Source organism: Fibrobacter sp. UWB15 (assembly GCF_900177705.1).
Lineage (GTDB): Bacteria > Fibrobacterota > Fibrobacteria > Fibrobacterales > Fibrobacteraceae > Fibrobacter.
Map to the genome: position 1 here is coordinate 1 of NZ_FXBA01000012.1, position 57,671 is coordinate 57,671.

At 49.6% G+C, this 57,671-nt stretch carries 55 protein-coding genes and 1 tRNA gene (1 of these 56 running past the window's edge); 27 read left to right on the forward strand and 29 right to left on the reverse strand.

Annotated elements, in window-relative coordinates:
• Window positions 1–221 precede the first annotated feature (221 nt).
• The 9 genes from B9Y58_RS12945 (at window position 222) to fliB (ending at window position 6,606) form a co-directional block, all read left to right on the forward strand.
• Complete coding sequence (locus B9Y58_RS12945; protein WP_073057947.1) at window positions 222–668, forward strand: GNAT family N-acetyltransferase; 447 nt, start codon at window positions 222–224, stop codon at window positions 666–668.
• Between the two features lie 74 nt (window positions 669–742).
• Complete coding sequence (locus B9Y58_RS12950) at window positions 743–1,183, forward strand: DoxX family protein (RefSeq protein ID WP_073057944.1); 441 nt, start codon at window positions 743–745, stop codon at window positions 1,181–1,183.
• A gap of 110 nt (window positions 1,184–1,293) precedes the next feature.
• Complete coding sequence (locus B9Y58_RS12955) at window positions 1,294–2,220, forward strand: DUF4421 family protein (RefSeq protein ID WP_073057942.1); 927 nt, start codon at window positions 1,294–1,296, stop codon at window positions 2,218–2,220.
• A gap of 30 nt (window positions 2,221–2,250) precedes the next feature.
• Window positions 2,251–2,394 (forward strand): hypothetical protein, encoded by a 144-nt coding sequence (locus B9Y58_RS14635; RefSeq protein ID WP_158278369.1) that lies wholly within the window; start codon window positions 2,251–2,253, stop codon window positions 2,392–2,394.
• 146 nt (window positions 2,395–2,540) lie between these two features.
• Entirely contained in the window at window positions 2,541–3,962 is a 1,422-nt protein-coding gene (locus B9Y58_RS12960; RefSeq protein ID WP_073057897.1) for a vWA domain-containing protein, read from the forward strand.
• A 149-nt stretch (window positions 3,963–4,111) separates the two neighbouring features.
• A complete protein-coding gene (locus B9Y58_RS12965; protein WP_073057895.1) occupies window positions 4,112–4,762 on the forward strand; it encodes a hypothetical protein in 651 nt (216 codons plus the stop codon).
• 70 nt (window positions 4,763–4,832) lie between these two features.
• The gene (locus B9Y58_RS14965; RefSeq protein WP_233247979.1) at window positions 4,833–5,048 is read left to right on the forward strand and encodes a hypothetical protein; all 216 of its coding nucleotides are present in this window, start codon (window positions 4,833–4,835) and stop codon (window positions 5,046–5,048) included.
• Window positions 4,970–5,587, forward strand: coding sequence for a fibrobacter succinogenes major paralogous domain-containing protein (locus B9Y58_RS12970; protein WP_233247980.1), 618 nt, complete (start codon window positions 4,970–4,972; stop codon window positions 5,585–5,587). The genes B9Y58_RS14965 and B9Y58_RS12970 overlap by 79 nt, the downstream gene beginning before the upstream one ends.
• Before the next feature lie 50 nt (window positions 5,588–5,637).
• Window positions 5,638–6,606 (forward strand): flagellin lysine-N-methylase, encoded by a 969-nt coding sequence (gene fliB / locus B9Y58_RS12975; protein WP_073057893.1) that lies wholly within the window; start codon window positions 5,638–5,640, stop codon window positions 6,604–6,606.
• Between the two features lie 3 nt (window positions 6,607–6,609).
• Here the strand turns inward: fliB and B9Y58_RS12980 are convergent, their stop codons facing one another.
• The 4 genes from B9Y58_RS12980 to B9Y58_RS12995 are packed head-to-tail and all read right to left on the reverse strand — an operon-like array spanning window position 6,610 to window position 10,998.
• Window positions 6,610–8,037 (reverse strand): MATE family efflux transporter, encoded by a 1,428-nt coding sequence (locus B9Y58_RS12980; protein ID WP_073057891.1) that lies wholly within the window; start codon window positions 8,035–8,037, stop codon window positions 6,610–6,612.
• A gap of 43 nt (window positions 8,038–8,080) precedes the next feature.
• Window positions 8,081–8,434, reverse strand: a complete 354-nt coding sequence (locus B9Y58_RS12985) for a MetQ/NlpA family ABC transporter substrate-binding protein (RefSeq protein ID WP_073057889.1) — start codon at window positions 8,432–8,434, stop codon at window positions 8,081–8,083.
• Between the two features lie 8 nt (window positions 8,435–8,442).
• Window positions 8,443–9,624, reverse strand: coding sequence for a hypothetical protein (locus B9Y58_RS12990; RefSeq protein ID WP_073057886.1), 1,182 nt, complete (start codon window positions 9,622–9,624; stop codon window positions 8,443–8,445).
• A gap of 33 nt (window positions 9,625–9,657) precedes the next feature.
• Complete coding sequence (locus tag B9Y58_RS12995) at window positions 9,658–10,998, reverse strand: alpha/beta fold hydrolase (protein WP_073057884.1); 1,341 nt, start codon at window positions 10,996–10,998, stop codon at window positions 9,658–9,660.
• Window positions 10,999–11,181: 183 nt separating this feature from the next.
• Between B9Y58_RS12995 and ffh the strand changes: the two genes are divergently transcribed.
• Window positions 11,182–12,546 carry a signal recognition particle protein gene (gene ffh / locus B9Y58_RS13000; protein ID WP_073057882.1) on the forward strand — a complete coding sequence of 455 codons (1,365 nt, stop codon included), beginning with the start codon at window positions 11,182–11,184 and terminating at the stop codon, window positions 12,544–12,546.
• 66 nt (window positions 12,547–12,612) lie between these two features.
• On the opposite strand, the gene B9Y58_RS13005 is transcribed toward ffh, so the two are convergent.
• From B9Y58_RS13005 to B9Y58_RS13040, 8 genes are all read right to left on the reverse strand, one after another.
• Entirely contained in the window at window positions 12,613–13,452 is an 840-nt protein-coding gene (locus tag B9Y58_RS13005; RefSeq protein ID WP_073057880.1) for a hypothetical protein, read from the reverse strand.
• A gap of 109 nt (window positions 13,453–13,561) precedes the next feature.
• A complete protein-coding gene (locus tag B9Y58_RS13010; protein ID WP_073057878.1) occupies window positions 13,562–14,458 on the reverse strand; it encodes an NAD(+)/NADH kinase in 897 nt (298 codons plus the stop codon).
• Window positions 14,458–15,834: a 3-phosphoshikimate 1-carboxyvinyltransferase gene (locus B9Y58_RS13015; RefSeq protein ID WP_073057875.1), complete on the reverse strand. Its 1,377-nt coding sequence runs from the start codon at window positions 15,832–15,834 to the stop codon at window positions 14,458–14,460. The genes B9Y58_RS13010 and B9Y58_RS13015 overlap by 1 nt, the downstream gene beginning before the upstream one ends.
• Window positions 15,834–16,976 carry a prephenate dehydrogenase/arogenate dehydrogenase family protein gene (locus B9Y58_RS13020; protein ID WP_073057873.1) on the reverse strand — a complete coding sequence of 381 codons (1,143 nt, stop codon included), beginning with the start codon at window positions 16,974–16,976 and terminating at the stop codon, window positions 15,834–15,836. Before B9Y58_RS13020 ends, B9Y58_RS13015 begins: the two co-directional genes overlap by 1 nt.
• Entirely contained in the window at window positions 16,976–17,239 is a 264-nt protein-coding gene (locus B9Y58_RS13025) for a chorismate mutase (RefSeq protein ID WP_073057871.1), read from the reverse strand. Before B9Y58_RS13025 ends, B9Y58_RS13020 begins: the two co-directional genes overlap by 1 nt.
• A gap of 35 nt (window positions 17,240–17,274) precedes the next feature.
• Window positions 17,275–18,807 (reverse strand): glycosyl hydrolase 53 family protein, encoded by a 1,533-nt coding sequence (locus tag B9Y58_RS13030; RefSeq protein WP_233247981.1) that lies wholly within the window; start codon window positions 18,805–18,807, stop codon window positions 17,275–17,277.
• 158 nt (window positions 18,808–18,965) lie between these two features.
• Entirely contained in the window at window positions 18,966–19,832 is an 867-nt protein-coding gene (locus tag B9Y58_RS13035) for a hypothetical protein (RefSeq protein ID WP_073057864.1), read from the reverse strand.
• A gap of 59 nt (window positions 19,833–19,891) precedes the next feature.
• A complete protein-coding gene (locus B9Y58_RS13040; RefSeq protein WP_072977299.1) occupies window positions 19,892–20,194 on the reverse strand; it encodes a type B 50S ribosomal protein L31 in 303 nt (100 codons plus the stop codon).
• A gap of 91 nt (window positions 20,195–20,285) precedes the next feature.
• Between B9Y58_RS13040 and B9Y58_RS13045 the strand changes: the two genes are divergently transcribed.
• Together B9Y58_RS13045 and B9Y58_RS13050 are read left to right on the forward strand one after the other, a co-directional pair.
• Window positions 20,286–20,879, forward strand: a complete 594-nt coding sequence (locus B9Y58_RS13045) for a hypothetical protein (RefSeq protein WP_073057862.1) — start codon at window positions 20,286–20,288, stop codon at window positions 20,877–20,879.
• A gap of 28 nt (window positions 20,880–20,907) precedes the next feature.
• Window positions 20,908–22,512: an FISUMP domain-containing protein gene (locus tag B9Y58_RS13050; RefSeq protein ID WP_073057860.1), complete on the forward strand. Its 1,605-nt coding sequence runs from the start codon at window positions 20,908–20,910 to the stop codon at window positions 22,510–22,512.
• Between the two features lie 94 nt (window positions 22,513–22,606).
• Here B9Y58_RS13050 and hisB read toward each other — a convergent pair whose 3' ends face one another.
• The 10 genes from hisB to B9Y58_RS13100 all read right to left on the reverse strand — a co-directional run bounded on the left by hisB (window position 22,607) and on the right by B9Y58_RS13100 (window position 34,625).
• Window positions 22,607–23,191 (reverse strand): imidazoleglycerol-phosphate dehydratase HisB, encoded by a 585-nt coding sequence (gene hisB / locus B9Y58_RS13055; RefSeq protein WP_073057858.1) that lies wholly within the window; start codon window positions 23,189–23,191, stop codon window positions 22,607–22,609.
• A 9-nt stretch (window positions 23,192–23,200) separates the two neighbouring features.
• Entirely contained in the window at window positions 23,201–24,211 is a 1,011-nt protein-coding gene (locus B9Y58_RS13060) for a helix-turn-helix domain-containing protein (RefSeq protein ID WP_073057856.1), read from the reverse strand.
• Window positions 24,211–24,783 (reverse strand): Maf family protein, encoded by a 573-nt coding sequence (locus tag B9Y58_RS13065; protein WP_233247982.1) that lies wholly within the window; start codon window positions 24,781–24,783, stop codon window positions 24,211–24,213. The genes B9Y58_RS13060 and B9Y58_RS13065 overlap by 1 nt, the downstream gene beginning before the upstream one ends.
• 51 nt (window positions 24,784–24,834) lie before the next feature.
• Entirely contained in the window at window positions 24,835–27,261 is a 2,427-nt protein-coding gene (locus B9Y58_RS13070) for a putative LPS assembly protein LptD (RefSeq protein ID WP_233247983.1), read from the reverse strand.
• Between the two features lie 113 nt (window positions 27,262–27,374).
• Entirely contained in the window at window positions 27,375–28,187 is an 813-nt protein-coding gene (locus tag B9Y58_RS13075) for a PDZ domain-containing protein (protein WP_073057854.1), read from the reverse strand.
• Window positions 28,188–28,317: 130 nt separating this feature from the next.
• Window positions 28,318–29,433 carry a hypothetical protein gene (locus tag B9Y58_RS13080; protein ID WP_073057852.1) on the reverse strand — a complete coding sequence of 372 codons (1,116 nt, stop codon included), beginning with the start codon at window positions 29,431–29,433 and terminating at the stop codon, window positions 28,318–28,320.
• A gap of 21 nt (window positions 29,434–29,454) precedes the next feature.
• Window positions 29,455–30,111 (reverse strand): HAD family hydrolase, encoded by a 657-nt coding sequence (locus B9Y58_RS13085; RefSeq protein WP_073057850.1) that lies wholly within the window; start codon window positions 30,109–30,111, stop codon window positions 29,455–29,457.
• Window positions 30,112–30,117: 6 nt separating this feature from the next.
• Complete coding sequence (locus B9Y58_RS13090) at window positions 30,118–31,425, reverse strand: deoxyguanosinetriphosphate triphosphohydrolase (RefSeq protein WP_073057848.1); 1,308 nt, start codon at window positions 31,423–31,425, stop codon at window positions 30,118–30,120.
• Window positions 31,426–31,499: 74 nt separating this feature from the next.
• Window positions 31,500–33,608, reverse strand: a complete 2,109-nt coding sequence (locus B9Y58_RS13095; protein ID WP_144066157.1) for a cytochrome c biogenesis protein — start codon at window positions 33,606–33,608, stop codon at window positions 31,500–31,502.
• Window positions 33,609–33,629: 21 nt separating this feature from the next.
• Entirely contained in the window at window positions 33,630–34,625 is a 996-nt protein-coding gene (locus B9Y58_RS13100) for a metallophosphoesterase (protein ID WP_073057844.1), read from the reverse strand.
• A gap of 63 nt (window positions 34,626–34,688) precedes the next feature.
• Here B9Y58_RS13100 and B9Y58_RS13105 point away from each other — a divergent pair, with 63 nt between their 5' ends.
• From B9Y58_RS13105 to B9Y58_RS13125, 5 genes are read left to right on the forward strand one after another with little or no spacing between them, the layout of a single operon-like run.
• Window positions 34,689–36,005: a THUMP-like domain-containing protein gene (locus B9Y58_RS13105; protein WP_073057842.1), complete on the forward strand. Its 1,317-nt coding sequence runs from the start codon at window positions 34,689–34,691 to the stop codon at window positions 36,003–36,005.
• Window positions 35,995–36,672, forward strand: coding sequence for a uracil-DNA glycosylase (gene ung, locus B9Y58_RS13110; protein ID WP_073057840.1), 678 nt, complete (start codon window positions 35,995–35,997; stop codon window positions 36,670–36,672). Before B9Y58_RS13105 ends, ung begins: the two co-directional genes overlap by 11 nt.
• A gap of 34 nt (window positions 36,673–36,706) precedes the next feature.
• The gene (locus tag B9Y58_RS13115; RefSeq protein ID WP_072800930.1) at window positions 36,707–37,030 is read left to right on the forward strand and encodes a DUF4321 domain-containing protein; all 324 of its coding nucleotides are present in this window, start codon (window positions 36,707–36,709) and stop codon (window positions 37,028–37,030) included.
• Window positions 37,030–38,448 carry an Asp-tRNA(Asn)/Glu-tRNA(Gln) amidotransferase subunit GatA gene (gatA, locus tag B9Y58_RS13120; RefSeq protein ID WP_233247984.1) on the forward strand — a complete coding sequence of 473 codons (1,419 nt, stop codon included), beginning with the start codon at window positions 37,030–37,032 and terminating at the stop codon, window positions 38,446–38,448. Before B9Y58_RS13115 ends, gatA begins: the two co-directional genes overlap by 1 nt.
• On the forward strand, window positions 38,448–39,233 hold the full coding sequence (locus tag B9Y58_RS13125) for a hypothetical protein (RefSeq protein ID WP_073057837.1): 786 nt from the start codon (window positions 38,448–38,450) through the stop codon (window positions 39,231–39,233). The genes gatA and B9Y58_RS13125 overlap by 1 nt, the downstream gene beginning before the upstream one ends.
• Window positions 39,234–39,243: 10 nt before the next feature.
• Here the strand turns inward: B9Y58_RS13125 and B9Y58_RS13130 are convergent, their stop codons facing one another.
• From B9Y58_RS13130 to ispE, 7 genes are all read right to left on the reverse strand, one after another.
• On the reverse strand, window positions 39,244–40,053 hold the full coding sequence (locus B9Y58_RS13130) for a hypothetical protein (RefSeq protein WP_073057834.1): 810 nt from the start codon (window positions 40,051–40,053) through the stop codon (window positions 39,244–39,246).
• Window positions 40,053–40,703: a hypothetical protein gene (locus B9Y58_RS13135; protein WP_073057832.1), complete on the reverse strand. Its 651-nt coding sequence runs from the start codon at window positions 40,701–40,703 to the stop codon at window positions 40,053–40,055. The genes B9Y58_RS13130 and B9Y58_RS13135 overlap by 1 nt, the downstream gene beginning before the upstream one ends.
• A 145-nt stretch (window positions 40,704–40,848) precedes the next feature.
• Window positions 40,849–42,306, reverse strand: a complete 1,458-nt coding sequence (gene guaB / locus B9Y58_RS13140; protein WP_073057830.1) for an IMP dehydrogenase — start codon at window positions 42,304–42,306, stop codon at window positions 40,849–40,851.
• 114 nt (window positions 42,307–42,420) lie between these two features.
• Complete coding sequence (gene pth, locus B9Y58_RS13145; protein ID WP_073057828.1) at window positions 42,421–42,975, reverse strand: aminoacyl-tRNA hydrolase; 555 nt, start codon at window positions 42,973–42,975, stop codon at window positions 42,421–42,423.
• A 105-nt stretch (window positions 42,976–43,080) separates the two neighbouring features.
• Complete coding sequence (locus tag B9Y58_RS13150; protein WP_073057826.1) at window positions 43,081–43,692, reverse strand: 50S ribosomal protein L25; 612 nt, start codon at window positions 43,690–43,692, stop codon at window positions 43,081–43,083.
• Between the two features lie 39 nt (window positions 43,693–43,731).
• Window positions 43,732–43,803 (reverse strand) — tRNA-Gln (locus tag B9Y58_RS13155).
• A gap of 48 nt (window positions 43,804–43,851) precedes the next feature.
• Window positions 43,852–44,718: a 4-(cytidine 5'-diphospho)-2-C-methyl-D-erythritol kinase gene (ispE, locus tag B9Y58_RS13160; RefSeq protein WP_073057960.1), complete on the reverse strand. Its 867-nt coding sequence runs from the start codon at window positions 44,716–44,718 to the stop codon at window positions 43,852–43,854.
• 148 nt (window positions 44,719–44,866) lie between these two features.
• On the opposite strand from ispE, the gene B9Y58_RS13165 reads away from it, so the two are divergent.
• The 10 genes in view from B9Y58_RS13165 to B9Y58_RS13210 are tightly spaced (at most 44 nt apart) and all read left to right on the forward strand, a layout consistent with a single transcriptional unit that may run on beyond the window.
• Entirely contained in the window at window positions 44,867–45,274 is a 408-nt protein-coding gene (locus B9Y58_RS13165) for a DUF2147 domain-containing protein (RefSeq protein WP_073057824.1), read from the forward strand.
• Between the two features lie 24 nt (window positions 45,275–45,298).
• Entirely contained in the window at window positions 45,299–46,087 is a 789-nt protein-coding gene (locus B9Y58_RS13170) for an outer membrane lipoprotein-sorting protein (protein WP_073057958.1), read from the forward strand.
• A 2-nt stretch (window positions 46,088–46,089) separates the two neighbouring features.
• On the forward strand, window positions 46,090–48,489 hold the full coding sequence (locus tag B9Y58_RS13175) for an efflux RND transporter permease subunit (RefSeq protein WP_073057822.1): 2,400 nt from the start codon (window positions 46,090–46,092) through the stop codon (window positions 48,487–48,489).
• Complete coding sequence (locus tag B9Y58_RS13180) at window positions 48,486–49,844, forward strand: DUF1302 family protein (protein WP_073057818.1); 1,359 nt, start codon at window positions 48,486–48,488, stop codon at window positions 49,842–49,844. The genes B9Y58_RS13175 and B9Y58_RS13180 overlap by 4 nt, the downstream gene beginning before the upstream one ends.
• An 18-nt stretch (window positions 49,845–49,862) precedes the next feature.
• Entirely contained in the window at window positions 49,863–50,849 is a 987-nt protein-coding gene (locus B9Y58_RS13185) for a hypothetical protein (protein WP_073057817.1), read from the forward strand.
• 44 nt (window positions 50,850–50,893) lie between these two features.
• Window positions 50,894–51,193 (forward strand): STAS domain-containing protein, encoded by a 300-nt coding sequence (locus B9Y58_RS13190; protein WP_073057815.1) that lies wholly within the window; start codon window positions 50,894–50,896, stop codon window positions 51,191–51,193.
• Window positions 51,194–51,214: 21 nt separating this feature from the next.
• Window positions 51,215–52,327, forward strand: coding sequence for an aminotransferase class I/II-fold pyridoxal phosphate-dependent enzyme (locus B9Y58_RS13195; protein ID WP_143154716.1), 1,113 nt, complete (start codon window positions 51,215–51,217; stop codon window positions 52,325–52,327).
• Window positions 52,327–55,338, forward strand: coding sequence for an amino acid adenylation domain-containing protein (locus B9Y58_RS13200; RefSeq protein ID WP_073057810.1), 3,012 nt, complete (start codon window positions 52,327–52,329; stop codon window positions 55,336–55,338). The genes B9Y58_RS13195 and B9Y58_RS13200 overlap by 1 nt, the downstream gene beginning before the upstream one ends.
• 41 nt (window positions 55,339–55,379) lie before the next feature.
• A complete protein-coding gene (locus tag B9Y58_RS13205) occupies window positions 55,380–57,101 on the forward strand; it encodes an MATE family efflux transporter (protein ID WP_073057807.1) in 1,722 nt (573 codons plus the stop codon).
• A 2-nt stretch (window positions 57,102–57,103) separates the two neighbouring features.
• A protein-coding gene (locus B9Y58_RS13210) for a PP2C family protein-serine/threonine phosphatase (protein WP_073057805.1) crosses the window boundary here: on the forward strand, window positions 57,104–57,671 show its beginning. 893 nt of this gene lie beyond the right edge of the window; 568 of the gene's 1,461 nt are visible here — the first part of the coding sequence; its start codon is at window positions 57,104–57,106; the stop codon falls past the right edge of the window.

The window sequence follows — 57,671 nt, forward strand, 5'->3', positions numbered from 1 at the left end:
GTTGCGGACACCCTGGGGCTCGCCGGCGGCATTAGCGGACATCAAATTGTGGGATGGAACTACGTGAACCACGGAAATGTGTTCGGATATTTTGCGTCTTATAGGGGCTCTTTTTGAGCGGAGGTAAAACTATACCTTTGAAAAAGTGGTATATTGTCCTAAAAGAGGTTTATCATGTTTAGTTAAGTCCTATAGGGATTCTTTAAAAGCCGAGACAAGCAATGATAATCGCGATCAACAAAGATGAACCATGGTGGGAAAAGACGCGCGCATTCGCGAAAGATTGCTCATGGCAGCCGGGGCGTCGTTTAGCCGAGCGAATGTCAAAGAACGATTTCCTAGACTGGGAAAAAGTTTTCGTTGCTGTACACGGTGAAGATGTTGTCGGCTTTTGCGTTCTCGAGGAGAACGGGAACATTCCTCCGAAATTCAGTTGCAGCCCCTTTATTAACCTCGTTTACGTTAGCGAAAAATTCCGGGGAGAGCGGCTATCCAAAAGCTTAATTGACGCAGCGTTTGATTACGCCCAAAGGCTCGGCTACAAAAAAGTTTATCTCAAAAGCGAGCACCACGGCCTATACGAAAAATACGGGTTCAAGAAGATTGCCCATTTCGAACCAACGGTCGGGCTTGCGAACCAACTGTTTGAAATCGAAATTTCAATTTAACATTAACTTTTAAGCATTCCTTCGCGGCAAAAAAATTTTTTGACTTTCCGCCCTTTTTAACCTATATTAAATGTATGAAATACGTAAAAATGGTTTTGAGGGTTCTGCTGGGCATTTTTATGACCTATGCAGGTGTCAGTCACTTGACCATCGCCAGGCAGGAATTCCTGGCGCAGGTTCCGTCGTGGTTTCCGCAGAATCCGGGATTCCTGGATTTCGTGGTATTGGCCTCGGGGGTTGTCGAGATCGCTCTCGGCCTCAGCATGATAATCTTGTACAAGTACAAGGGAACGGTGGGGGTGCTCCTCGCGCTGTTCTACATCGCCATTTTCCCAGGCAACATCAGCCAGTACGTGAACGGCATCAGCGCTTTCGGGCTCGATACCGACCAAGCCCGACTCATACGCCTGTTCTTCCAGCCGGTGCTGATCGCCTGGGCGCTTTGGTCTACCGACGGCGTACAACAAATCAAAACATGGTGCGCCCACTGTCGCAAGCAACCTCAAAAGGATTAGAAAATTTTTATATTCTTTCCGTGAAAGAAATCCTGAAGGATACTCCCGAAGCGAAGTACCTGTAAAATTTTATAGGGGCTCTTTATGTTATTATCTTTTCAAGGTCCCCGGTGAAGTGCGTCCTGAAAATATTCCTGTTTGCCCTGGTGTTCGCAGGGTTTGCCTTTGCCGAAGCGCAAGACAGCGACGAGCCTTCGGTTTCCAAGTTCCGTGAACGGTTCTCGCTGCGTTTCTTGTGCGATTACAATTTCGTGGCTATCTGGAATTCCGCCTACAACAACTCGACGCTCAATTCGAACCGCCCGATCAATGTGGGCATCGGCTTCGGTTACGACAGCCTGTTTACCACATTCGGGATTTCGTGGGACGTGTCCGCCGATTTCAAGTACAGCCTCCCTTTTACCACTTCAAAAGAAAAATCAGACACCCAGGCTTTCGAGACAGGGCTCGACTTTTTCCCGGGAAACTGGTGGCTTGCGGCAAAGCTCCGCTTTTACAGCGGCTTCACCACGGAAGTCGAACGCGACGGCGAAAAGGAACGGGAATTCATAGATCTCTGGTTTGCGGACATGTATTTTTCGATGCTCTGGATGGCGACCGCGAAAGAAATTTTCGCCCCCAGGAGCGCCTACTTTTTGGATCGCCGTCAAAAGAAATCTGCCGGGAGCTTGATTATCGGCGGGCGCCTGCAACGAAACATTGCCGAAGACAACGACGGGGTCCTCGGCTACGAAAACGACAAGCGCGACATCACCTCCATCTGGGGTGACGTCGGGTACACCTACACCTTCGTTTTCGGCAACGGGTATTTCTGGAACCTCTGGGGCGTTGTAGGCATCGCGTACGGCCGCGAACACGCTAACGACGGCAACCTGCTGTTACCCGAATCGGACATAAAGACCGCATTGGGCTACATCGGGGAAAAATGGGCTTGGAACATCGTTCTTAAATGCGGATACTCCGCCATTGCGTTTGGCGAACATCTGGAGCAAAAATACGTATCTGCCTTCGAAATCCTTGTGGTACGCAGGTTCTAGCCGCACCCGGAGCACATCCAGTTCAGGGGCATGCGCATCGAAGACCTTTACCGTGACGCAACATTCACCGTAAACAAAAACGCCCCCGAAGAGAAGTTCATCAAGTTCTACCTGCAATGGGATCAGGACTGTGAACGGCGAATCGTTCTAAGGGCGATTGTTTCGGGGATTTAACCCATTTCGCAATAATCTGTGACGTTTAGCATGCGTTTTTGCATGTTGTTTTTTAGGTATTCTTTTTTTCAGAAAAAAGAACTAATTTTGTTTTATAAGGGTCTCATTATGAGACCCGGTTATCTTTTTTCAACAAGAGGGGCCCTATGAAATCCAGATTTTTATTGACTGCAGGTTTTGCGCTCAGCATGTTTTTTGCGGCCTGTAGCGACGACAGCGCCAGTGCAAATCCAATTGACGCGGGCAAAGACAACGGCCAAATTGCAGACGAGACCCCGTCTGACACAACCACGCATAAAAAGTCCTCCGTCGATACCGAAGACGGAGCTACCTTCGAAACAAAAGGCAACCCTTCCTATAGCGATTACGGCATAAGCGAATCTTACGAAGGCGGCATTCGCATGGTCGACGCCGTCTATACCGCAGAACCGACTTCTGTCATGGTGCCCGGAGAAGTCGCGGACATGACAGTTCTCGACGAGTACATTCCTGTAGACTACGCCCCCGGCGGAGGAGATGGCGGATTTAACGGCAAGACTTATGGTCTGCTCACGGCCTCCGAATGGAACGATTTGGACAATTGGAGTTCCTGGACAGAAATAATGTCTGGCGAATTTGCCTCCAAGGCAGACTACTGGGATTTTGACCCGCGCAATCTCGCGGCGGTACAAGTGGTAGACGAAAACGGCACCGGCATAGCCAACGTTTCGGTAAAGCTATTGAAAGGGGACAATGAGGTTTTTGCCACGAAGACCGATAACAAGGGATATGCCTACTGCTGGGTAAACCTGTTTGACGGTGGCACCGAAGAAGTCTTTAAAGATGAAGATTTTTCGTTGAAAATCAACGGAGAAATATCAGAGGCCCCCGTAAAGCTTACCTCCATCGGTAACGACTCGCTCAGAGTGAACGTGGTTACAAGCGACGCCAAGCAAGCTGACGCCAAGGCAGACATCGCCTTTATCGTTGACGCCACCGGTTCCATGGGCGACGAAATCCGATTCCTCCAATCGGACCTCAAATACATCATAGACCACGCCCACTCGGAAACTAATGTCGCTTTACGTACGGCTGTCGTATTCTACCGCGACGAAAACGACGAATACCTCACCCGCGGCAAGGATTTTTCGACTGACGTTGCCAACACTCAAACATTTATCGATGAACAGTACGCTAACGGTGGAGGCGACTACCCCGAGGCAGTGCACTCCGCACTCGAAGCCACGCTACAAAATTTCTCTTGGAACGAATCGGCCCGTGCACGCATCGCCTTCTTGATTCTTGACGCCCCCGCCCACCACCAGGACGATGTCATCGAAAGCCTCCAGAAATCCATCGAGCTCTACGCCAAGAACGGAATCAAGCTCATTCCCGTAGCAGCAAGCGGCGTCGACAAGGACACAGAATCCATGTTGCGTTTCTTCGAGATTATCACGGGCGGCACCTACGTGTTCCTCACCGACGACAGCGGCATCGGTTACTCGCATATCGAAGCTTCTGTGGGCGACCACGACGTAGAAAAGCTCGCCGACCTGATGATTCGACTGATCAAAAAATACGTGGAATAACTAGAAATGAACAAAAACATTTTATCACTCTAAAAAAGCGAAAGGGCGGTCGAAAGGCCGCCCTCATTATTTTGTACGCTTGCAGTTCCACATAAAATAAAGTATATTCGGAGTGTATAAGGATAAACTAAAAAAAAGGAGAAAACACAATGAGTCAGTGCAAATCCGAAGACTTGGAAAAAATTTGGATGAAGAGAGTCCGTAATCTGGCGGGCCTGATGGGGATGATTCTGCCTTGGGTTTCGTTACTCGGAGCCATTCTCGTTGCTCACACCAAAGGGTTTCCTGAAGGTTTCTGGAGACTTCTATCCATCTCGGAGACTTACTATGTGACACCTCCGCTGGTAGGAATCTTGACGACAGCCGCAGTCGTGTTAATGTGTTACAAAGGCTATAGCACTAAAGACCACGTCATTTCGGCCCTGGCAGGTCTATTCGGCTTGATGATTGTCCTGTTTCCATGCGATTGTCCTGCAGCAAGCGAAATCGTCGGATTTTTCCAGTTGCCCGTAAAAATTTCTGACATCATTCACTGCGCATCTGCAGTCGCGTTCTTTTTGCTTTTGTCGTACATGAGCTTGTGCCAATTTACTCAAGGTAAAGACGACACGCGAAACAAGCACATCAAAAACATCATCTTCAAGATCTGCGGTATCGGCATGCTGGCCGCACTAGCCCTGATGATCATTCCCATCGATTTTTTTGCCAAGACGTTCATTGTCGAGGCAATCGCTCTCACCTTCTTCGGTGCCAGCTGGCTTGTGAAAGGCGAATTTCTAGGTCTGCTGTCCGACGACTAAAAATTCAAAAAAAATGTTCATCGAAATAAAAAATATATTACTTTTATGAAGTCCTCAAAAAGGAACAAATATGAGTACATCTTTTATCGTTTTTAACATCATCGGTCTTGTAATCGTCGTCATTGCCGCATTCCGCATCGGCATGCAGGTGAGCAAGGCAGCTAAGTTGGAAGCCCCGGAAGCCAAAAACAACAAGTCCTATGACGAATGCCTAGCCAAAACAATACAAGCTTTAAATACGGTTCCTTTACCGATGCACGCGATGGCGAAACCTACCGCACCATAAAAATCGGCAACCAGGTGTGGATGGCCGAAAACCTGCGCTATAAGACAGAAGACAGTTTCGCCCCCGGCAATGAAGAATCCAACGTTGCTCAATACGGCAGGCTCTATAAATGGACTACCGCACTGAACATTCCTGCAGAATACCAGGAACAGTCCCCGGCAAAAGACATCAACATGTATCGCGAAATCAAGGCCGACAACTACCAGGGCATTGCTCCGGAAGGCTGGCACATTCCAAGCATTAAGGAATGGGAAACCTTGATGGAAAACTTGTCAGCCAAGTCAAACGGTGCGGAACTGCGCAGCGAATGTGTCTGGCAAAAGCCCGGCACCGACACTTTGGGATTTTTCGCACTCCCTGCCGGTTACCGTTTCGACAATGGCGCCTTCTGCCAGTTCGGCAAGCGCGTTCGTTTCTGGTGCAAGGAAGAATACGGCACGGCCAATGCCTATCGCTTTAACCTTACCGAAGACTCCATGGACATCGAAGGCGTTTACAGATCCGACGCCATTTCTGTCCGTTGCGTAAAAAACGCCTAATTTAAACATTCACTGGAAATCCTTCATGCCCTGCATGGAGGATTATATTTATGATTCTTCGAAAGCCCGATTTTTATGACCAGTTCAAATGCATTGCCTCGCGGTGCAGCGACACTTGTTGTGTCGGCTGGGAAATCGATATTGACGAGGCGACACAAGAGGTTTACCGCAAGGTGGCGGGAGCCTTTGGCGAGCGGCTCCGCGCAAATATTGAAGACGGGCATTTTAAATTACTCCCCCACGACCGTTGTCCGTTTTTAGACAAAGACAACCTCTGCGAGGTTTTCCAGAACTTGGGCGAAGACGCCCTGTGCGATATTTGCACCGAGCATCCGCGATTTGTCGAGGTCTACGGCGATATAATGGAGCGTGGGCTCGGGCTCTGCTGCGAAGAAGCCGCGCGCTTGCTGCTTGAAGGCGAAGGCCCGCTGACCTTTACCTGCGAAGAATGCGACGAGCCCGAAGACGAATTGGATGACGACGACCTTGATATCCGCGACCAGATTCTCGGGGAACGCGAATGGATGTTCGAAACGCTTGCTGACCAAGGCTTGCCTTTCGCCGAGAGACTCTACAAAATTTTCGGCTATACGGGCGAGAATCCGTTTGCACCGTTTGAAAGTGCGAATGCCATGTTCGAACTTTTGTCAAAGCTTGAAAGCTACGGCCCGGACTGGGACGCCGCTCTCGAGCGCATCAAAGCCCGAATAGACTCAAGCGAACCGATTGTAGATCAAGGGTTCTTTACCGAAAACGAAAGTTGCCGACTGCTCACCTACCTGATTTACCGGCATTACGCCAAGTGCCTTTTCGAAGGACGCGAACAGGGCAAGCGCCAATTTGCATTGTTCTTCTGGAACCTGGCCCGATTCTTTACCAAGGAACTTGCAGGTTCGAATTCCGCTGTCACACCTAGCCCGCGGACCAACACAAAAATAAACGCGGTCAAGATTCTTTCGAAGCAGCTGGAATACTGTCAAGAAATTATGGAAATCGTCGAGATTTCTCTGGACGAATAAAAGCTAGGCCGCCAGGCGGTCTTTATCCATCACGTGCTTACGCCATTTACCGCTCTTCCAGCGGAGCCAGAAAATAAGCGGTGCCGTACTGTACACGGCAACGACCGTGATCCAGGCGTATTGAGGCGGCAGGTGGAAAATGTAGGCCGCCACGTACAGGGCACCCGCCACGCACCAGTTCATAATGGCACACGCGAACATGACCCACACGGTATCGCCCGCACCACGAAGCGCACCCGCATAAATCACAAGCAGGACTTCCACAAAAATGTAGAAGGTCGCAATCCGCAACATGAATATGCTCATAGGCCGCGCTGCAGCGAAAATGGCAAGCGCCTCGGCAGAAGCTTCAGCGGCATCGGGTTTAAAGATATCCGTCAGTATGCCCGGCAAGAAGATAAAGAAAACGCCCATCAGCAAAGAATATCCCCAGCCGAGTTTGAGGCCGGAATAAGTCGAACGCGATGCCGCGGCACCGTCGCGCGCACCCACGTAACGCCCCACGAGGCTTGTGGACGCCACTTCAAGGCCCATCAGCGGAACGTAGGCCACCATGTCCCAGTTGAACATGACCGAAGACGCCGTGGCCGCCTCGGGCCCAAGCGCATGGAACATGAGAATCAGGAGCTGGAACGCCGCCATGTTCAGGCACATTTCGACACCAGAGGGAATGCCCTTCTGCAAGAGTTCCTTGGTCAGGGGCCAACTGAATGCAAACGCATAACGGGTGCGGAAACGGTCGTGACAATTCTTGCCGAAGAATTTTGCGAACAAAATCACCGTCGAAACCAGGTTCCCGATCAAGGTGCCATAAGCAGCACCCGCCACGCCCAAAGCAGGAATCGGACCAAAGCCGTAAATCAAGAAGAAGTTGCAGACGACATTCACGAGCATGCCCACGAAAGCAGCCTTCATCACGATCTTAGTTTCGCCGATACCGCTAAAGAAACACGGAGCCGCATTGCGCACCAAGTTAATGATGCCGCCGAACATCAAAATATTAAAGTAGGTCTTTTGATACTGCAGTTGGTCCGCCGGCAAATGCTCCATTCCAAACACAAAATGGCCTAGCGGAATCGTGAGGTACAAAAGCGGGACCGAAACAAGCGATAGGTAAACCGCCTGCATAAACACGCGGGCGCAATCCCAGCGCTTTTTGCCACCCAGACGCTGCGCCACCATAGCGGTCGTGTAACTGATGGCACCGGTAAAGAACATGGTAAGTGCAAGCTGCACCGCTCCCGCCCCAAGCGCCGCATTCATTTCGGCTGGGCCAAGCTTCGAAAGGAACAGGCGGTCGATAAAAGTCATGATCGTGTCGAAAGACATCGACATGAGCATGGGAAGTGCCACTACGAGCACATCCTTTACATCACCGTTTTTCTTGAATTTAGACGGTCTGTAGAACTTATTGAGTATCGCGTCGACCATATTGGGCGACAAATATAGAAATTTTTACAATTTATGCAAGTTTCTATCGAGCAGCACTTTCAAGTTTCTTTTTTAAGGTTGAAAGGACTTCTTTCTTTTCGGTATCAGGGCGAACCTGGAGGCTACCTGTATACAGGGCATCGACAAGCCCGTTTGAAAGCGCTTCGGATGCCTTGCCCTGGTCGCCCAACTTTTTTACCTGGAGTTGGATTCCTTCGCTAGAAAGCGAAGCCGACACTTTTTTCAGCGTTGATTCATCTTCTGCGTTTACGACGCCCACCGTCACGGTCACTGCCGTCACTTCTTTTTTGAGGGTTGCATGCTTACGGGCGCAACAGTCAAATCGAGCCGCAGCAAAAGAACTTAATAAAGCACATAATAAAAGTATTTTCTTCACAGTCCCCCCTAGAAATCGAACATAACTTCGACGCCGAATATCAGAGAAGGATCGTTTTTATTGCCTTCGGACGGCCAATCTTTATCGTCAGGGATATCGGCAAGAACCATCGAGATAATATTTATTTTGTAACCGGGAACATTAAAGTAGAACCGTCCACCGACGCGCCACGATTGCAAATCTTCATCTTTGTCTAAAGTATTCGTATGGTATTCAAGAGGGATACCGATACTTAAGGATTCCAGCAAGGCTACACTCGGTTCTACCGCTACAAAAAAGTATTCCGGACGAGTTGTCATTTCCAAGAATGTACGTTCCGGGTCATCGATAACCGCATAGAACAGAGAACCTATGATGCAAAATCTCGAAAATTCAAACGACGGTTCAGCCAAAAATACATGATTCGATACCGCATCATCGCTAGCCAAGAAGACCGAATGAAACCCGTATAATCCATGCAAGGCAAAATGTTCCGACGAAAGCGAAATATCTAGCCCAGCATAAAGTTCATTAAAATCCTTTCGCTGATAGCTTTTGTAATCGGCATAAGGGCGAAATACCTGGCCTGCAATTTCAAGATCGTAAGCGGCATGAATTTCGTACGTAAGGCCTTCTTTGCAATCCATTCCCATGTATTCGCCGAACATATAGTGGTAATAGCAACTTTGGTCGTTACTTCCGCTACCAAAGCCGGCATCGAGTTGCAAGCCATTCCACAAGAATTCAACGCCGCGAATAGACTTTTGCCTTATGCCCGCAGCATCGTCCCGAGGGTCGCCAAAATCATAATAATTTTTGAACAGACCTTCGAAATAATTTAAATCGCCAATACGAAAAGCCAGGTGCTCAGAAGGCGCATATTGAACATAAGCTCCGTTAAAAACGACAGTCGGGTGCACAGGATCCATGGTCGCATCATCGCCCATATCCATGCCTTCCATATCCTCCATTCCATCCATCGCCATTCCCATCGCTTCAATTTCGAGCCATGCAGACCAACGATCGTTAAAACGGACATCAAAATCCAAGTCTAGCATAGATTCATAACGATGCACGACGTTCGATTCATCAGTATTCCAGTCGGCATAAGCGTGAACCATAATCATTCCCGAAAGGTCCAGCTTAGGACGCTCAAAGGCAAGCGACAAACCGACTAATAGAAGGACATACAATAATATTCGTTTATTCATACAAATAAATTCTGGCACCCATCACTTACAAGATTACTTTTTCAAACTCTTAATAAATTCATCGATATAACCCGTTACCGTTTTCACGTCTTCGGCAGAGCCCCAATGGGTATTATGGTCGGCACCTTCAACTTCGTGGAACACAACACTTTTTGCTCCAGAAAGTCCCTTTTGCAAGGTTTTCTGAGATTCGCTGTCGAACAAGGCATCTTTAGTACCCCATATGATTTGAACATCGGTCGCAATCGAAGAAAGACGCTTGGTATTATCTATTTTCAAAAGATTCTTGACCAGGTATTTCCACACATAGTAGGGAACTTGTTTCAGGTGTTCCAGATTGGCGGCCTGAAAACCCTTATCCGGATTCGTGCTGTAGCCCCACGCCTGAATAAAGCTCTCGGGGAGTTTCTGGGTCGAATCGTATGCATAAATGCCATCGAACGATTCGTCATCGGTACCGTTCACAAGCCAATCCAGCGTGGCATTCTTCTCGTCAACCGAAGCACCTGAACCAATCAAGGTGATTGAAGAAACAATTTCTGCGTTCGTGATGGATAATTCCTGAGCAATAAAGGCTCCAAGCGAATGTCCCACAATGTGAACTTTTTTCAGGCCAAGTTTTTCGACAAAGGCTGCTATATCGCTTGCAAGTTCAGCGACAGAATACGAAGATTCATCAATCGGCTTGTCCGTTTTTCCGTTGCCGCGGTATTCGGGTACATAAACGCGATAGCCTTTTTTGGCAAGCGACGGTGCCACCTGCGACCAAGAAACTCGACCATCGGTAAGTCCGTGAATCAATACGACCGGAGTTCCCTTTTCATCACCCGTCACTGTATAGGCCAAATGTATTCCCGTTGCAAGGTCAACCGATTTTTCTGTCCAGTCGACATTCTGGTATTCGGCAAAGCTCTTTGTCGTAAAGGTATTGTTCTTGCCCATAAAATGATGCCCGTTCACCTGAGCTTCATCTTCAAAGGCATAGACATCCGTATTGCTGCTCCCCACATGAACAACATCGGCACTTCCAGAAAAATCGACACGGCCAGAACGCTTGATGAGCAAATTTCCGGTCACCTTGACATTCTTTAGGACCGTTGCACCTGGCGTTGTCGTAGAAACCGTCAGCACCCCATTGATTGTTGTATCTTGCAAGAAAATGAATCCATCTTGAATATCTTCATCTCCAAGCGTCAGGTCGCCTTCACTAGGTTCGTCCATATGATGGCCATGGTGCTCTTCGTGGGAAGTTTCTTCTTCGTGAGAAGATTTTTCTTCGGGGGCGCTACTAGAATCATCAGAGCAGGCGGCAAAGAAAAGTGTAGAAGCAAGAATTGCTGCCGAGAATAAAGCAAAATTATTATGAATTGTCATTGAAGCCTCCGTTTGTATTCGTTTTAAATCGGGCTCAATATTAGATTTTACGGAGGTTTACGTCCAATACTATTTTTTCATGGCAATTGATAGCTTTTTCCTATAACAAGTTCATTTTATCGTGAGCAAACGACTTACCTCAAATTCAAAGTCCAAGCAAGAAATTACTATATTTGACCCACTATGTTTTCACAGCTGACTGACTCTCTAGAATCTACTCTCAAGAACCTGCGCGGGCAGGGCAAGCTCACCGAAGAAAACGTCGCCGAATCGCTGCGCGAAGTGCGCCGCGCATTCCTCGAAGCCGACGTGAACTTCAACGTGACCCGCGACTTCGTTAAGGCCGTCAAGGAAAAGGCCATGGGCTCCGAAGTGCTTTCCTCGGTGACTCCCGGTCAGCAGATTGTGAAAATCATCCACGACGAACTTGTGGCCGTGATGGGTGGCGAAACCAAGGAAATCAACCTTTCCGCTCCGGCTCCGGTCGGCATCATGATGGTTGGCCTGCAGGGTTCCGGTAAGACGACCTTCGCCGGCAAAATCGCCCTCTGGATGCGCAGCAAAAAGAAGAGGAAGCCGCTTTTGGTGGCCGCTGACGTGTACCGCCCCGCCGCTATCAAGCAGTTGCAGGTGCTCGGCAAGTCGATTGGCATTCCCGTTTACGACGAAGGCCAGGGCAATCCGGTCGAAATCATCAAGCACGGTTACCAGTACGCCAAGGACAACGGCTTTGACTTAGTGATTTACGATACCGCAGGCCGCTTGCAGATTGACGAAGAGTTGATGCAGGAACTCGAAAAGGCCAGCGACGCCGTTCACCCGGATGAAATTTTGTTCGTAGCCGACGCCATGATCGGTCAGGAAGCGGTGAACGTGGCAGAGACCTTCTGGAACCGCCTGAACTTTACGGGCGTTTGCCTTTCGAAGATGGACGGCGACACCCGCGGCGGTGCAGCGCTCAGCATCAAGAAGATGACGGGCGTGCCCATCTGCTTTATCGGTGTCGGCGAAAAGCTCCCCGAAATCGAACTGTTCCACCCCGACCGTATGGCCAGCCGAATCCTCGGCATGGGCGACGTGGTGAGCCTCGTGGAAAAGGCCCAGCAGGTCATCGACGAAAAAGACGCCAAGGACCTGAAGAAGAAGATTCTCAACAACACCTTCGACCTGAACGATTTCTTGAACCAGCTGCGCACCATCAAGAAGCTCGGCCGCATCAAAGATATTCTGAGCCTGATTCCGGGCCTGAACAAGCTCCCCATCGACCAGATTGATGAAAAGGAACTAGTTTACGTGGAAGCCGTGCTCAGCTCCATGACGCCCAAGGAACGCAAGAAACCGCAGATTTTGGACGGCAGCCGCAAGGCTCGCGTAGCCAAGGGTTCCGGCACTGAAATCGGCCGCGTGAACGCCGTGCTCAAGCAGTACGAAACCATGAAGGAAATGTTCAAGAAGGTCGGCGACATGGCCCGCAAGCAAAACAATGGCGGTACCGTGGGCAGTAACTACACGCCGCCAAAAGACAAGAAGAAAAAGAAGAAGAAATAAAAATGAAGCCCGCTTTAAGCGGGCTTATTTTATGATTTTGCGAATTTAATTTCGCGGATTTAAGAATTAATGATTTTCGAGCTTACTTAAGTCAGTCGAAAGCATTTTCCAGAGGCGGGACGCGAAAGGTTCCGCCCATTCTTTTTCGGGCGCCACACGGCTCGTAGTGGCAGCGGTAAATTCAGAATACACCAAGAACACAAGTTCCCCGTAGCGGGCATCCCACAGCGTCCAGAGCGTCTGCCAAGTGTAGCCGCCACTCTTGCCGAGATCGGTATCCATGCGCACATTCAGCACCACCGGAATCGAAAGGTAACGCAGTTCGTAGCGACTTGCAAGTGCGTTCAGCAAGTTCTTGAAATCCTTCGATAGTTCGCGGGAAATATCCTGCTCAACACCATCGCGTTCCAGCCACGGACTCATATCGCTCAACTTTTTACCGTCGGCAAAGATTGAATTCAAAAGCAGCTTGGAAAGGCTATCGACGTATACGGAATCGGCATCAGGCAGGCGCATGCCCGGAAGCATAAGTTCGCGGCGCATCTTGGGGAACGCTTTGACCATCAGGGAATCTTCGACGCGGGCTAGGTCAAAATCCAGGGCGTCTGCACTGTAGCTGTGGCAGAACTTGCACTTTTCGGGGCGGTCAGCCTTGACCGAAAGCGCCGGGAACACGCCCCACACCGCCGAGGAATCCATGCGGCTATAAGCCTTCTTGTTCCATTCGCGGTAAGTTTTTTCGTTTGAAATCTTGAGTTCGATATCGCCGCGGGTGCCGCACTCCTGACACGGAGCGTCCTTCATGCTCGCATCGCCCGAAGCGTCATCGCCACCTTGGCGGCCTGCGCAACCAGCGAAAGCCAACATGCTAAAGCAAACTAAAAATGCGATTTTCAATCTTTTCATATAGCTCCCTTAGATTCTTCGACTCCGTGCTACGCACTTCTCCACAAAGAGGATAACTCAACTTTAGAACTAAAGTTCTTAGTTTCGCATAGCTCAGAATAACACTTTTCTAGACCTGCCTCGGTTTTCCTGTCCAGCCGAGTTTTTCGCGAAGCGCACCCACAAATCCCGTATGACGCAAACGAATAAACGTCGTCACCGACTTGCTTTCGGCAAGAGTCAGCACGTCGTTCGGTTTCAAGACGATCGTGGTACGGCCATCAAACACCAGGTCCAGCGGGCCATCGACAGCCGACTTCATCTGGAGTTTCTTGGACGAAAGCGAAAGCACCAGCGGGCGCACCGAAAGACTGCTCGCCGCCACCGGAGTCAGCACCACCGCGGGCGTTGCCGGATGAATAATCGGGCCGCCAGCCGCCAGGTTGTAGGCGGTAGAACCCGTCGGAGTCGAAACGAGCACGGAATCGGCCCAGTAATCGGTCAAGGCTGTTCCGTTGTATTCCACGCTCACGTTCACCATGCGCTCGGGCGCGTGCGCACGAACGTGAACCTCGTTTAGCACCGTCTGCTTTGCCACTTGCTTTTTACCATGGTAAACGACCGCGTCAATCATCATGCGCTCGCGGGTCGAAAAGTCGCCGGCAAGCAAGCTATCCAATGTCTGCGAAAGGCCTTCGACACGGGTCTCGGCCAAGAACCCGACTCGACCCGCGTTCACGCCCAGAATGGGCGTGTCGTGCCCGAGCGCCATGTGCGCCGCCGAAAGCACCGTGCCGTCACCGCCAATGGCAAGCAACAAGTCGGACTTGCAAAGCGTATTTTCCTTGACCACCTTGATAGGCTTGCGCACCAAATCCTTCAGATTGTTCAACACGCAGAACGTCACCTGCGGATGTTCGTCGGCCCAGCCCGAAATCACATCGAGGGCGAGAGCCAAATCCGGATTCTTGTCTTTCCAGCCCACGATACCAATCGTGCGGAATTGGAATTTTTTGACTTTGTTCACTACGACGCCTCCGTTTCAGGCTTTGCCGTGGCCTGTTCCAGCAGAAGTTTCAGCTTCTGCAATAAGCCCGGATAGGTTGCTTCGACCAATTCGGAATTCGCCACCGGTTCATCGTTTTCAAGAGCAATCGAAAGCACCGAAAGCGCAAGGCCATTCTGCGGCAACTCTCCCCCGTCAAAGTCGCTTCCGTTCACAATCGTTTCAAGCCCGCGAATCACAAGGCCGTCGTCATAGACGCCCACTTCGGCGCCCGTCTTGCGCAAGTTCTCGGCCAAGGCTTCGTTGGTGGAGCGCATTTCTTTACGCAGTTCCTTGGGGATACGCAAAATGGTTTCGCCTTCGGCAAAGCAGGCGGCCACCGCCAAGAACGGGTATTCCTCGATACCCGTCGCAATGGTATCTTCCGAAAAGCGCCTGCCCTGCAAGCGCTTGCCCGAAGCGAGCGGATAAACCATCACATCGCCGTAAACATCGCCAAAACGTTCGCGGCGGCTCACCGTTTCAAAGTTACCGCCCATGCGCTTGAGGCAAGTGAGCGCCCCCGCGCGGGAGCTGTTCAAATCCACATTCTTGAGAGCCACTTCTGTATTCTTGGGAATGCTAGCAATCGTCGCAAGCAGCGCCAAGGCCATCGCTTCGGTGGTATCTCCCGGAACATAGTAGTCGCGGCCCGTAATCACCGGCGTTTCCGAAATCTCGGTAAATTGAGTGCGTTCAATCTTCTGGCCGCGAGCCATCATCATGCGGCGTTCCAGTTCCGTGAGCTGTTCCATGCCGCGAGTTTCATACTTCAGCGAAACACCAAAGTACATGAGCATCTTGGTCCACTGATCGTGAACCGAGCCCTTTTCTTCAAAAGACAGGTATTCGCCACGAATGAGCGTGCGCAAAAGCAAGCGGTTTCGCATCACGGTCGCTACGTTGCCCAGCGAATCCTTTTTAATTGCAATTTCTTCGGGCGCAAAGGTAAACGTAAACTTTGCCGGTTCATCGTCGACAGGCTTTACCTTGAAATACTTCTGCAAAAGTTCCTTGGCACGTGCCACCTGCACAATGCCCGTTTCGTCATTTTCGGCGGCAAACGTATAAATCTGCTCTACATCCTTGGAAGCTAGCGTCCAAAGCATCACGCAACGAGCTTCGCCCAAGTCTATCGGGAGCATGCTCGGAAGCGTGTATTGAAAGCCCTTACCTTCGAGCACCAGTTGGTGGCCTTGTTGCGTATAATTCAGGCCAAATTCCTTGAGGGCCTCGGCAAAAGGTTCTACACCTGCGGCAAAAGAGAAATCTTCAAAAACGGTACGACCATTCACGAGCAGCGCCATTACCAGCGCAAGTTCCATGCGTTCGCGGTCGGGGTTTAAAACAAATTCCATTAGCGTTCCTTTACGTCGTAACCAAGCTGCAACAGAATCTGCATGGCACGGCGGGCCTCTTCAGGGGTCTTAAACGCAAGCAGCAACGTGCCTGCAATATTTTCGCGGACTTTCATCAGTTCAATATCGCGAATGTTCAAATTGTTGTCGGCTAGGGGCTGCATCACCTGCAATAGCGCACCCGGAACATCTTTCAGGGGCACCGTAATTTCGGAGAAGGCGGCAGCGGCATTGCGGCCCGGCGCAAACAGACTGGCACGGCCATCGTTACCGGCCTTAAAGACGGTTTCCAATTCGGCAGAATGATCATCAGCGGCGGGTTTGCCGTCGCACACCACCTTCAAATTTTCCATGGCCTCGACCGTCTTGTCGATTCCGGCGCGGACTTCTTTAAGCGCAAGCACCGTCTGGTCGCGGTTAGTGACGGCGATATCGTGCCACATGTTCCAGCCAGAGGCGGCAATGCGCGTCATGTCTCTAAAAGCACGGCCTGCGTAATGCTGGTAGTTAGGCTTCACCAGGCGCTCCGGCATGCTCGCCGCCAGCGTCGACGAAAGCATCTGCGGCATGTGCGAAACCCAGGCCATGGTGCGGTCATGATGTTCCGGCGGGAACACCACGGCATTTGCGCCCACGAACGAAATCAAGTTCAAGAGCGGCTTGTACACCGATTCGTCGACACCTTCAGGCGGGCACACGAACCAGTAGGCATTTTCAAAAATCGAGGGATCGTTGTATTCGAGCGTACGCTTTTCGGAGCCTGCCATCGGGTGGCTACCCACAAACACGAAAGGTTTCGGGAGCTTGGCGCCCGCCTTGCAAATTTCCACCTTGGTCGATCCGATATCGCTCACCAAAATCTGGTTCTGGCCCGCAAGAGCCGCCAAGTCCATCTGCGAAAGAGCATCGATGGTCTTAAGGATATGCAGAATCGGAGCGCAAAGCAAAATCACATCGGAACCGGGAACCCAGTCCTTGATTTCGTCGTAGCCGAAAAATTCATCGGCAAGCCCCAGTTCCTTTGCACGGGCAAGTGTGGCCGGGCTACTCACCGCACGCACCACCGTAGGCAACTTAGCCTGCTTAATGGCAGCGGCTACCGAACTTGCCAAAAGTCCAAAGCCAACGAAGGTGATCCGCATTATTCTTCTACCTTGCAAGTTTCGTCAATAATGGTTCTAAAAATGTTCTTGAACGATTCTGGAGGCAAGGGGCCATTCGCCTTTTTCGCCTTTTCGGCGACCACGTTCAAAACAGCCTCTTCGCGCGCAGCATCAAGCACGGGAAGTCCCTTTTGCTTCTTGATTTTACCAATTTCCACTGCAAAACTCGCCCTCTTGTTCAAAAGGGCAATCAGTTCATCGTTCAGTTCATCAATACGGTTGCGCCAGTCTTCAATATTCATACTTTGAATTTAGAAAAAAGGCTCAATGGTGTCGCTTAAAACTCCACCTTGTACTCGTCAAAAGCCTTCTTATTGGCCTTCATGTTCGGGCCATCCCAGTCAAAAAGCGCTGGCCCCCAGGCTCCACTCAAAGTAGGTTCCCAGAAAAAGGCGCCAATCCAGCGGTCTAGCCCGCGAACCATATCTACAGCCTTCTTGCGCGAGCCATCGTATGAATACGTGTTGTCCGATTCGCCGCCGTTGTATTCGGCCACAATGAATTCCAAATTCGGATAAGTCGAAATCAAGTTTCTGAACAAACTATTCCACTTGTCCGGTTTGTCGTCACCGTAAGCGGTATACGCCGAAAATCCCATCACGTCGGCAGGAACTTTCTGGTTCTTGAAGATTTCATTCATCCACCAGTCGACCGTACTCGTCTTGCGAATGCTTTCGATATGAAGAACCGTCTTGATATTTTGCGACACCGCCTTGACGGCGCGAATGCCCGCCTTAAAGTACTTGCCCGCATTGGCCTTGCCGGCACTTGTACCCATATCACCATTGATTGCAGTAGATGCCTTGTCTACCCCGTTGCCCCAGCAATCCGTCTTGCTATTCGGCACATGAATCAAAATGCCCGGTGTAGTCTCGTTTCCGACTTGCACCATCTCCGGTGTCGCATTCACCTGCTTTAAGGAATTCAACAAGTCATAAGTATAATTGTATACGGAATCCGCCATCGCATCGGAACTTTTCACGTTGCGCCAGCGAGAGGGAATAATCTGCTTGCCTGGATCGGCCCAGTTGTCGCTGTAATGAATGTCGAGCAAGAAGGCCATGCCCGCTGCCTTGATTTTTTGGGCGTAAGCGATAATGTGGTCCTTGTCGGCATAACTTTCGGCATCATGATCGCAGCCCGACGCCGCATAACCGTACTGCGCCTTCGGGCTCACAAAAGTCTTCAAGCGAATCGCATTGAACCCGTGGTCTTTCAGGAGCGTAAAGATGTCTTTTTCGGAGCCGTCGACATCGTAGAACTTGGTACCCCAGCGCTCGTATTCCTGCACCGTCGAAATATCCGCGCCGTTATAGAAGCTAAAGTCAAGCGCAGGCCCCTTGCTCGAAGAAGAGGGCGGCACCATTCTAGAAGAAGATTCCGGAGGGGGTTCCATCTTGGAAGACGAAGAACGCGGCGGCCTCGAATCCGAAGACATATCGGGAACAATTCTCGACGAAGACGATTTTGGCGGTTCCACAGCCGAGGAATGTGACGATTCCATTCCTGAAGAAGCACCCGGATCGACCTCAAGCGCCGATGAATTCGGAGTATCCGCTGTAGAAGAACTCAGGTAAGCAAGCGTATCCCCGCCTTGGGGCGGATAAACTAAGACCTCATCAAACGGTGGCATATGAATGGTATCATAAATCGTATCGCGAACAGTTACCGCAGATGAATCGCGTTCATCATCTATGACTTCGTAGTCATATTCCGCAGCATTGTTAGATCCGTTATCGCAACCATTCACGACAAGTGCAAATAGCGTCGTAAAAGAGGCTAGACCAAATTTTCCCAATCGAATTCCCATGCTCCTAATCTATACAAAATGCCCCGAAAAATCAACAAACGAATTCTTTACACTAGGCCTTGCGCGGCAAAAAACTGTCCCACAATACAGCAAAAGGCCCCGCAAAGCGGAGCCTTTCGCTAAATTCAACAGACTGGGCTAAGCCCTATACCGTAAAATTACTTGACCTGGAAGTAGTAGGTCTGGAGAGTCTTGCCATCCTGGGCGAGCTGAAGAATCTGCTTGCCAGACGGAAGAGTGCCAGTCACCTGGAACAGGTTTTCGGCCTTGTATTCCACATTCAGAGTCGTGCCCTTGGACTTGTCTACAAAGAGACCTGTCTTTTCGTCGGCGCCGAAGCCCTGGCAGTCGGAATGGTCAGCCACCTTGCCTTCCACAGCCGGGTAGGTAGTCGCAACTAGCGGAGAAGTCACGGAGCTTGCATTCACGTAGAACACGTTGAGTGCAACGTCCACGGCCAACGGAGCCGGGAGGCTAGAAACCTTGGCTGCGCCCTTATCGGCCTTCTTCTTTTTCTTCTTGTCAGCCTTCTTGCCCGGAACCTTGGCGGCATCGGTAGCAATCGGCATGGTCAAACGGTAACCGGCAACGGATTCGCTGCAGCTTGTAGAATAGACAACCCACTGGTTATCAATCTTTTCAGGACCTTCGGTCGTACCGCTCTTGTAGAGACCCGGCTTGATCTGGTCGCTGTATTCGTACAGAGTCACAGAGAGGTTCGGGTTCTTTTCGTCGGTAGCAATCTTCTGCTGGCCGAGAATGTACTTGGAACGACGGGCCTTGATCAGGTATTCGCCAACGGGAACCTTTTCAAACTTGAACTTACCCTGCTGAAGTTCGCCCTTGTAGGGGTACTTCGGGTTCTGCGTACCGAAGATGGTAGAATCCATCCAAACGGTCGGCATTTCAATAGCCTTGCCAGTAAACGGATCGAGGACGACACCTTCGATAGTGCCAGTCTTCTGGCAACCGGTCATAGCCATAGCCACGAGAGCGGCTGCACCAATAAAGAGTTGCTTTTTCATTTGAATCCTTTTGAAGAAAGGCCCCCTCTTTCCGAAGGGAGCCATTCATTTATCTGTAATTATTCAGCGTCTTCAGCCTTGGCAGGAGCAGCCTTGCGGGTCTTACGCTTTGCACCAGTGATGTTGCCAGCAAAACGCTTGTTGAAGCGGTCGATACGGCCAGCCGTATCCACGCGATGCTGCTTGCCCGTCCAGAACGGATGGGTATCAGCCGTAATTTCCAAGGAAATTACGCTATATTCAACACCATCGATAGTCTTCTTTTCGGCGGAAGACTTCGTGGAGCGGGTGATGTATTCTTTACCCGTATTCGCATCGACGAACACGACCGGTTGATAGTTAGGGTGGATACCTTCTTTCATTTTTAAACTTCCTATGAAGTAGTTAGATTTTGAGAGCCTAAATTTAGAAGAATTTCGCCATTTTGGCAAGGGAAATAGTATTTTTGGGAACATGAATAGAATTTCTGTGGCATTTTTTACAATTATCCCTTCGCTTTTCATGGCCTGCGGGAACGACGCTCCCATGGCAAAAATCATCGTAACCGACCAGAAAATGCCGCTCACGGAATGGCCAGACAGTTCCTACATTGCCTCCCTCGACTCGATTTTGGCCCTAGAACCCATTAAAAAGGGCGCAGACACCGAAGCCAAAATCAACATGAACGTGTTTGAAGCCCCCGTTTTCAAGCTGCCGGGCTCTGTCACGGGCAAAAAAGACGCTACCCCGAAGGCGAACCACGCAGGCAAGTCCGCGGGGGCAAAACAGGCAAACACCCCCAAGGCCGACAATTCCGCCGAACTTTTTGCAGACCGGTTCGCGACAGCGCTTTCCAAGTTGCAGTCCGACCCCTCTAACGCAAGCCTGTACAAGACCGTCACCGCAAACGACGGCGACGACCTGTTCAAGCTGTTAAAGCGTACCTACGGCGCCGGAGTCCAAGGACTCCCCCGCTTTTACGTGCTTTCGGCCCTGCAATCCGTAAACGCCGGAGTCATGCTAGAGCACTTGAACGCAGGCGACAAAGTCCGCGTTCCTAAGCTCTAGGGGGTATTGACATTTTAAAGGAGAGAACATGAAAAAGATCTATTTATTGTCCCTACTGTTGGCCCTATTCGCTTGTTCCAATGAAGACACCATGGTACAAAAAGTAGACCTCGGGCAAGACTCACCCAACGACCAGGAGATTTCGTCATCTTCCGAAACAGCTATAGAATCGTCATCCTCCAGGGAGGCTTCGACAATCGAGTCATCTTCTGACGCTCTCCCTGAATCTTCGTCGAAAGAACCGGAATCTTCATCCGAAGCACCGGAGTCCTCTGCAGCCGAGGCACCGGAATCTTCTAGCAGCGAACGCGTCGTTATCAATTTCGATTCACTGCCAAGCTTTGTTGATGCAAGAGATTCTCAGTCTTACAAGTACATCACCATTGGCGAGCAAGTCTGGATGGCCGAAAATTTGCGCTACCGCAAGGGATTCGATTCGTTGAACCATATCAACGACTGGTGCTACAACAACCATGACGACAGATGTGCCGATTACGGAGCCCTCTATACTTGGAGTGGCGCCATGAACGTAGACGAGAAATACAACACTGAACGCCTTTGGCGCAAGCGGCCAGACGCCCCTGTTCAAGGGATTTGTCCCGAAGGTTGGCACCTGCCCACCACAAAAGATTTCGAGGTCCTGCAAAAATTAAGTGGCAACACGAATGCCTACGAAAAACTGCGCGCCCCCTATAGTTGGGAAAACGGTACCGTAGGCACAAACGAGGTAGGATTTTTCGCCGTCGGTTCAGGATATTTAGAGCACCGCACCCCCACTTTTACCGACAGTCTGAACATCACAGGTTTCTGGGCCGCTAGCGACATTTCCTACGAAACGGCCGATGTCTTTGCAATTATCACACGAGTCATGTACCGTTCACCCACCAAGGACAAGCGAAACGGATACTCAGTCCGCTGCATTAAGGGCGAAGGCGAAGTTCTCGACAGCAGCAACATCTATCACAAGCCCCTCTGGGACGATATGAAAGAGCGGATTGATTACGGTCTGTTAATCGACGAACGAGACAATCATTTCTACAGAACCGTTAAAATCGGCGAACAGACCTGGATGGCAGAAAACCTGAACTACGACGGAAATTTCGGCGGATACTGCCAAGACGACTTAGAAGAAAACTGCGACCTGTACGGAAGGCAATACTATTTCACGCAATTACTCGAAATAAGCAAGCCGACAGTCACGGTACACTATTACGGCGTCAATTTGCCCGCACAGGGCGTTTGTCCCAATGGTTGGCATATTCCTGACTCCACGGAATGGAATACCTTGATCGCATTTGCAAAAAGCGCCCGCGGGAACGAATTCCCCCATAATTTGGTTGCTAGGAAATCGTTCAGACGTATCAACGGAGCCCAAGACTCCGTCAGTTTCTGGGGGTACGACACTTACGGTTTCAGCATCTTCCCCTATTACAAGGCAAAATACTATTCAACCGGAGAATTCGGCATAGGCGCAGTATTTGCATCTAGCATCCAATACTCTGGCAGCATCAGCGGATACCACTCCTACCAATTTTGGGCAACTCCTATATCTGAGGAAACAGGCGTTACGTTCGAAGCTATAGGCCGTTCCGTAAAAGATTTTGACGCCCATGTGCGCTGCATCAAAAATTAGTAAGCCGGACAAGTTCAAAATATGAGAAACGCTCCTGATTTCAGGAGCGTTTTTTAGTTGAATTCGACGCAAAAGCCAATATGCAAAAACGGAACTAAAGCACGCCCTTGCTGCTCGGAATGCCCTTCACCGTGCGGCTCGGGGCAATCGCCATCGCCACGGCGCGAGCGAAAGCCTTGAAAATCGATTCCAGGCAATGGTGATTGTCATTGCCGTAGAACAGTTCCACGTGCAAGTTCATGCGGGCGTTTTCACAAAGGCTCTTGAAGAAGTGTTCGAACATCGAAGCTTCGATTCCGCCTGCCATAGCAGCCGGCAGCTTCACGTTCCACACAAAACCAATGCGGTTGCTAAAGTCGATGCAAACACGGCTCAAAGCCTCGTCCATCGGCACAAAGTAGAATCCGTAGCGTTCGATACCTTTCTTGTCGCCGAGGCATTCTACAAAAGCCTGGCCAAGCACAATGGCAATGTCTTCCATACTATGGTGCATATCCACATGGATATCACCCTTGCAAGTCAAATCCAGGTGGATTCCGCCATGAATTTGGAACAAATTAAGCATATGATCCAGAAAGCCGTTACCAGAATCAATCTTGCCCGGAGTGGAGTCATCCAGGTTAAGAGAAAGAGCGATATCGGTTTCGCCAGTCTTGCGAGTGAGATTTGTGCTACGCATATGGAGCCCTTACTTTACGATTCTGCCACCGTACACGCGGAAGCGCGTCACGCGGCCAAACTTCATTTCGGGCAGCGGAGTTTCCACGCCGTTCAAAAGCATCTTGGCAATTGCCGTCGGATCGCCAATGGTCACGCAAAGGGTGTCGTTCGTATTATAAACCATGCGGACTCCGGCTCTAGAAATATTCGCTTCCTTCAGGAATTCGTTTGCATCTTCACGACGCTTGAGACCGACCCAAGAAAGAGATTCGCCGGAACCGATCAACACAAAATTCGTCTTGTTGGTTTTCGGAGCTTCTTTTTCTGCAACCTTTTCTTCCTTCTTGGATTCAGACGAAATGAAAATCGTTGCAGAAGCGGGCAAATCGGATTTCTTTACCGCTTCGTCGACAACAGCCTGGCTAACCGTAGCGTCAGCCTTCTTCGCAGAAGAATCCTTCGCCGAGGAATCCTTTGCAGCCGTAGAATCCACAGCCATGGAATCTACCGGAACCGCTTCAGCGCCATCGGGAATTTCCTGAGTACCAACAGATTCTTCCTGAGCCACCGGAGTCTTTTCAGCCGGCTGGGAATCCTGAGCCTGCTTCATAGCGATGGATTCCAAATCCAGGAAATGAGAAGCGACTAGGAATGCCAGTACGAGAAAAACAATAACGACCGGAACGGCGTAGCTTTTCTTCTTGATTTCATCTTCTTTCAAGGGAGAAAGTTTGATTTTCTCAGAAGCCCTTGTTTCGAAAACAGGCCTAGAGGGGCCGCCACATTCGGCGCTATAGGCCCTAAGCATCTGTTCCACGTCCATATTGAGCTTATGGCCAATAGAACGCAGGTAACCGCGCACATAAGCGGCAACCGGGAAAGCTCTCCAATCACTGGCTTCAATAGCCTTCACATAGGAAACACCAAGCTTGATTTCATCAGAAAGTTGTTCAATAGTCATTCCGCGAGCGGCGCGGACTCTTGCAATAAAGTCACCCAACTTCTCTTCGGGCAGCATTTCTTCTGGCTGAATAGACATTATACCTCTACCTTCAAATCTTCCAACATCCCGAGCATCCGTGCCACCGGCAAACCCACCACGTTGTAATAGCACCCCCGAATTTCCTTGATAAGCCTTGCACCACCGGTCTGAATTCCGTAAGCGCCAGCCTTATCCATCGGGTCCTTAGAATTTACATAATTTTCAAGCTCTTGTTTGGAGCAGTTTCTAAAAACGACCTCAGTTTCTTCACATTCCGCTTTGATAATTTGTCCGCCATGGGCAATGGCCACGCCGGTTATTACTTTGTGCGATCTTCCGTTAAGCTTTGTAAGCATTTCCAAAGCTTCTGCCTCGGTACGGGGCTTGCCCAGAGGCTTGCCGTCCAAGAAAACCAAAGTGTCAAAGCCCAGCACAATTTCGGAAGGCATCTTGCGCGAAACGGCAAGCGCCTTGATAGAAGCATTTTCTTTCGGGAATTCCAGCGGATCCTTGGCCGTCGGCTTTTCTTCTTCGTTCGAAACCACCACTTCAAAATCAACGCCAATCAGCTGCAGAATTTCTCTGCGCCTCGGCGACCCACTCGCCAAAATCACTTTCGTTTTTCCCATGATAGCATCCTTTTTTACACTGCTCAAAGCACCGCAGGTGCGCCCTCATCGCTAATTCGTCTCCGTACTGCCCGCATTCAGCTTGATATCGGGCAAATCCCTCACGTAAATCGAGAAACTCCAACCGGCGGCGGGCCCTGTGGGCGTCCAACTAAAGTCAAGTTGCCAGCAATGCAGTACACGGTTAAAAGTAAAGCTGTGCGTCACGAAACGTCCTTCGTTATAGTTGTAACGAGTGCTGTAAGTCATTTCCCAGTTCTTGGTGGGTTGCAAACTCGCACTGATTCCCGTAGAATGAGTCACGCGGTCCTGGAACAAGTCACGAGCCACGCGAGTGCTGCTAAAGCTGTAACTGTAGTCAAAGCCGAACGTCCACCGGAGCATTTCGTACTTGCCCATCTGCGAAGGCAAACCTCCATTAAAATCGCCACTCCAATTAAAGCGTTTCGAAAAATCGTAGCCCCAGTACGTGAGTTCAGGAACCTGCACCTTGTTTGGATTCTCGGTGAACTTATGGTAAACACTGTGACGCGTATTGATGGTAAAAAGATAATCGGGCAGAATCTGGAAACCGAACGAGGACGTAATGTCCGAGAACTGCAGGGAATCGGCGGCAAAGTTATAGGACACATTATGGCGAGTCGTCAAAAGACGCCTGGTGCCGTACTGGTCTTCTACCGCGCGGCCCTCTTCGCCCTTGGTCGTATCGGCAGCATGGCCAACCACCTTCAGGTACTTGATATCAAAGTCATTGTTGAGTCCGAAACCCACCGTTTTCTGCTTGATCTGATATGGCGTCTGTCCCAGCAGTGGATGCGGCGCGAACTTTTTCACCGTATCGATTTCAGGAGCGTAGGTGTAAGAGACGCTCGGAGAAAGCACGTGTCGTGCACCTGTGAAGCGACCAATTTCAGGAACCCAGATACCATAGAGTTTTGTATCTGCGGTAATGCTATAGTTGTGGTTGTATGCGACTTGACCATATTCGTCATGTTCAGGGTCAAGGCTCATGTAACGCTTGCGGTACTTGAGGGAATCTTCGGGATTGATCCAGCCGGTTCCCGTCCAGTAGCCCGTAAAGCTTGCTCGCGGCGTCAAGTTGATGACATCGAAAATCGAGGTGGAATAATCCAAGGAGTAGGTACCCGTGTAACCCACGTATTCCGCGGTCGTATCTACCGCATTCACCGTGTCGCGGGCACGCTTGGTGTAATAGTTGAAGCGGTTGTTAAAGTTGTAGTTGAACTTTTCCAGGTAACTAATGAAGGAACCGTCTTCGAAAGCTTCTTCATCTTCATCTAGTTCGAAGGTAAACAGCTGGCCGCTCATACGGTACTGCACGTCCGGAATTTCGCGTTCCATCATGTCCGTCACCAAGTTGTGGTTCTGGCGGGCCTTCACCGTAAGGCTCTTGTTCGTCCCGAATCGGCCCGAGTAAGTCAACTGCGCATTCGCCTGCTGGTTCAAGATCGTTTCTGCATCGAGAGCTTTATCCTTACGAATGCTCTGGCTACTGACGAACGAGCCTGAACCGCTCAAAGTTTGCTTGCCGTCGGGAGTCAAGTTCTGGTTGTGCGTAAAGCGAATATCGTAGCCGCTGTTCGCCATATCGAATTCTTCGAGGTATGCCGTATACGACAAGTTTCCATCGAGCACGTAACGTTTCTTGTATCGCACTTCGCCTGTCAAGGTGGAACGTTCGAACCGAGCCTCGTCACCTTCGATAATGTCGCCCTTGACCGTTGCATCCCAGTAATCGTTTGCCGCGTAATAGAAGCCGAGGTTACTCATGTAGTAACCCTGCTTCTGGTCGCCGCCGAACTTCGGAGTCAAAAGACCCGACTTACGTCCACTCTTCAAGGGGGCAACAATCATAGGCAGCACCGCCACAGGCACATCGGCAATATTCAGCACCACAGGGCGCGCCGTAATGGTTTCCTTGGGCTTCACCACCATGCGACGTCCGTAGAAATAAAAATGCTGGTGCGTAGAATCGTTACAGGTACTGAAATCGCCACGAGCAATCTGAATTCGTTGATCAGGAAGCCTGCGCACCTCCATGCCGTTCAGTTGCTGGTTATCTTGATAAGTCGTAGCGTAATAAATTTCACCGATGCGGTTTTTCATATTGTACTTGAGCCGCATTCCCGAAAGCGAGGGGTTCTTGGTTTCGCGGAGTACCGGGTCACCCGTTGCCGCCAAGATGCTGTTTTCCTGGTCAAACAGAATCGTGTCGGCATCCAGAGTAGCCGAACGATACTTGAGCTGGGCACTGTTATTCAGGTTAAAGGTCGATTTATCGACATCGTAAACCAAGTCCACCGCGCGGTATTCAATGGTATCGACACCGGTCGTGTCGTTCATCCAGTCGACCTCTGTCGTATCCTCTTCTTCCTGAACACGCTCTTCGAGTTCAAAGCGAGTCATCTCCTGGCCGAAGGCGGCCGGAGTGGCGATGGCAAAAATCCATAATGCCAAAAAAGCCCACAGAATACGATGGGTTCTAGATAAAATCACGTTGGCGATAATTTAGAAAAATCCCCCGTTAGAAGACGGAGGATTTTCAAAGAGTTTCGTCGAAAGAATCGCGATTACTTCAGCACGGCGTTCTTGCCGGACACAGAACCGTTGTGGTCAATACGAACAAGGTAACGGCCACTCGGAATGTTTTCGCCATTCCAACGGAGCGTGTTGAAGCCCGGCTGAGCATTTTCGGCACGGAGCGTTGCTACTTCGGCACCATCGGAATTCAAGATCGTAACGATTGCAGTACCGGCGGACTTGAGGTCAAAGCTAATGGCCTTACGAGTAAAGCCCTTCAACGAAGAAGACGAAGCCTTGTTCAACTGCTGCTTGGGAGTCTTGGGAGCGAATTCGTCGGCACGTTCAACATAGATGCCGTTCAAGTTCGTTGCGCGCACCTTGGCGTCAGAAGCAACCAGCGAGCCTTGTTGGAGCACGGCAACCAGCTGCTTGTTGTTGCTTTCAGTTGCGCTTGCGTAGGTTTCAAGTTCCTGAGCGTTGAATTCAGCCTTGTTGTACCAGGATTCCACCTTGGCGCTTTCCAGATCCTTCACGGTAATCTGGGCACGACGGATGGTTGCGGTATAAGTTTCGCCTTCGCTCACGTAAGTGATTTCCAGCGGCTTGTTCACCGTACCGCGGAGCATCGACTTGGACTGTTCAATATCGTTACCCTTGAGGCTCACACCGTCAACAGCGGTAATCACGTCGCCCGCCTGGAGCTTGGTTTCGGCAGCGGGGGTACCCGGAATCACTTCGGCCACCTTCACGCCATCACGAATCTGGTAAATCGTCACACCGATACCGCCGAATTCTTCGTCGGCCATAATCGGGGCTGCAAGCATAGCAGCAACAAGAGAAGCCTTGATAAACTTGTTCATAGGAACTCCTTATAAATTCTATACGTTCTAAATATATAATTATTAATCGTTTCGGCAACTCCAATTGACTAGATTATTCAAAAATCAGCCTCATTGGAGCCAAATGTCGAAAAAAACGCAGAAAAAGCCCCTATTCGAACATGGTGCCGTCTTCTTCGTCTGCGGCGCCATCGTCGTAATCTTCGATCGATTTGCCGTTGCCAGGCACAATAATCAGGCCTAGCGTCACCGGGTCACCCTTCATGTTCAGGTAGGCTTCCAGCCACAAATTCGTCGAAAGGCGCAGCAAGCGAAGGTCGAGCATGGTGCCGCCCTTGTGAATGCTTTTCGGATTCCTGTTGAAGAACAGGAACTTTTTATTGATATATTCGAAGCGGTCCTGGTCGTAGTTGATGGACCATTCGGAATTGCCGTCGTTTTCTTGGCGGTAGGTGCAACGGTCGTTATCGATATCGCATTCAAAGCTTGCACTTTCGTGGTAACGTTTGTTCCATTCGCGGCTAAAGGCGCAGCTCTGTACGCGGCCAGCACCGTTGCGCTTTTTGTTCAGCTGGTCGTTAATGACCACAAAGTCCATTTTCTGATTCTTGACCTGCTTGTAGACATCCATCAAAATGATGTACGCTTCAATATTGTTGGGGCATTTACCCGTCAGGTTCACGTCTTCGTGCGCCTTCAAGAGCGTCTGCTGCATGTCAATATCAATGGCATCGGGAATTTCGCTTTCCTTGATTTTGTCGAGCACCTTCTTGGGCGGAACAAAGACCACCTTGTCGCCCTTCTTGATGGCGTAACCCAACTGATCGCGCACGTAGTCCAGGCACTGTTGCACGTGAATGTGCACCGTATTGGAACCGCCAGACACGAAGTCCACGCCAATCCGCACATTCCATTCGCCCGCGGTGCTGCCCGTGTTTTTGTCGATTTCGCAGAAGGGATCTTCGCGAATACCGTCAATAAATATCACTTTCGCATTGAGCTTGGTCACCACCGATTCTTCTTTGTCCAAGGCTCCACCCAAACTCCAGAAATTCGGATTCAAGCGCAACACTTCGGCAAAGGCCTTGTCGCCATCGAGGGCCGGCAACAAAGAATCGTTGCGGGCATTCTTTTCTTTCAAAAGTTCAGAATACTCCGTCGTAACGTTCATATTGGTAAAACCGTTACGCTTTGCCGGTTCAGGCATAGCCAGCGCAAAGGATACCGCCAAAAGGCAAATCAAGGCAAACAGAGAAATCTTTTTCATACGCATATAAAATACAAAAAATTAAAGTTTTAAATCCGCCAAATTCATTAGATGCGGAATATGGTAATCCACATAGGGAGCGCTATCGGTGGTCGGATTCACGAAAACCGTAGTCCAGCCGCGGCGGTGCGCAGGTTCCAGGTTGCGAAGACCATCATCCAGCAACACAATGTCGCGTTTGTTCTCGGGCATTTCTAACCCCATGGTAGGGAGCTTTTGCGCAAGCCACTTTTCCATTTTGTCGTAAGCACTTTCGTGGGGTTTTCCTTCCCAGCCGAGCAATTTCAAGTCGAACACGCCATCAATAACCGAATCAATTCCCATGTGCGCCATACCCGCCTCGCTCCAGTCGTGGCGGCCATTGGTAAATACGAAATGCGGACCCTCCAGGCTTTTCAGCAGGGCCAGTTTTTCAGGAGCCTTTTTGGGGTAAATCAAGTATTCCGGCTCATGGATGAAGTCGAAAAATTCGTCGGGATCGGTACCGTGCATCGCCATCAGCCCAGCAAGCGTCGTTCCGAACCGTTCCAGGTAATCGGTACGCACCTTATGGGCCGTTTCAAAATCGCAGCCGACCGTTTTCTGCACAAACAGTGAAATGCGGTGGTCCAGGGAATTCAGCACGCACCGTTCTTCGGCGCCGTATAAGGTCAAGTCGTAGTCGAACAGCCAAACCATAGGGAACTAGTAACCCATGGCAAGGCCGCCGATCTGACGCGCCAGATACGTTGCGTAGTTATCTGTCATGCCGCTCACGAAGTCGAGCACCTGGTGGTACGCTTCGGCAACGGTCACACTCTGGCCAATTTTCGCTTGACCGATGAGTCGTACAATGCGGTCGGCGCGGTAAGAATTGTTGCCATTCAAGCGGAAATCGTAAACGCCGTTGATAAAGGCATCGAGCACGGTGGCAAGCGTGGTGTAACTACCGACTTCGAGTTCAGTCTTGCGGCGGTCCGGGTAAATGCGTTCCACGCCCAAGCGCTTTGCAATGCGAATTCCTTCCATGACATCGGAACGGGAAAGATTCGTCAAATGCTTCACTCGCTCCCCCGCCATGATTTCTTCGTAATGGTTCACAAATGTTACTGCCACGTCGTCAATCAAGTTCTGGATAGCGCGACCACGCACACTGCTCAAGAAGTCGCGGAAATTCTGACCATTCTCCTGGAACTCGCGGTCAATGTCTACATCGGGGCCGCACAAGTAGCTGAACATGCCACGCACATCGCCGTAGCTCAAAATACCCAGTTCAATGGCATCTTCTACATCCAAAATGCTGTAGCAAATATCGTCGGCGGCTTCCATCAGGTATACCAGCGGATGGCGCACCCACTTGCCCGTTTCTACTTCGGGAATGCCAAGCGTGTACGCCGTAACGCGGTAAAGGTCCGCTTCGGTCGCAAACAAGCTTGTAGGCGAACCGAACTTGGCAAGCTGCGGATACTTGATCATGGCACCGAGTGTTGCATAAGTCAAACGCATACCACCGTCCAAAAAATGGTATTCCAGCTTGCTCAAAATACGGTGGCCTTGAGCATTGCCATCAAAGTTTTCGAAATCAGCCATTTCGGTATCATTCAGGTCGCGCATTGGGGCAGAATTGCGGTTTTTGCGGAACCATTCACGAATGGCCGCTTCACCGGCGTGGCCAAAAGGCGGATTGCCGATATCGTGGGCCAAGCACGCGGACTGCACAATCGTTCCAAAATGGTATTCGTTAATGTATTTGGGCAAATACTTTTTAATCAGGTGATACACCGTAATGGCAAGGCTTCTGCCCACACTCGACACTTCGATGCTATGCGTGAGGCGGCTATGCACATGATCATTCACCGAGAACGGGTGCACCTGAGTCTTGCGACCAAGGCGCCTGAACGCTGTCGAAAAAACAATGCGGTCGTAATCGCGGTGAAAGTCAGAACGGTTCGGGTCCAAATCGGCAGGGTGCCCGTAACGCGTCGCAGAAAGCAGAGTATCCCATTGAAGCATGGAAAGAAAGATAGAAAAAGTTGGCTGTGAGCCGTAAGCAGTTAGCAGTGGGCAGTTGGCAGAATGATGAGCGACTAGGATTTTCGCAAGCCGAGATACGCAATCACCATCGAATCAATCCCAACAAACAGCGCAAGCCATGTCAAGGAGCCACTCTGGAATCCGTAACTGTGCAAGCCCACGCCGAGCAAGTTCACGCCGAACCAGCAAAGGAAAGTCACAATTACGTTAAAGCAATTCATCAGCGCAAAGCCACGGGGAGACACCAATTTGCCCGCACGCAAATGAAGCTCAAGCATCGCCCAAAGAATCACAAACAAAGCTCCACATTCCTTAGGGTCAAAACCCCAGAAGCGTCCCCAGGCAAAATCAGCCCACACACCACCCAGGAGCGTACCTATAACGGTAAAGACTGCGCCAAAGATAAGCGTTCCGTACAGGAGCGAATTGAGCGGGGAACTCGCGCTGTTCTTTTCTGAAGAGGCGCGAAACAGTGCCACATGCGCCACGACTCCAGAAAGGATCATCCCAGCAAAACCAAGCGCAATCGTGAACACGTGAACCGTGAGGAAAACCGAGGAATTCAGTACAGCAGGGATAGGTCTGAACGTATCGCCCGGCTCCAGCACGAACTTCGCGAAAAACAACATGAGGGACGCCATGAATGTCACGGGAACCATGAGCGAGAACGTACGGCGCTTGCAGAATATAAACGCGCCCGCCTCAAACGCCATCAACAGCATAGCCACGAGCAACACGATTTCGTACAAACTAGAAAGCGGAACACGGACGGCGACGTATGTGCGCAAGGTAAACAGAACCGCAAGTATTCCCGCCGTCGCGATACAGGCCACATTCGCCGCCACATCCATTTTCCGCGACTTGAAAATCAAATTCAGCGATGCAAGCAGGCAAGCGATAAAAGCCGCCACGAACGCCCATAGCGCCAGATTAAGCTTGTGGTAGAGCACCTCCATCGAAATCCGCGCAGGATCCACACCCGCCTCTGCATCACCGACCGGCGAGAACGCCGTCCGTGCCGCGACTGCCTCGTATTCCAGGACGTTCGAATAGAGTCGCCGCATTTCGAGAGTTGCCGGGTGATTATCATCTCGGCTCGCATAAAGTTGAAGCAAATCACGGGAACGGAAAAGTTCCGCATAGCTCACGTAACGGCGGTCTTCGGACAAATCCAAAGCCTGCGCCGCATCGCTACGCAGCACCTTGAATAGCTCAAGATTTTTCGCTCCCTCGGGATGGTTCTGGATTAGACGCACGACATCCCCGGCAGAAAGCTTTGGCACCTCCAGCCTTTCGCAGTATGGGACCTCCCCGCGGAACTTGATTGTCACGCGACCGCTCAGATTGTCCAGGAATCCGCGGGCAAAGGAATCAAACGGACGAATAGCAGAATCTACCAGCACAGGGGAATCCGCCTTCAGGCCTTCCCAGATGGTCGTCGGTTGCGCCGACGCCTGCGAATTGGCGGGCGCCATCGCAACAAGGCCTGCAGCAAGCGCCAACACCGGAACAGTCCCCTTCCGCGCACCACGCACCTTCACCACGTAATGGAACACCGCCCCCAACAGGAACAGCACCATGAACGCATAAGGCACGAAATGGAACGGGTCGTAATAAACCTTGTACATCGAGATGACCTTGTCTTTCGACATAGGCAAGTCACCCCGAAAATGCACATAGTAGGGCCAACCCGTGAGTAACACGGATTCATCTAGATTCACGGGCTCTGCACCCAAGCTATCGCCTGCCGCATAGAACTTCACCTTCTGCGCAGTCGCACTGGAATCAGGACGTTCGACAGAATTCAAGGTAATTACCTCGAAACCATTGTACTCCCGCTTGATTTCATTCCCGGCAACGCCACCCGCGAGCAACACGAGCAAGGCAACATGCATAAGCCAAAGTCCCGCGTTTTTCCAACCGCGGGGCATCCGGAAAAACATACTCGCAACAAGGTTCACGCACGCAACAACCGCAACACTCTTGAACGCGGGCAACGGAACAACGCCTAGCACCCATATAAAGAAACTGCCAAAAAAACGCTCAATAGCAACCGACGCTGAAAGCCCGACCGATTCCGCATTTGCCTGCGCCAGGGTTCCCCAAAATGTGAGCACCAAAAAGGCGACAAGGACAGTAGCCGTCACCCTCAGCGATGCCAATTTTTTGAATAAGGGTTTCGTCTAGACAGCCTCCACCCACACAAACTTGCTTTCATCCAGTTTCTGCTCACCATCAAAGCGGTAAGCCACAAGCCGCCCATTTCCGCGGTAACCAGCCACGCTAAAATCCAAGCAGCAAACGTTATCGCGAATCAACTTTGGAAGCCCCGTTAACCAATAATGTCCAAAGAACACAGGGCGTTCGTTTTCGCCATAATAATTCCGCCGACGTACTTGCGGCAAGACTTCCGCCTGCACATCCATCGAAACTCCGGGCTGGAAACTCAGCTCGCCGAAGCTTGCCTTTGCCGGATTCACCCACCAGGCGATACGTGTCTTGACACGGCGTACCCCCTCGGCATCGGTAAAGTATTCGCCTACGGGCAAGGGCATTTCGGGGCCCTTTAAAAGCGTACTCACAGGCACAAAAAGGCTGTCTTCGTATTCAAAATCCTCGTCGTTGGCGCGAGCAATCAATTTGTCGAAATCGCCATCGGCAAAGCAGGTAATATTTTCACGCCTTAAAGCCTCGACGGCAGCCCCGTCAAAGCAGGCATGCTGGGCCCTGAACGAATCTGTCTCTAGATAGAACGGCAATGTTTTTGCAAATTCAAGAGCATCCAGAAACTCTTGCTTACGACCCACAAAAGAAGATACAGTCCGCGAATGGATTGCCACCTTATTAAAGCTGTGCTCTCGCAAAAAGCCGTCTTTAAAACGATGCAGAAAATGCCCGCCACCAGCACCATTCTTTTGCCAGAACGAAAGCATATTGAATTCGTGGTTTCCCATGAGGGCAACAGCAGTTCCTGCCTCCCGCATTGCACGCACCAAGTTCAGCGTTTCACGCACCTTGGAGCCGCGATCCACATAATCGCCCAGAAACACTACCGTACGTTCATTCCCGGGATAACGGTAGGCGCCATTCGATTCCACGTAACCCAACTTCTTTAACAGGGCTCGCAGTTCATCACAATGTCCATGAACATCACCGATAAAATCCAAGGAATTCGTCATGGCTCTAATATAACTAATGCAAATAAAATTATCTTTGCTTAAAAGAATCCTTTCGATATAAATATGAACATTTGGGAACTGCTCACATCTGACAAGGCCTTGGGTTTTATCAAAGAAGCCATTGTCCGCAAAATGGATGCTCTTCAGGTATCGACCCGTCTGAACAAAGACGGCTACAGCAATGAAGAACGGGCCGCCATCATGGATTACATGGCACTAGTTCCCAAGTTCCGTGAAAAGTTTTTTGTCGAATCGAAGCGAAAAGAAAAATTCCTGCTCTGCGACAAGCTAGCCCTGGAGCAAAGTACAGCCCAAGATATCGGCCGCTGGAAGGCAAACCTCTGGCCAAGCGAAGGATCCGTTAATGATTTATGTTGCGGCATGGGCGGCGACAGTTTCTTTTTACCCGCCAGCCTTAAAGTGACTGGCGTTGACCTGGACGAAAACCGCCTGGCAATGTACCGCTACAACCTGCAAGCCTTCGGCAAAGATGCTGATACGCGATGCGCCGACGTTCGCGAAGTCGCCCGCGAAAACGATTACACAGGCAGCCTCAAAGCGGACTTTTTTACGATTGACCCGGCCCGTCGCGCCTTGGAAGGCGAAAACCAGCGGGACCTGCGCAATCTGACCCCCTCACTCGAAGAAGTCGTAGACATCAGTAGGCATTACAAGGGCGGCATGGCCAAGCTCCCGCCCGGCTACCCGCCAGCAGAAATCCCCGACGGCACCGAGATTATATATATAGGCGGTCACAGCGACTGCCGCGAATGCCTGGTGCTTTTCGGCGAACTCGCCAAGAATCCTGACACAGTCCGGGCCGTTATCGTGGACAAATCGGGCGAAGTCCTCGCTGAATGGAGCCGCCCCCGCAACCACGCCGACGAAACGCTGGACGACGACCTTCAAGAAAAACTGGACAAAAACGACTCCCTCGAAGGAAAAGATCGCACCTACCGCACCGCCACAAGCAAAAGCGACCTTCCGCTGGGCGAACTGGGCAAATACCTTTCGGAACCCTCGCCCGTGCTTATACGCAGTCACCTTTTCAATGCGGCAGCCCTCGCTTGCGATGCAAACGCCCGCCTGATTTCAGAGGGTATCGCCTACGTGACTAGCGAAAATTCACTTCCTGCACCAGGATTTTCTTGCTACGAAGTCCTCGCCCACGTCGAAATTGCAACGGGTGCCGTCCGCGCCATGCTTAAAGAGCACGACATCGGCAAAATCACTCTCAAACTCCGCGGCGTAAAACTCGACCCTGATGCCGAAATCAAGCGCTTAAAACCCAAGGGCAAAGAATCTGCCATATTATTCTATACCCGCGCATACGGCGAAAAAGTCGCAATACTTGCGAAGAAGGTAACAAATGTCCGTTAAACTCGAAGAATCCTGGCTCAACCTGCTCGCAGACCAATTCGAGCAGCCATATTTTAAACAAATTAAAGAAAAACTTTTGCAAGAAAAGGCGGAACACCATGTGGTTTATCCGCCGGGATCTCAGATTTTTGCGGCCCTCGACTTTTGCCCTGTCGATAAAGTCAAGGCCGTCATTATCGGTCAAGACCCCTACCACAATCCGGGCCAAGCCCACGGGCTGTGTTTCTCGGTCCCTGTAGGAATCGACCCGCCGCCTTCGCTCATCAACATTTTCCAGGAACTCCACGATGATCTAGGCATTAACCCGCCGCCGCACGGAAACCTGGAAAGCTGGGCTCACCAGGGAATCCTGTTGCTGAACGCCTCCCTCACGGTCCGCGCCCACATGGCAGCAAGCCATGCCGGAATCGGGTGGCAACAGTTTACAGACACCATCATCAAGCGACTCTCCGAAATCCGCGAAAACCTGGTATTTTTGCTTTGGGGCAGTTTTGCAATCAAAAAACAGGAACTCGTGGCTAAAAACCGTGGTCATCTGATTTTGACAGCCCCCCACCCGAGTCCTCTTTCGGCTTACCGCGGGTTCTTCGGATGTAAACATTTTAGTAAGGCAAACGAATATTTAAAAAGCAAAGGACTTGAACCCATCGACTGGAGCATTAAGTAGCGCCGCACCGGTCTAATTTTCTATATTAACAGCCATGAATCGAAATAATACTTTTGGTCGTCTACTGGTTTTTATCGTGTTGGGCCTGATCATCGGCGGTGTCCTGGGCGAATGCCTCGGTATGCTCTTTGGTCAGCTTGGCGAACTGATGAACGCAGGTGGCTTCAATAATGTCGTCCACAACTTCTTCGTTTCATCCTTCAACTTCAACATCGGTTTTCTCGACAGACCCGAGCCGGTCATCCTTGACCTGTACCTCGTCAAGTTTGCCTTCGGTTTTAGCGTCAAGCTGAACGTGGTAAGCATCATAGGCATGATACTCGGTATCTACATCATGAAATGGTCCGGAGGAAAGTAATGGAGACCATCCAAGAATTGAGTGGCAAGCTCGCAAACGGCAGCAAGACTGCAGTGGCACTTGCCGAAGAATCCCTCGCAAAGATTGAATCTACCAAGAATTTGAATGCTTATATTAGCGTGTTGAACGAACGCGCCCTGCAGAAGGCTGCCGAATCCGACAAGCGCCGTGCCGAAGGTAAAACTTTGGGCGCCCTCGACGGCATTCCCGTCGCCGTGAAGGACAATATGTGCATTGAAGGCACGCGCACGACCGCCGCCTCCAAGATTCTTGAAAACTTTGTCGCCCCCTACACCGCGACCGCAATCGAAAAACTCGAAGCCGCCGGTGCAATCATCGTGGGTAAGACCAACATGGACGAATTCGCCATGGGTTCGAGCAACGAAACCTCCTACTTCGGTAAGGTCGTGAACCCGCTCGATGAATCCCGCGTTCCGGGTGGCTCCAGTGGCGGTTCGGCCGTAGCCGTGGCCAGTGGCACGGTCGCCTGTGCGCTCGGCTCCGACACCGGCGGTTCCATTCGTCAGCCCGCCGCCTGCACAGGCGTTGTGGGCTTGAAGCCCACCTACGGCCGCGTCTCCCGTTACGGCCTCTTGGCTTACGCTAGCTCCTTGGACCAGATCGGCCCCTTCGGTGCAACCGTCAAGGATACGGCAACGCTCCTCGGTGCTATCTGCGGCATCGACCCCCACGACAACACCACCAGCACTCGCCCGACCGAAGACTTTACCGCTAAACTCGACGCCGGCGTCAAGGGCAAGGTGATCGGCGTCCCGAAGGAATACTTCGGCGAAGGTCTCGATGCCGAATGCAAGGCCGCTATCGAAGGCATGCTGAAGAAACTCGAAGCCGAAGGCGCTACCCTCAAGGAAATCAGCCTTCCGCACATCAGCTACGCTGTTTCTAGCTACTACATCATCGCTACCGCCGAAGCAAGTTCGAACCTTTCACGCTACGACGGCGTTCGCTACGGCTACCGCAGCAAAAAAGCCCGCAAGCTCTTTGACCTGTACGCCAAGTCCCGCAGCGAAGGTTTCGGCAAGGAAGTCCAGCGCCGCATTCTCCTCGGAAGCTACGTTCTTTCCGCAGGTTTCTACGACGCCTACTACGTGCAGGCCCAGAAGGTCCGTCGCCTGATTACCGACGACTTCAACAAGGCATTCGAAAGCTGCGACGTGATCGCAAGCCCCACGATGCCGGGGCTCCCGCTCAAGTGCGGCATGAACGAATCCGACCCGATGGCCGTTTACCTCAGCGACATCTACACCGTAAGCCTGAACCTTTCGGGCCTCCCGGGCGTAAGCGTGCCGTGCGGCATGGCCGGCGGACTTCCCGTGGGTCTCCAGTGGATCGGCAAGCCGTTTATGGAAGCCGACCTGCTCAGCGTCGCTGCAGCTACCGAAGCTTTAAACAAATAATGAAGACGTTCCTCAAGGCAATCTCATTCGCCGTCGCGCTCCTCGCGCCGCTTTCGTTCGCGCAGGAGTCCGATTCATCGGCAATTGAGTCATCATCGGCAGTCGAGTCGTCTTCTTCGGAAGACGCCTTCGCTTCGATCATGGAACAGCGATTTGCTCCCGATGCCGAAACCGAAGCTGCGACAATTGAATCGTCATCGTCCATAGAATCGCCCTCTTCCGCCGAAGAAGAATCATCCTCTTCCGGAGGAGGCCTCGTACTCATCGGTGATGAAACATCGTCTTCGTCTAAACGTATGGTCTACGGTAAGGATGCTCCCGTCTACACGTTCGTCGTCACCGCGGGTATCCAGTCCCCGAGCCGCGGCCTTGTTTCGCTCGAATACGTCGTTGCGCAGGAAATCTTCAACGTGGGCGTACACTTTACCGACTACACGGTCGAGATTTTCCAGGCCGGCATCTCGCTCATATACTATCCCATGGAAGCCCGCTACTTCTACATGTTCCTGACTTCCGACTGGATCCACGGCGAATACGACAGGGACCGCGACATCGGTGCGGGCGTCTACAAGCTATACACCGAGACGGTGAACTACTGGCGTGTCGTGCTGGGTATCGGTGCGGAAGTGCTGTTCATGAAGCATTTCGGCGCCTACGTGGAGGGTGGTTTCGAGTTCTTCGCCGGAGACGGCGGTTACTATACGCACCTAAACACAGACCACGGCAAGCTCGACAACAACAAGATCGTATTGCCCCTCGGTATCGGCGTCACATTCCCGTTCTAAAAGATTGATTCTAAATCTCGCAATCTTTAATTGCAGAAAGCGAACCCGCCGAATACGCCTTCCGGATGCATTCGGCAACGGATTCTGCAAGATCAACAACTTCCTGCGGGATAGCAATGGAGTCTCCATCGCTACCGCTGCTATCAACAGTATTCGCCTTGACAATAGAATCAGCTACAGCTTGAGCAACAGAATCCGCAATAGCTTGGGCGATTGAATCAGCGATAGCCTTTTCTTTGGCTCTGCGGTCTTCGGCCGCTTCATAGACTTTCGCCGGAACGCGATTCAACGTGACACCGTTCTTACTCACGACTCTGACAAGGCCGTCGTGGACGCCGTAATAGAACGCCGAGATGTTGCACACGTTATACGAACTGTCTGTTGCATTGAACACTATAATGTCGTAATACGTGGAATCAGCCACTTTGAGGGAATCCTTGAAACTCAGCTTATTGCCATTCTTTGTTGTCGCCGGGAAAACGGGATTGTCGAAAATGATTTTTTCATTCAGGGCCGGATTGCAACGGACAACGATGGAACCATCATTCAATTGCTGATCCACATAGAGCTGCACATCAATGCCAGACGTAAGCGCCTTGGCAGCATAGTACATCTCAGGTTGATCTTTTGTGCCGAAATCGACAAGCTGATTTATCTTGTCGACAAAGTTGACCGTATCTGCCAAATAGATGACAGAATCTTCGCTAAAACCATTCTTGGAATCGAGCAGCATCTGCACATCTTTGGACATCGAAGAACTTTCATCATCGCCACAGGCCCAAAGGAGCACCACAAAAGCAAGGAAAAGAACCTTTTTCATTAGTCGTCCTCCTCATTGATTGCAATGTAGCTACCGTCTTCCATCTCTATTTTCAAAATGCCCTTCTTTGTCTGATAATACAACTTGGCACTTGATTCAACCGTATTTGTCTGATAATCGTTCTTATACGGCTGTTCGTATTTGCGCCCCTTGGCAACAGCGACATCGGCATACGCGACTCCATTTATCTCCATCTTTTCGATATACGACGAATCACGTACATAGGCCAGAGAATCCTTGCCATCAGCATTAATCAAAGCCAACTCTTTTTCTAGTCTCTCGGGATTCCTGAGCGAAAAGATATACTGTCCGAACTTCACCGTTATAGATTGATTCAATTTATCATCTTCATTGTAGTAGAAGGTCGCCGTTTCCGCTGAAAGCGAAATGGTATAAATCGGATATGCCGATTCCAGAATAGTATTCAAATGCTTAGTGCAAACATCATCGATATAGTTATCTCTATCAATGACAGCAAGCGAAAACAGATAGCCGTCCGAATGCTTGTACGGAATAGTCTTACCCACTTTATAATTGCCAAATTCTGCCGCATATCCGCTGATTTTAGAATTGTCGCTACACTTGTAATAATTGGGTTCAGTTTCAACAACATCTCCGCATGCACAAAGAATCGCAAGCGAAAAATTCATCAAAAGCAATAATTTTGTACAAAATCTCATCATAGTACAAATATATATTCATTTTGAAAAAAAATAAACTTTTGAAAAAAAACACAAACAAAACGCCCCCGGATTTTCTCCGGAGGCATTTTCTAAACGCTCATCGAAAGCGGAACTAGTCACCCGTCCTGTAGTTCGGGGCTTCCTTCGTAATCGTCACGTCATGCGGGTGAGATTCGCGGAGGCCAGCGCCTGTAATGCGGACAAAGGTTGCCTTCTTGTAGAGTTCTTCGAGGTTAGCAGCACCGGCATAACCCATGGCAGAGTGAATACCGCCAATCAGCTGGTAAACGGTGTCGCGGAGCGGTCCCTTGTACGGAACACGGCCTTCGATGCCTTCCGGAACGAACTTGCGCGGTTCCTGAACACCACCCTGGAAGTAACGGTCCGCAGAGCCAGCCTTCATGGCGCCGAGAGAGCCCATGCCGCGGTAGCTCTTGTAGCTACGGCCATCGGCGAGAATCACTTCGCCCGGAGCTTCTTCGGTACCTGCAAAGAGCGAACCCACCATCACGGCGTGACCGCCAGCAGCGAGAGCCTTCACGATGTCGCCAGAGAACTTGAGGCCACCGTCGGCAATGATCTTCACGCCGACCTTGCGGGCCATCTTGCCGCATTCCACAACAGCGGAGAACTGCGGGTAACCCACACCAGCCACGATACGAGTCGTGCAGATGGAACCCGGACCGATACCCACCTTGACGATGTTGGCACCGCACTTGGCGAGTTCTTCGACAGCTTCCGGCGTGCAAACGTTACCGGCGCAAATCGTGAGTTTCGGATACTTTTTGCGAACGGTCTTCACCATGTTACGCACACCGATGTGGTGGCCGTGAGCCGTATCGATAATCAACAGGTCGACGCCGGCGTCCACGAGGGCGGCGACGCGTTCAAGCGTATTGGCAGAAGTGCTGACAGCAGCACCCACGAGCAACTGGCCGTTCTTGTCGAGGCTTGCGTTCGGGTTGTTTTCGCGCTTCAAGATGTCCGTCATCGTAATGAGGCCCTTCAAGGCACCAGATGCATCCACCAGCGGGAGCTTTTCAATGCGCTTTTCGGCGAGAATTTCCTTCGCCTTGGCAAGGCTCACCTTCGGGCTTGCCGTCACCGGATTCTTGGTCATCACGGTGCGGATCTTTGCGTTCATGTCGCTCACGGTGCGGAGGTCGCGGCTAGTGAGCATGCCCACGAGCTTACCCTTCGAAAGAATCGGGAAACCGCTCACCTTGTTGCGGGCGCGGAGTTCAAATGCTGCAGAAACGGGTTCGTCGGCATCGAGCGTTACCGGGTTGGTCACAATACCGGACTGCCAACGCTTGACCTTGCGGACTTCTTCGGCCTGGTCTTCGATAGACATGTTCTTGTGGATAATGCCGAGACCACCCTGCAAAGCAAGGGAAATAGCGAGCGGAGCCGTCGTCACGGTATCCATAGCGGCACTGATAATAGGAATGTTCAGCTTGATATTCGGGGCGAGCTGAGTGCTCACATCGGTCTGAGCCGGAAGAACAGAAGATTCCGCGGGAACAAGGAGGACGTCGTCAAACGTCAAAGCTTCTGGCAAAAGTTTCATAAAGTACCTCTTTTGCGCATAGAATATAGTAATTTTCACGCGCAAATCCTAGTTCAAAAGCGCTAGAAATATGTAAAAAAGAGCGTTTTAGCGATGAGCAGCGTAGAAGTCGCCCTACTTCCCGTTATAGCGTTCCATGCACTTTTCGATGCCTAACTTGAAGTAGCATTCTACAAGGGCAGGGACTTTTGCGATGGCCTCATCAAAAATCGGCCGGTCTTCGGGAGAGAACTTCGCCAAGACCCAGTTGCTGAGGTCAAATTTCGGCGGGCACTTGCCTACGCCAAAGCGGATACGCGGAAACTTGTCGCCCACGTGCTCGATGATGTTGCGGAGCCCGTTCTGGCCGCCGTGACTGCCGTCCTTGCGGCAACGGATACGGCCTACATCCAAATTAATGTCGTCGCTGAACACAAGCAGGTGGTCCGTTTTCACCTTGTACCAGGTCATCAAAGCCTGTACCGCTTCGCCACTCAAGTTCATGTAAGTCTGCGGCTTAGCTAGCAGGCATTCCTCGCCCGCGATGTTCACCTTCATGGTAAGCGCCTTGTGTTCGCTTTTCCAGTCCTTGTTCGGGTCGGCCAATTTTTCGACAGCCATAAAGCCCGCGTTGTGGTGAGTGTTAGAGTACTGAGTACCAGGATTTCCGAGACCGACGATGATGTACATGGTGATAGTAGGAAGTTGGAGGTTGGAAGTAGGAAGCGGGTTTAAATATAAAAAATAACCCGCCTGCCGTGCAGACGGGTCAAATCTTGCGCGAATGAACGCAAATTACTTAGCTTCGGCAGCCGGAGCAGCATCAGCAGCAGCGTCGTCAGCCTTCTTACCGCTCTTGGCAGAGATCGTGAAGATCACGGTGCGCGGCTGGCAAGCGAGTTCGATGCCGTCAGCGAGCTTGAGGTCCTTGGCGTAGAAGGTCGTCGGAGCCGGGAATTCGGAGATGTCCATTTCGAGCACGGCCGGAATCTTGGTCGGCACAGCGGCGAGCTGGATGTAGCGGTTCTGCTGAGCGAAAGTACCGCCCTGGGTCTTAACGCCAACCGGAAGACCGGAGAGCTTAACCGGAACGCGAACCTTAACCTTGGAGGCTTCGTCAATCTTGATGAAGTCGATGTGTTCGATTTCCTGGGAAATCGGGTTCTTCTGGTAGTTGTAAATTACGGCAGCGTTGCCGGCCTTGCCATCAATTTCCAGGTCGAGAAGCGTGTAACGCTTACCCGGGGCGAGAACCTTGCGAACATCGATTGCGCTAACGCTGATATTCACAGACTCCTGACCCTTACCATAATAGACAGCCGGAATCTTGCCTTCCTTGCGGAGACGGGCGCAGTCGCGGCTCTTGCCTAGCACTCTCGAGGTTGCTGCGAGTTTTGTGAGTTCCATAATTTTACTCCAATTAAGTAAATGGTTAAAAAAAATTCATTGGGGTAGCTGGACTCGAACCAACGAATAACGGAATCAAAATCCGTTGTCTTACCACTTGACGATACCCCAATGGTGGCGCAAATATAGCAAATTCACACCAATTTCAAAGGGTAGAGGCTAAAAACCCTCAAAAAAGCGGGTTACTACCTGGTACCTGGAGATGGGTTTCAGCTCTTCGGCGGCCTCTTTTGCCTGCTTACGGGTTTCGAAAACGCCAAAAACAGACGCCCCCGACCCCGACATCAGGACGGATTTCGCTCCGAGGCGCTTGAACTCATTTTTCATCTCTTCGACAAGCGGATGCTTGGGGAACACAGACTCTTCGAAAGCGTTGAAGGAATTGGCAAGCGCAAAGTCGATCGACGCGGCCTTGCCCGTACGCATGCACTTGGATTTGTATGTTTCCCAACGATCCGGGCCGGACTTGGGCACGCCGGCATAAGCATCCTTGGTCGGAACGGAATCGAGCGGAGTCGCCACCAACAGGTACTGTTCGTCGTTCAACTGCAGCGGCTTTACAAAAGTGAGCTTTTCGCCAATGCCTTCGGCCATTGCGGTACCACCACGCACCAAGAACGGCACATCGGCCCCGAGTTTTGCACCGATTTCTTCGAGCTTTTCAAACTTGAATTTCAGCTTCCACAGCTGGTTCAACAAACGAAGCGTCGCTGCAGCGTCTGCAGAACCGCCACCAAGGCCTGCTCCTAAAGGCATTACCTTGTTCAAATAAATATCCGCACCTAGCGTCGTGCCCGACTCCTGCTGCAGGAGCTTGGCAGCCTTGTAAACTAAGTCCGATTCCAGCGGATAATTCTGCGGTTCGTTGTAGCAAAGCGTAATCCGACCGTCCTGGCGCGGTTCAGCACTTACGGTATCGCCTGCGTCGATAGTCTGGAAGAGAGTACCCAAATCATGGTAGCCATCTTCACGTTTACGAATAACATCCAAAAACAAATTAATCTTGGCAGGAGCGTATTCTTTCATGCCGTTAAACTTAGCAAAAATATTCCAATTTGGAATACCTAGGACAAACTTTTCATTACCGTAAAAAAAAAACAATATATATTAGGGGATGATAGTTTCTAACTATTAAATAAGCCCAAAGCTTGTAAAACCAAAAGAAGAGAAAATTATGAAGAAAATCGTTTTCACCATTTTCTTTTGCCTTGCCACATTGGCGGCGGAAGCCCAGGTCGACAAAATTCTAGGACCATGGACCGCCATCGACCCCGATACCGACAAGCCTTACGCCACCGTACTCATCTATAAAAGCAGCAACGGGCTGTATTACGGCAAACTCACCGAAATTCTGGATTCCGACGACCCGGCCGACCAAAAGCTCATCGGCACCATCATCATCAAGGACATGAAGGAAGATGACGGTATGCTGAAGGGCGGCTCCATTTACGACCCCGAAGAAAACAAGACCTACCACGGAAAGATTTCACTCACCAAGGACGGTCGCTTGGAAATGCGAGGCTCGCTTGACCGCTGGGGACTTTTGGGTGCTACGGAATATTGGAAACGCAGTAAAAAGTAAAAAAAGATGGAACAAGGAGAAAATATGAAGAATCTGTTTATTAAAGTGCTCGGCACTAGCTTATTGTATGCGGCAACCACCTTTGCCCAGTCGGCAAACGAAATCGCCAAGAAAGTTCACGACTTGCCTTCCGGAAAAACATCGTCTGGAACCATTTCGGTTACCCTGATTGACAAAAACGGGAAAACCCGCAATCGCGAAATCGCATCTTACACTATGAAGGACGGAACCACCGACAAGACGGTCCTTGTTTTCAAGACACCCAGGGACGTGGCGGGAATCAGCTACCTCACCTACGACTACCCCGACAAGGTCGATGGTTCCACCGTCGATAGCGACAGCTGGATTTACCTCCCTGCCATGAAAAAGGTGCGCCGCGTTTCCGGTTCCAGCAAGGACGACGATTTCCAGGGAACAGACTTTACTTACGACGACCTGGGCACACGCAGTCTTTCCAAGGACAACTTCGCCATTCTCGGCGAAGAGAAGGTGAACGGAATTGACTGTTGGATTCTCGAAGCCAAGGCAAAGGATCCCAAAGCAAAAGTCAGCCGTCGCGTGTCCTGGGTGAACAAGAAAACTTACGTGGTCCACAAGGGCGAATACTTCGACAAGCAGAATCGTCTGCAAAAGACACTCGTTGCCGACAATATTCAGCAGGTGAACGGCTACTGGACCTCTCTCAAGATGACCATGACCAATGTCCAGACAAACCACAAAACCGTCTACGAAATCAAGAACCTTAAGTACGACGAAAAAGTAAACGAAAGTTACTTTACAGTCAGTGCGTTGGAACGTGAACAAGTCAAGTAAAAATGAGAGTTTCTAGAATCAATCATTTTTTTCGCAAGGTCGGAACCACCCAGATTCGTTACCGTTGGCCCATTCTAGCCATACTGCTCGTTATTACCGTAATCTGTAGTTCCGGTCTTGCCGATTTCGCTCTTTCGCGTGGCGAAGAGGGCTGGTTTGGCGATTCCGACGAAATCACCATCAATACGAAAAAATACGAACAGGTCTTCGGGAACCTGAACGGCGTCGGAGTCCTCCTCGTAAAGCAAGGCGATGGCGATGTCTTTAGCAAAGACATCCTGAATGTCATCGATAAAATCGGGACACGGTTACAAGACGAAATTCCGTTTGCAAACAGGCTCACCTCGATTATCAATGTCAATATTCCCGTAGGTAACGAAGAAGGTTTTGAAATCGTCAAGCCTTATGAGAACGGGATTCCCTCGGACTCCGCAGAACTCGCCAAGGCACGTGCCCTCGTGATGCGCGGGAACGAAAAAACGAACGCTCTCATCAACGCACTCGTCAGCGACGACGGACGCGAAACCTGGATATCCTTGTCGCTCCACCCATTCGAAGGCAAGGAACTTGAAGAAAAATTCGAAGGCGACGTAGAAGAAGTCAACCTGGCTATCGGCTACAAGCTGATGGAAATTATGGAAAGCGACGAATTCCAGAACAAGGACTATAAACTGTATGGCGGAGGAATCCCGTTCGACAGCGCCTGCGAAGACCGTTACGAAATTCCCGAATACGGCATCAGGGTACTATGCAGCGTCGGCGTGATGCTTTTATTCCTGGCACTTTTCTTGCGCAATTTCTTTGGCGTTTTCGTTCCGGCAATCACTACCCTCAGTGCCATCGCCTCGGTATTTGGCGGCATGGCCCTTTTCGGAGTAAAGGCAGATTCTACGCTCGTCACTTTGCCAGTCGTTCTGGGCATGGCATTAGCCGTTGGCTATTCGGTGCATTATATAAACATGTTCAAGTTGCAATTTAGACGCACCGGCATCCGTAAAGAATCAGCCATCAAATGCATCGAAGAATGTGGTTGGCCGGTACTGTTTACAGTGCTTACGACCATGGCTTCGTTTATCAGTTTCCTGTTTGTCGACATGAAACCCCTTGTATGGATGGGTAAAGCCGCAGCCCTTGTGGTGCTCGCGATTTACCTCTATGTAACAATCCTGATTCCAATTCTACTGTCGTTCGGCAAGAACGGCGTGCCCGACACAACTAGCAATGACGGCGCTACAAAACTGGACAAGATGTTTTCAGCCTGGTCCAATCTCGTCTATAAAAGAAAATGGCACTTTATTGTGGCTGCAGCCCTGATTATTGCAGCATTTATTCCGGGAATGTTCAAGATTACGGCGCAACTGGACTACCTGAGTATTTCGGGCGACAAGGTTCCCTATGTGCAAGAAATCAAGAAAATGCTAAAGACTAAGCTCGGAAACCAGTACAGCTATTCCATCATGATCTCTTTTGACGAAGAAGGCGCATTCAAGAAGCCCGAAAACATGAAAGCACTTTTGGAACTCGAAGATTACGTAGGCGCTCTTTCGCTTACCAAGTGGTCGGGTGGAAAACCGCGCGTGACCTCGGCGACAAGCATCTTGAAAGAAATGAATCGCGCCTTGAACGAAGGCAAAGATTCGCTTTACGCCGTTCCCGAAGACGAATACGTGCTTGCGCAGCTGATGGAGCTTTCGTCTATCGAAATGCGCGAAGACTTTAGCGAAACGATGGACGAAGAATTCAGAATTACAGAAGTCAGCGTGGACATGACCCAATTCGCTACCGAAGAAGCGCTCCAAAACATGAACGCTTTAAAGGCTAAACTCGCCGAATTGTTCCCGAACGCCCAATGCACACTGCTTGGCGACATGATTCGCTATTCCGAAATGAGCAATCGCATTGTTTTTGGCGGTCTAAAATCCTTCGGATTTTCGCTCATCATCATCGCCATCATGCTAATGTTTGCATTCTCCAGTTTCAAGCTTGGAATTATCGGCATGATTCCGAACGTGGCCCCTGTCATTTTGGTGGGCGGTGTCATGGGATACTTTGACTTTGCGCTGGACTTTAGCACTGTCACCGTAATGCCCTTGGTGCTGGGTATTGCCGTAGACGACACAATCCACTTGACCACACACTTGAAAGTCCGATACGAAGAATGTGGTTCTCTATCGAGGGCGATGGAAGCGACCTTCCGCGAAATCGGGGCATCGATGTTTTTGACCACGTTGATTCTGTGTGCGATGTTCGCCGTTTACCTGTTTAGCCCCTTACGTTTCTTGATGGTACTCGGCCTGCTAATCATTGTTGGCCTTTCAAGCGCCTTGCTCGCCGACTATACGATTACGCCCGCACTTCTGCAAGTGACAAAGCCGTACGGCAAAGAAAAGGAGAAAGCATGAAACGATTCACCGCCCTCGGTTTAGCTTTTGCCGCAACCGTTTGCGCCCAAGAAACAGTCTTCTTGGGTAGCCTTACTTCGCAGGCCGGGGTAGGACTTCCGAACACACACCACAACAAGGGTGACTTTCTACTCGGCCAGACGATCTTTGACGGCACAATCAAATCGTACCTAGACGAAGCCATGGTCTATGTAAACGGCCAGATTGTCCACGACGCCTTAGGCGCTCAATCGACAAACGGCTCATCGGCATTTGTGGCTGACGACGGAACATACGCCTTGAAACTCCGCGAAGCCTATATTGACTGGAAGGGCGAAATGATTGCGCTCCGTATCGGCCGCCAAATTGTTTCGTGGGGTAAGGCCGACGACATCCAGATTACCGACGTATTGAATCCGCGAGACGAAACGAATGTAGTCGCCTCCGATTACAACGAATCTAAGCTGGGAATCGACGCCGTGCGCCTATCCCTGTTAACCGAAAAGACGCAAGTGGACGCCTACTGGATTCCGTTCTTTACGCCAAGCATTCTGCCTCTTGCCAAGGGAAATCCACTACACTCGCGCGTATTCCCGGAGGAAGTGGATGGCATCGGGATCAATTATCCTGAAAAATACGACGACTTCGAACTCCCTAAAAAAAGACTTTCGAAGAGCGAACTCGCACTGCGCGCTAGTACCTACACATCGGTCGCAGATTTGTCGCTGTACGGATTCTATGGTTGGGATGACCTCCCGTTAATCCGATACAACCCCAATATTGTTTTTGGCGATGGCGAAGACATGCCTGCCACCAGCTATTCAATTGATGTGACTGGTGAATACAAACGCATGTACATGATCGGTGCCGATGCAGCGATTCCTGCCGGAGATTTCGTATTCCGTCTTGAAGGAGCCTATTTCCCAAAGAGGCACTTCCAAACAGATGTCAACAGTCAACTCTTTAAGTATTCGGAAGACTCGCGCCCTGCAAGCAAGAGAAAGAATCAAGTTTTAGGCCTTGCCGGACTTGACTGGACTCCAAGCGGAGGCTGGACGATTACAGCACAATATGTCGCGGACGCCGTAATCGATTACGATAGCGACATTGAACGGAAAAAATTTGAACACCAGGCCACCATGAGCATCGAAAAATCTATCCTGAACGAAACGCTCACCATTATGGCCTCGGGTGCATTGGACTTATGGGATTTTTCTACGGCAAGCGAACTGGAACTGGATTACAAGCTGACCGATGCCATTACGCTTAGCCTGATTGGAGACCTGTACTTGGAAGGCCCCGACGGCAAGGAAGGTCTGTACGGCGAATACCGCGATTTCAGCAGTGTCACTTTCAAAGGAAAAATGTCATTCTAACGTTCTGGAGGGGAAAGCATGAAAAAAGCATTATTTGCATTCGCAGCCGTACTTTGCGTAGGTAATCAGATTTTCGCAGAGGAAGCACCGGAAAAAGCCACTCAAGAAAAATCCCCTTGGGAAATTTCGTCTACGGTATCTGCCGCCTACTACCCCGAAGTGGATCACCACCGCGGCTCAAGCCACGTCACAGGAATCAGCGGTCCTTACGACGGCATCGAGGCCGTTGCCGAATTTGATGCGGCCTATACGCTCCCCTTCTTGCGTGGCGACGACGAATTCACCGCCGACAACCATGTGACATTTAGCGCGGGGTTGGAAGTTTCGCCCATTACGCTCGCACCAGTCGCATCAATTACCGTATCTCCCATTGCCTTTTTGGAACTGGCCGTCGGCGGCACGGCAGGAACCGGCTGGAACGCGTTCGATTTATTCCAAGGCATGGCTGCATACAATGCAGCAGAGCCTGAATACAAGGACATGACTCCCTTTGCGCACTGGTACTTGTACGGCTGGGGAAGCGCATGTTTCATGTTCGATCTTGCCGCCCTTTGGGAAGGCGACTGGCACCACGTTGTCGCTACGGCAACCTACAAAGCCGGCTACCAGAAATTGACTGGCACCGACAGCGATGTTTGGCTATGGCAGGCCTCCGACGGCTTGGCGAGCGGCTGGGTGTACGAGCAGGAATACTTTGTAGGCTACCAAATGCCTTTGAAACTTTCGATGATCGGCGTCGGTACCACGCTTTCGGGCCATTATGAGTCCAGCGATTTCGGCGACTATTCGTCTCGCTACAAGGGCGACTTCATGACCATCGATATTTGGCCCATGGCTGAAATCACGCTCGGCAAGAAAGACAAACTTTTTGTGCTTTTTGATTTCCAGTCGCGCCGCAGTTTCCGCGAAAAATACAAAGATGCAGAATACGAGCCGCTAATGACCTATAGCGGTAGAGAATGGATATTCTACACACTCGGATTCCAGTGGAAGCACCTGTTTTAATTCTTTTCACAACTTTTTTACTAAAATATAATACGGAGCCTAGAATGGAACTTAGAACTGTTTTGAACGATGCTGAAATGACAATTGCTCTTTCTGGCGAGCTGAACACCCTCACCTCGCCCAAACTCGCAGAAGAAATTGCAGCGCACATCGAACGGATAAATTCGCTAATTATGGATTTTAAAGAATGCGATTATGTATCCTCGGCAGGAATCCGAGTCTTACTTTCAACATTCAAGACCTTAAAAAAGAAACAGGGAAACATGCAGCTCATCAATATCGGCGAAAACTTCAAGGAAGTCCTAGACGCAACTGGACTCGATGCCGTATTCGGTTTAATTTAAATGACTAACTACGAAATAGAAATGGAACTTGACAAGGCATCAAAAGCCCTGTCAAAAGAAACGCAGTCTGTAAATCTATCTTACTGGAATTCCGGCTCCGAATACAAGGCAAAACTCAAAGATATCCTCAAATACGAATCCGGACAGGATATTTTTGACTATCAATATTATCTTCCAGAATCCATCAAGAAAAGCATCGCAAACAAATTAGGCTTTTCTAGCGAAGATTTCTATGAATCCCAAAGTTTTGCCTTTTCGCAAAGCACCCATTCGATTGTAACAATCGCAGTATTCCTTTCACAAAGAAATTTAAAAACAGGAATCATTGCGCCAGCATACTTTACTGCACAGACCTGCCTAGACGATTTAAAAGTCGCCTACCACGTTTTTAACGAATTCATTCCCGACTTCAATCAAAATTTTGATATCGGCCCCCTTATAAATTCGGACTGCGAAGCATTCTGGTTCACCTCTCCCATCAACTCGACAAGCGTTTATTTCAATCAAAATGTCATAAACGACATTCAAGAACTTCTAGATGCAGGAAAATGGGTTATATTGGACGAGGCCTTATGCGTAAACGGGAAGGAACTTTCAAGAACACTAGGAATTCAAAAAAAATTAATTTATATCTATAGCCCACATAAGGCTCTAGGAATTCAGGGGATTAAATTTTCTGTCATTGTCACACATAAAAAGTTCACTGACGAAATTGATAGGCTCAAAGATTGTTACGGAGGCTCCCTAAATTATCTAAGTGAATTGGGAGCACGCCACTTCATCTCCCAAAATTACGACGAATGCCTTCGTTTTTACAATCAATTTTGGAGCGACAATTACAAACGAGTTCATCAGATTCTAGCAAATTACCATTTCGCTCATGTGTCACCTGATATATCCGGTCATTACGCCATGATTTTTCTTGATGGGTGTATAGGAACTGAAAATTTTAATTTCGCCATAAAAAAACTAATCAAGGAAAAGGGATATTTAATTTTTCCGGGTGTCATGCACGGTTTTGACATAAGCAAACAGTTCTGTTTTAGAATCAACCTGCTCCTGAACAAGACTGATTTGGAAAAAGGACTTATTTCAGTTCTTGACTACATGGGCAAATTCATCGAGAATGCATAATGGCTAAAGAAAAATTTTTCTCTGTTCAAGACAAACTTACCGAACACGCACAAAAAACGCCCGACGCCATTGCCGTTATCTGCGCAGACAAGGAACTTTCGTACAAGGAACTTGACCAGGAATCCGATTATTTGGCGGCATCGCTTTTCGCCCTGATTCCAGAAATCAGACAAGGGGATTTCATCACTCTTGTATTGGACAGGTCTTTCTCTATTCATATCGCCATCATGGGCGTTTTAAAAACGGGTGCGGCCTTTATCCCGCTTACACTCGACACGCCTCCTGAAAGAATTGCATACAGCATCAACGATTCCAAATCGAAAGCCATCATTACAACCGCAAAAATCAAGGCGGAACTTCTAGAAATAGGCAAATGCACTTGCAAGATTTTCACACTAGAAGAACTCCTTGCCAAAGCGAAAAAAGAACATTTAAAAAAACAAGTTGTTCATGTAAGCCCCGATGACATGGCAATGTGCATTTACACCTCAGGTTCTACAGGAAATCCCAAAGGGGTCACGCTTAATCACAGGGCCATTTACGAAGAATTCTTTCCAGAACAATGGATCGCCATTGCCCAATATCAAATTCATCGATTGGCCGACATATCCCCATTCACGTTCATCCTTTTTTATACAGGATTCTTTTATTGCATTTATGCAGGCGCCCTATTTTACCTTAACAAAGAAAATGAGCTTAAAGATTTAACAAATTTTTCAGAACAGATCAAGAAGTATCAACTGGATTCCGTAATTGGAATACCTTCATTCATAGAAATTCTACTTTCTGCGGCAGACAAAGAAAATTTTGAAAGCATTATTGGCCTTTACATGGGCGGAGAGCCGCTCTCTCCGGAGCATGCCGCAAAAATCTTCAGCAAACTCCCTACCGTAAAAATCATCAATGGGTACGGTACGACAGAAACTTGCTCCATGGCTGTGTGCAAGGTATTGCAAAATACAACAAGTTCCTTCACAAATGGAATTCCATACCGGACAAAAGTCTTCATCGTAGATGAAGAAGGAAACGAACTTGGACCAAACCAGAAGGGAGAACTTTTAATACAGGGCAAGACGCTTTCTTGCGGTTACTTGAATCGCCCCGATGATACGGCAAAGAGCTTTATAGAATACAGAGGCGAAAGAACATACAAATCTGGGGATCTTGCCTATAGGACCGACAACGGAGAAATTGTGATCTGCGGGCGAGCCGACGATATGGTAAAGTTAAACGGACAGCGAATCGAACTCCAGGAAATAGAACAATCCATCTTAAAAATTGAAGCCATTAAGCAAGCAACCGTTATTTTAAAGACAAACGAAAAAGAGAATTTCCTAGTCGCGTTCATTGTTGCAGACACAGACATATCTACAAAGGCTATCAAGGAAGAACTATCAAGGATTCTTCCACCTTATATGATTCCTTCGGTTTTTGTAACGCTTGACAAGATGCCCTTAAATAAACACGGGAAAATTGACAAGCAAAGCCTAAAAACAATGGATATTTCGTTTAAGCATTTAAACGAGGATTCTTCAGAAATTGGCATCGAAAACATCTTATGTTCTGCGGTCAAAAAAGTTCTTGATCTAAAAAGAGACCCTTCCAAAGAAGATAATTTCTTTGAGCTAGGCGGATCCTCTATATCAGCCGTTGAGCTAATCATCGAGATAGAAAAGCATCATTTAACGCTGACGGTTTCAGATATCTACTACGGAAAGACAATCGATCGAATTGCAAAAAAAATACAATCAAACAAGAACACAGATGACAATGAAAAATATGAAGAACAATGCCGAAAAAAAACATTCGACATAAAGGCAGAGCAAGAATTTTTCCTATCTGAAGAAGAACAAAAATCCGGCAGTAATTACGTTTACAACTTTTCGTACGTTGTCACACTCGGAAATCAATACGATGAAAAAAAACTATGCGAAGCCGTTGACAAGACACTTCAAAAGCATCCGATGATGATGTCTGTTTTTTCGAAAGATGAATCGGGAAAATACTCCGTCTCATACCGCCCTGAATTGAGAAAAAAAACAGAATTATGGCACACCACCGAAAAAGAATTCAACAAGTTTAGAGAAAAACCGGAGCGCCCATTCAATTTATTCGGAGAACATCTGTATAGAACCAAAATGATTGTAACAGAGAAAAACAAGTACCTCTTTGTAGAAGTTCATCATTCCCTGGGAGACTATTATTCGTGTTTTATATTTTCCGTCCAGATATTCAACGAATATTACCAAGAAAAATCAGGAGGCGACTTTTATTATTCGTACTTACAAGACCTAGAAAACACCAAGAAGTCTACAAAATATACTGAGGCAAAAAGATATTACGAATCCCTAAAGGGCGATTCCAAGTGGTGCTGCGTACTTGAATATGACCATACAAAATCTTTCGGGAGAAGCGCTTATTTGGATTACGATTTAGGAATCTCCCTAGATCAAATGAACCAAGCCGAAAAAAGACGTTCTACATCCAGGAATGAACTTTCTATTGCGGCGGCAATACTTGCCCTCTCCGAGATGACAGGAAAAAAGAAAATCTGCTACACCTGGACTTATGACAACCGAAAAGAAGGCAAGTACCTCGAAACCATTGGCAGTTTCGAAGAAAATCTACCCATCTTTATCGATCTTGAAATAACGGATTCTCCCTCAAAAGTTCTTTCCGAGATTTCAGAACAAATCCTAAAGGGCATTTTCTATTCGGAATGCCTAGGTGATATTTTCTACAATGACGAACTGGACACATACACCTTGGAAATCATCTATCAAAAGCAAGTCCATGAAAACACCATGCTGAACCTGATTCCGCCGGAGGTTCAAATCGAAGAAGTGGGTTTGAACCGCAATGCGGCAATGCCTTTCGAAATAGAGGTCCGCGAAAATCCTTCGAGCCTATCCCTGTTTATCGAGTATGCGGAAAATCTATACACTCCAAAACAGGCGTTACAGTATGCGGAACTGTTAAAAAAGAATTTGAACCTTTTGATGAGTACCTAATCAAATTACCATTTTTTCAACCTATTATTATATTTAAATGAATGAGCAAGACATTTCTGTCTAAAAAGTTTCTTTCGCTACTGGTTTCGGGAACAGTCTACATGATTGTCGTTCCAATCCTGTTGCTGTCGGATTCCGTGATTGCAGGCCTTGTCTTAGGAGAAACGAGCGTCGCCGGCATCAGCCTTGTAACCCCCGCATATTCCCTAGCCGCTTTTTTTGGCGGAATCCTTTCGATTGGCGTTCCTATCTTGTACAACCGCGCCATGGGAGAATTCGATCAAGCGAAAGCAACCCAGTATTTCAGGGTCGGATTGACCGCTGCTGTTAGCATAGGCGTACTCTTGTTCTTTGCCTTTACGCTGTTGGGCGACACCTATCTCCATTTTTTTGAAGCGACCCCCGCTGTTTTTGAACAGGCCAAGCAGTATTTCTTTTGGTACAAGCTAACCATTCTGATTTTGCCTTTATTCCTACTGATGTGCGAAGCCGTATTTTCAGATGGAGACGACACGATTAGCACAATCGCAGGCATCTTACAGCTAGTTGTCAACATCGCCCTCTCCATCATCTTGGCAAAATCCATGGGCATCGAAGGAATTGCCCTGGGCTCGTTTATCGGTACCGCACTTGCACTTTTAGTGACAAGTCTCCACTTATTCAAAAAAGGAAACTCGCTAAAAATCGGATTTCACTTTTCAATTGCAAAAATTTTTCACATAGCGAAATACAGTACGATCGATGCGAGCACCTATCTATTTTTCGCCTGCTTTGCCGTGATTGTCGAAAAATACATCACATTCGCATTCGGTTCTGAAATGCTGATTATTGCCTCCGTTATTTTCTTTGCAAAAGAGTTTCAGATTATTTTTGACGGCATCGGAGAGGCCATTACACCCCTCATCAACATCTATCTAGGCGAAGAATCCTACCGCGGCATTAAAAATTGCTACAAGCTTGCGCAGAAAGCGGCTATTGTCGAAGGGGTTTTAATGACCATCATCATAGCGGCAGCAGCTCCACTCATCGTAAAAATTTACGGCATCGAGAATCCAAAAATCGCCGAGGAGGCCATCAACGGGGCACGCATTATTGCACTTGGGCTCACCGGAACCAGTCTTCTCTACTTGCTCTCTTCGTATTATCTGCTCATCGACAAGATTTTTCTTGGGGCACTTCTCTGCGGATTACGCGACGTGATTGTCGCCGTCCCCTTTCTATTCATTCTCGGCGAAAAATTTGGAATTTACGGTTTCTTTATCGGGATTGCCCTTTCGAGTATTTTCGCCTACATCGTCTCGACACTATTTATCCGCACCAAATACGGCAAAGAAAACTACCCGTTGCTACTTGCAGATAAAGAAAAACGACTGAACTACCGCTTCTACGAACTTAAGCTGGAGCCGGAATTGATTATTGATGTTCAAAAGCAGATAGAGCGATACCTTCAGGAAAATGGCATCAACAAAAAAATCATAGCCAAAGTCAAATTGCTCATTGAAGAGCTTTTTATGCTTATTTTTGAGAAAAACGGGAACGCGGCAACCTATGCGGAATGTTCCGTCTTTATTCGAGAAGATGGAATCCAGATTATCACCAAGGACGATGGCATTTTATTTGACTTATCAAATGACGATGTAATCGCGGGTTCCATAACCGAGTTCATGGTTTCGGGATACATGGAAAAAATGAAAAATAACAAGATGTACCTCACGACCATGAGTTACAACCGTAACACATTCAAGGTAAAATTCGAGGCATAAATATGACCTATGAACAAATTGCAGATACCCTGTTTGTAGAAATATCCGTTTTCACGACCTTGCTAACCGCATTCATGTTGTACAACAACATCGTACTGTACAAGATGAGCTTCAAGGACAAGCTTTCCATTATGCTTGTGTCGGCAACGGTCTTGTCTGCTTTTGACGGAATCTGGCATTTTGTAGATGGGAATCTTACATACAAAATCCTTAACTACGCCTGCGCCTATATTTTTGCAATTGCAATGATGCTCGGTTCATCGATGTTTACGCGATTTTCGTTGAATCAATTTGAAATCAAGATGAGTTCAAAAAAATTGCATCACGCGCTATTTATCGCACCCACCGTCCTTACCGTTATTTTATGTCTAACGACACCTTGGACCGGTCTAGTATACTCCATCGACGAACATGGGGAAATTCAATATGGCATCATCTTTGATTATTGTTTGGTACCGATTGCGTTCATGTACGCAGGTTCACCATTGTTGCAGTCCTTCTATTACTTAATCCGACGCCGAAAATCAAATGCAGAAAAGAAATTCTATGGTCAATGTATTTTGACAACCT

Coding starts and splice junctions, on each gene's coding strand:
- B9Y58_RS12945 (WP_073057947.1), top strand. CDS start 222: ATGATAATCGCGATCAACAAAGATGAACCATGGTGGGAAAAGACGCGC.
- B9Y58_RS12950 (WP_073057944.1), top strand. CDS start 743: ATGAAATACGTAAAAATGGTTTTGAGGGTTCTGCTGGGCATTTTTATG.
- B9Y58_RS14635 (WP_158278369.1), top strand. CDS start 2,251: ATGCGCATCGAAGACCTTTACCGTGACGCAACATTCACCGTAAACAAA.
- B9Y58_RS12960 (WP_073057897.1), top strand. CDS start 2,541: ATGAAATCCAGATTTTTATTGACTGCAGGTTTTGCGCTCAGCATGTTT.
- B9Y58_RS12965 (WP_073057895.1), top strand. CDS start 4,112: ATGAGTCAGTGCAAATCCGAAGACTTGGAAAAAATTTGGATGAAGAGA.
- B9Y58_RS14965 (WP_233247979.1), top strand. CDS start 4,833: ATGAGTACATCTTTTATCGTTTTTAACATCATCGGTCTTGTAATCGTC.
- B9Y58_RS12970 (WP_233247980.1), top strand. CDS start 4,970: ATGCCTAGCCAAAACAATACAAGCTTTAAATACGGTTCCTTTACCGAT.
- fliB (WP_073057893.1), top strand. CDS start 5,638: ATGATTCTTCGAAAGCCCGATTTTTATGACCAGTTCAAATGCATTGCC.
- B9Y58_RS12980 (WP_073057891.1), bottom strand. CDS start 8,037: ATGGTCGACGCGATACTCAATAAGTTCTACAGACCGTCTAAATTCAAG.
- B9Y58_RS12990 (WP_073057886.1), bottom strand. CDS start 9,624: ATGAATAAACGAATATTATTGTATGTCCTTCTATTAGTCGGTTTGTCG.
- B9Y58_RS12995 (WP_073057884.1), bottom strand. CDS start 10,998: ATGACAATTCATAATAATTTTGCTTTATTCTCGGCAGCAATTCTTGCT.
- ffh (WP_073057882.1), top strand. CDS start 11,182: ATGTTTTCACAGCTGACTGACTCTCTAGAATCTACTCTCAAGAACCTG.
- B9Y58_RS13005 (WP_073057880.1), bottom strand. CDS start 13,452: ATGAAAAGATTGAAAATCGCATTTTTAGTTTGCTTTAGCATGTTGGCT.
- B9Y58_RS13015 (WP_073057875.1), bottom strand. CDS start 15,834: ATGGAATTTGTTTTAAACCCCGACCGCGAACGCATGGAACTTGCGCTG.
- B9Y58_RS13020 (WP_073057873.1), bottom strand. CDS start 16,976: ATGCGGATCACCTTCGTTGGCTTTGGACTTTTGGCAAGTTCGGTAGCC.
- B9Y58_RS13025 (WP_073057871.1), bottom strand. CDS start 17,239: ATGAATATTGAAGACTGGCGCAACCGTATTGATGAACTGAACGATGAA.
- B9Y58_RS13030 (WP_233247981.1), bottom strand. CDS start 18,807: ATGGGAATTCGATTGGGAAAATTTGGTCTAGCCTCTTTTACGACGCTA.
- B9Y58_RS13035 (WP_073057864.1), bottom strand. CDS start 19,832: ATGAAAAAGCAACTCTTTATTGGTGCAGCCGCTCTCGTGGCTATGGCT.
- B9Y58_RS13040 (WP_072977299.1), bottom strand. CDS start 20,194: ATGAAAGAAGGTATCCACCCTAACTATCAACCGGTCGTGTTCGTCGAT.
- B9Y58_RS13045 (WP_073057862.1), top strand. CDS start 20,286: ATGAATAGAATTTCTGTGGCATTTTTTACAATTATCCCTTCGCTTTTC.
- B9Y58_RS13050 (WP_073057860.1), top strand. CDS start 20,908: ATGAAAAAGATCTATTTATTGTCCCTACTGTTGGCCCTATTCGCTTGT.
- hisB (WP_073057858.1), bottom strand. CDS start 23,191: ATGCGTAGCACAAATCTCACTCGCAAGACTGGCGAAACCGATATCGCT.
- B9Y58_RS13060 (WP_073057856.1), bottom strand. CDS start 24,211: ATGTCTATTCAGCCAGAAGAAATGCTGCCCGAAGAGAAGTTGGGTGAC.
- B9Y58_RS13065 (WP_233247982.1), bottom strand. CDS start 24,783: ATGGGAAAAACGAAAGTGATTTTGGCGAGTGGGTCGCCGAGGCGCAGA.
- B9Y58_RS13075 (WP_073057854.1), bottom strand. CDS start 28,187: ATGAACAAGTTTATCAAGGCTTCTCTTGTTGCTGCTATGCTTGCAGCC.
- B9Y58_RS13080 (WP_073057852.1), bottom strand. CDS start 29,433: ATGAAAAAGATTTCTCTGTTTGCCTTGATTTGCCTTTTGGCGGTATCC.
- B9Y58_RS13085 (WP_073057850.1), bottom strand. CDS start 30,111: ATGGTTTGGCTGTTCGACTACGACTTGACCTTATACGGCGCCGAAGAA.
- B9Y58_RS13090 (WP_073057848.1), bottom strand. CDS start 31,425: ATGCTTCAATGGGATACTCTGCTTTCTGCGACGCGTTACGGGCACCCT.
- B9Y58_RS13100 (WP_073057844.1), bottom strand. CDS start 34,625: ATGACGAATTCCTTGGATTTTATCGGTGATGTTCATGGACATTGTGAT.
- B9Y58_RS13105 (WP_073057842.1), top strand. CDS start 34,689: ATGAACATTTGGGAACTGCTCACATCTGACAAGGCCTTGGGTTTTATC.
- ung (WP_073057840.1), top strand. CDS start 35,995: ATGTCCGTTAAACTCGAAGAATCCTGGCTCAACCTGCTCGCAGACCAA.
- B9Y58_RS13115 (WP_072800930.1), top strand. CDS start 36,707: ATGAATCGAAATAATACTTTTGGTCGTCTACTGGTTTTTATCGTGTTG.
- gatA (WP_233247984.1), top strand. CDS start 37,030: ATGGAGACCATCCAAGAATTGAGTGGCAAGCTCGCAAACGGCAGCAAG.
- B9Y58_RS13125 (WP_073057837.1), top strand. CDS start 38,448: ATGAAGACGTTCCTCAAGGCAATCTCATTCGCCGTCGCGCTCCTCGCG.
- B9Y58_RS13130 (WP_073057834.1), bottom strand. CDS start 40,053: ATGAAAAAGGTTCTTTTCCTTGCTTTTGTGGTGCTCCTTTGGGCCTGT.
- B9Y58_RS13135 (WP_073057832.1), bottom strand. CDS start 40,703: ATGAATTTTTCGCTTGCGATTCTTTGTGCATGCGGAGATGTTGTTGAA.
- guaB (WP_073057830.1), bottom strand. CDS start 42,306: ATGAAACTTTTGCCAGAAGCTTTGACGTTTGACGACGTCCTCCTTGTT.
- pth (WP_073057828.1), bottom strand. CDS start 42,975: ATGTACATCATCGTCGGTCTCGGAAATCCTGGTACTCAGTACTCTAAC.
- B9Y58_RS13150 (WP_073057826.1), bottom strand. CDS start 43,692: ATGGAACTCACAAAACTCGCAGCAACCTCGAGAGTGCTAGGCAAGAGC.
- ispE (WP_073057960.1), bottom strand. CDS start 44,718: ATGAAAGAATACGCTCCTGCCAAGATTAATTTGTTTTTGGATGTTATT.
- B9Y58_RS13165 (WP_073057824.1), top strand. CDS start 44,867: ATGAAGAAAATCGTTTTCACCATTTTCTTTTGCCTTGCCACATTGGCG.
- B9Y58_RS13170 (WP_073057958.1), top strand. CDS start 45,299: ATGAAGAATCTGTTTATTAAAGTGCTCGGCACTAGCTTATTGTATGCG.
- B9Y58_RS13175 (WP_073057822.1), top strand. CDS start 46,090: ATGAGAGTTTCTAGAATCAATCATTTTTTTCGCAAGGTCGGAACCACC.
- B9Y58_RS13180 (WP_073057818.1), top strand. CDS start 48,486: ATGAAACGATTCACCGCCCTCGGTTTAGCTTTTGCCGCAACCGTTTGC.
- B9Y58_RS13185 (WP_073057817.1), top strand. CDS start 49,863: ATGAAAAAAGCATTATTTGCATTCGCAGCCGTACTTTGCGTAGGTAAT.
- B9Y58_RS13190 (WP_073057815.1), top strand. CDS start 50,894: ATGGAACTTAGAACTGTTTTGAACGATGCTGAAATGACAATTGCTCTT.
- B9Y58_RS13195 (WP_143154716.1), top strand. CDS start 51,215: ATGGAACTTGACAAGGCATCAAAAGCCCTGTCAAAAGAAACGCAGTCT.
- B9Y58_RS13200 (WP_073057810.1), top strand. CDS start 52,327: ATGGCTAAAGAAAAATTTTTCTCTGTTCAAGACAAACTTACCGAACAC.
- B9Y58_RS13205 (WP_073057807.1), top strand. CDS start 55,380: ATGAGCAAGACATTTCTGTCTAAAAAGTTTCTTTCGCTACTGGTTTCG.